At 69.4% G+C, this 56,917-nt stretch carries 52 protein-coding genes (2 of these 52 only partly in view); 20 read left to right on the forward strand and 32 right to left on the reverse strand.

Annotated elements, in window-relative coordinates; all coding sequences use genetic code 11:
* Together OH802_RS02775 and OH802_RS02780 are read right to left on the reverse strand one after the other, a co-directional pair.
* A protein-coding gene (locus tag OH802_RS02775) for a vWA domain-containing protein (protein ID WP_406024885.1) crosses the window boundary here: on the reverse strand, positions 1-171 show its 5' portion. Its footprint begins 1,191 nt before the window's first position; the window shows 171 of its 1,362 coding nt (coding positions 1-171); it begins with the start codon at positions 169-171; the stop codon falls past the left edge of the window.
* Entirely contained in the window at positions 168-1,046 is an 879-nt protein-coding gene (locus OH802_RS02780; RefSeq protein WP_378817257.1) for an AAA family ATPase, read from the reverse strand. The genes OH802_RS02775 and OH802_RS02780 overlap by 4 nt, the downstream gene beginning before the upstream one ends.
* A gap of 106 nt (positions 1,047-1,152) precedes the next feature.
* On the opposite strand from OH802_RS02780, the gene OH802_RS02785 reads away from it, so the two are divergent.
* Positions 1,153-1,491, forward strand: a complete 339-nt coding sequence (locus OH802_RS02785; protein WP_406024887.1) for a hypothetical protein — start codon at positions 1,153-1,155, stop codon at positions 1,489-1,491.
* Positions 1,492-1,513: 22 nt separating this feature from the next.
* Here OH802_RS02785 and OH802_RS02790 read toward each other — a convergent pair whose 3' ends face one another.
* Together OH802_RS02790 and OH802_RS02795 are read right to left on the reverse strand one after the other, a co-directional pair.
* A complete protein-coding gene (locus tag OH802_RS02790) occupies positions 1,514-2,215 on the reverse strand; it encodes a winged helix-turn-helix transcriptional regulator (RefSeq protein WP_406024889.1) in 702 nt (233 codons plus the stop codon).
* A 115-nt stretch (positions 2,216-2,330) separates the two neighbouring features.
* Positions 2,331-3,008, reverse strand: coding sequence for a winged helix-turn-helix transcriptional regulator (locus OH802_RS02795; protein WP_406024891.1), 678 nt, complete (start codon positions 3,006-3,008; stop codon positions 2,331-2,333).
* A 53-nt stretch (positions 3,009-3,061) separates the two neighbouring features.
* Between OH802_RS02795 and OH802_RS02800 the strand changes: the two genes are divergently transcribed.
* From OH802_RS02800 to OH802_RS02835, 8 genes are all read left to right on the forward strand, one after another.
* Positions 3,062-3,853 (forward strand): DUF899 family protein, encoded by a 792-nt coding sequence (locus OH802_RS02800; protein WP_406024893.1) that lies wholly within the window; start codon positions 3,062-3,064, stop codon positions 3,851-3,853.
* A 10-nt stretch (positions 3,854-3,863) separates the two neighbouring features.
* Positions 3,864-4,274, forward strand: coding sequence for a VOC family protein (locus OH802_RS02805; RefSeq protein WP_406024895.1), 411 nt, complete (start codon positions 3,864-3,866; stop codon positions 4,272-4,274).
* A gap of 31 nt (positions 4,275-4,305) precedes the next feature.
* The gene (locus tag OH802_RS02810) at positions 4,306-4,947 is read left to right on the forward strand and encodes a PadR family transcriptional regulator (RefSeq protein WP_406024897.1); all 642 of its coding nucleotides are present in this window, start codon (positions 4,306-4,308) and stop codon (positions 4,945-4,947) included.
* A 149-nt stretch (positions 4,948-5,096) separates the two neighbouring features.
* The gene (locus OH802_RS02815; protein ID WP_406024899.1) at positions 5,097-6,107 is read left to right on the forward strand and encodes an ATP-binding cassette domain-containing protein; all 1,011 of its coding nucleotides are present in this window, start codon (positions 5,097-5,099) and stop codon (positions 6,105-6,107) included.
* Positions 6,108-6,186: 79 nt separating this feature from the next.
* Positions 6,187-6,969, forward strand: a complete 783-nt coding sequence (locus tag OH802_RS02820) for an ABC transporter permease (RefSeq protein WP_406024901.1) — start codon at positions 6,187-6,189, stop codon at positions 6,967-6,969.
* Positions 6,970-7,171: 202 nt separating this feature from the next.
* Positions 7,172-7,846, forward strand: coding sequence for a response regulator transcription factor (locus OH802_RS02825; protein ID WP_355230943.1), 675 nt, complete (start codon positions 7,172-7,174; stop codon positions 7,844-7,846).
* Positions 7,843-9,264 carry an ATP-binding protein gene (locus OH802_RS02830; protein ID WP_406024903.1) on the forward strand — a complete coding sequence of 474 codons (1,422 nt, stop codon included), beginning with the start codon at positions 7,843-7,845 and terminating at the stop codon, positions 9,262-9,264. The genes OH802_RS02825 and OH802_RS02830 overlap by 4 nt, the downstream gene beginning before the upstream one ends.
* 11 nt (positions 9,265-9,275) lie before the next feature.
* Complete coding sequence (locus OH802_RS02835; protein WP_406024905.1) at positions 9,276-9,812, forward strand: hypothetical protein; 537 nt, start codon at positions 9,276-9,278, stop codon at positions 9,810-9,812.
* 4 nt (positions 9,813-9,816) lie between these two features.
* Here the strand turns inward: OH802_RS02835 and zwf are convergent, their stop codons facing one another.
* The 4 genes from zwf to OH802_RS02855 all read right to left on the reverse strand — a co-directional run bounded on the left by zwf (position 9,817) and on the right by OH802_RS02855 (position 15,131).
* Positions 9,817-11,274, reverse strand: a complete 1,458-nt coding sequence (gene zwf, locus OH802_RS02840) for a glucose-6-phosphate dehydrogenase (RefSeq protein WP_160025843.1) — start codon at positions 11,272-11,274, stop codon at positions 9,817-9,819.
* Between the two features lie 88 nt (positions 11,275-11,362).
* Entirely contained in the window at positions 11,363-12,625 is a 1,263-nt protein-coding gene (locus OH802_RS02845) for an anthranilate synthase component I family protein (RefSeq protein WP_406024907.1), read from the reverse strand.
* Entirely contained in the window at positions 12,622-13,194 is a 573-nt protein-coding gene (locus OH802_RS02850) for an anthranilate synthase component II (protein ID WP_406024909.1), read from the reverse strand. The genes OH802_RS02845 and OH802_RS02850 overlap by 4 nt, the downstream gene beginning before the upstream one ends.
* Positions 13,191-15,131 (reverse strand): anthranilate synthase family protein, encoded by a 1,941-nt coding sequence (locus tag OH802_RS02855; protein ID WP_406024911.1) that lies wholly within the window; start codon positions 15,129-15,131, stop codon positions 13,191-13,193. Before OH802_RS02855 ends, OH802_RS02850 begins: the two co-directional genes overlap by 4 nt.
* A 93-nt stretch (positions 15,132-15,224) precedes the next feature.
* On the opposite strand from OH802_RS02855, the gene OH802_RS02860 reads away from it, so the two are divergent.
* The 3 genes from OH802_RS02860 to OH802_RS02870 are packed head-to-tail and all read left to right on the forward strand — an operon-like array spanning position 15,225 to position 17,027.
* On the forward strand, positions 15,225-15,725 hold the full coding sequence (locus OH802_RS02860; protein WP_406024913.1) for a SigE family RNA polymerase sigma factor: 501 nt from the start codon (positions 15,225-15,227) through the stop codon (positions 15,723-15,725).
* On the forward strand, positions 15,722-16,342 hold the full coding sequence (locus tag OH802_RS02865) for a hypothetical protein (RefSeq protein WP_406024915.1): 621 nt from the start codon (positions 15,722-15,724) through the stop codon (positions 16,340-16,342). The genes OH802_RS02860 and OH802_RS02865 overlap by 4 nt, the downstream gene beginning before the upstream one ends.
* A 40-nt stretch (positions 16,343-16,382) precedes the next feature.
* A complete protein-coding gene (locus OH802_RS02870; protein WP_406024917.1) occupies positions 16,383-17,027 on the forward strand; it encodes a hypothetical protein in 645 nt (214 codons plus the stop codon).
* Between the two features lie 48 nt (positions 17,028-17,075).
* Here the strand turns inward: OH802_RS02870 and OH802_RS02875 are convergent, their stop codons facing one another.
* Together OH802_RS02875 and OH802_RS02880 are read right to left on the reverse strand one after the other, a co-directional pair.
* Positions 17,076-19,265, reverse strand: coding sequence for a HelD family protein (locus OH802_RS02875; protein ID WP_406024919.1), 2,190 nt, complete (start codon positions 19,263-19,265; stop codon positions 17,076-17,078).
* A gap of 116 nt (positions 19,266-19,381) precedes the next feature.
* Positions 19,382-20,149 carry an enoyl-CoA hydratase family protein gene (locus OH802_RS02880; RefSeq protein ID WP_406024921.1) on the reverse strand — a complete coding sequence of 256 codons (768 nt, stop codon included), beginning with the start codon at positions 20,147-20,149 and terminating at the stop codon, positions 19,382-19,384.
* 19 nt (positions 20,150-20,168) lie between these two features.
* Here OH802_RS02880 and OH802_RS02885 point away from each other — a divergent pair, with 19 nt between their 5' ends.
* Positions 20,169-20,750, forward strand: coding sequence for a protein-L-isoaspartate O-methyltransferase family protein (locus OH802_RS02885; RefSeq protein ID WP_406024923.1), 582 nt, complete (start codon positions 20,169-20,171; stop codon positions 20,748-20,750).
* Here OH802_RS02885 and OH802_RS02890 read toward each other — a convergent pair.
* Positions 20,747-21,880 (reverse strand): YihY/virulence factor BrkB family protein, encoded by a 1,134-nt coding sequence (locus OH802_RS02890; RefSeq protein WP_406024925.1) that lies wholly within the window; start codon positions 21,878-21,880, stop codon positions 20,747-20,749. The two genes, OH802_RS02885 and OH802_RS02890, sit on opposite strands and share 4 nt — an antisense overlap.
* Before the next feature lie 96 nt (positions 21,881-21,976).
* On the opposite strand from OH802_RS02890, the gene OH802_RS02895 reads away from it, so the two are divergent.
* Both OH802_RS02895 and OH802_RS02900 read left to right on the forward strand, forming a co-directional pair.
* Positions 21,977-22,543: an RDD family protein gene (locus tag OH802_RS02895; protein ID WP_406024927.1), complete on the forward strand. Its 567-nt coding sequence runs from the start codon at positions 21,977-21,979 to the stop codon at positions 22,541-22,543.
* 54 nt (positions 22,544-22,597) lie between these two features.
* Positions 22,598-23,287, forward strand: coding sequence for an RDD family protein (locus OH802_RS02900; protein WP_406024929.1), 690 nt, complete (start codon positions 22,598-22,600; stop codon positions 23,285-23,287).
* Positions 23,288-23,349: 62 nt separating this feature from the next.
* On the opposite strand, the gene OH802_RS02905 is transcribed toward OH802_RS02900, so the two are convergent.
* Genes OH802_RS02905 through OH802_RS02935 form a run of 7 tightly spaced genes read right to left on the reverse strand, consistent with a single transcriptional unit; the run spans position 23,350 to position 32,205 of the window.
* Positions 23,350-24,513 (reverse strand): acyl-CoA dehydrogenase family protein, encoded by a 1,164-nt coding sequence (locus tag OH802_RS02905; protein ID WP_406024931.1) that lies wholly within the window; start codon positions 24,511-24,513, stop codon positions 23,350-23,352.
* A complete protein-coding gene (locus OH802_RS02910) occupies positions 24,510-26,411 on the reverse strand; it encodes a biotin carboxylase N-terminal domain-containing protein (protein WP_406024933.1) in 1,902 nt (633 codons plus the stop codon). The genes OH802_RS02905 and OH802_RS02910 overlap by 4 nt, the downstream gene beginning before the upstream one ends.
* 5 nt (positions 26,412-26,416) lie before the next feature.
* Positions 26,417-27,988, reverse strand: a complete 1,572-nt coding sequence (locus OH802_RS02915) for an acyl-CoA carboxylase subunit beta (protein ID WP_406024935.1) — start codon at positions 27,986-27,988, stop codon at positions 26,417-26,419.
* On the reverse strand, positions 27,985-29,118 hold the full coding sequence (locus OH802_RS02920; protein ID WP_355230934.1) for an acyl-CoA dehydrogenase family protein: 1,134 nt from the start codon (positions 29,116-29,118) through the stop codon (positions 27,985-27,987). The genes OH802_RS02915 and OH802_RS02920 overlap by 4 nt, the downstream gene beginning before the upstream one ends.
* Positions 29,115-30,806 carry an acyclic terpene utilization AtuA family protein gene (locus OH802_RS02925; RefSeq protein WP_406024937.1) on the reverse strand — a complete coding sequence of 564 codons (1,692 nt, stop codon included), beginning with the start codon at positions 30,804-30,806 and terminating at the stop codon, positions 29,115-29,117. The genes OH802_RS02920 and OH802_RS02925 overlap by 4 nt, the downstream gene beginning before the upstream one ends.
* On the reverse strand, positions 30,803-31,609 hold the full coding sequence (locus OH802_RS02930) for a TIGR03084 family metal-binding protein (protein ID WP_406024939.1): 807 nt from the start codon (positions 31,607-31,609) through the stop codon (positions 30,803-30,805). The genes OH802_RS02925 and OH802_RS02930 overlap by 4 nt, the downstream gene beginning before the upstream one ends.
* Complete coding sequence (locus tag OH802_RS02935) at positions 31,606-32,205, reverse strand: TetR/AcrR family transcriptional regulator (RefSeq protein ID WP_406024941.1); 600 nt, start codon at positions 32,203-32,205, stop codon at positions 31,606-31,608. Before OH802_RS02935 ends, OH802_RS02930 begins: the two co-directional genes overlap by 4 nt.
* Before the next feature lie 114 nt (positions 32,206-32,319).
* On the opposite strand from OH802_RS02935, the gene OH802_RS02940 reads away from it, so the two are divergent.
* Positions 32,320-32,679 (forward strand): VOC family protein, encoded by a 360-nt coding sequence (locus tag OH802_RS02940; protein ID WP_406024943.1) that lies wholly within the window; start codon positions 32,320-32,322, stop codon positions 32,677-32,679.
* Between the two features lie 99 nt (positions 32,680-32,778).
* Here OH802_RS02940 and OH802_RS02945 read toward each other — a convergent pair whose 3' ends face one another.
* From OH802_RS02945 to OH802_RS02960, 4 genes are read right to left on the reverse strand one after another with little or no spacing between them, the layout of a single operon-like run.
* Positions 32,779-35,451, reverse strand: a complete 2,673-nt coding sequence (locus OH802_RS02945; RefSeq protein WP_406024945.1) for an FtsX-like permease family protein — start codon at positions 35,449-35,451, stop codon at positions 32,779-32,781.
* Entirely contained in the window at positions 35,448-36,170 is a 723-nt protein-coding gene (locus tag OH802_RS02950; protein WP_406024947.1) for an ABC transporter ATP-binding protein, read from the reverse strand. The genes OH802_RS02945 and OH802_RS02950 overlap by 4 nt, the downstream gene beginning before the upstream one ends.
* Complete coding sequence (locus OH802_RS02955) at positions 36,163-36,312, reverse strand: hypothetical protein (RefSeq protein ID WP_357355598.1); 150 nt, start codon at positions 36,310-36,312, stop codon at positions 36,163-36,165. Before OH802_RS02955 ends, OH802_RS02950 begins: the two co-directional genes overlap by 8 nt.
* Positions 36,309-36,869 carry a PadR family transcriptional regulator gene (locus OH802_RS02960; protein WP_406024950.1) on the reverse strand — a complete coding sequence of 187 codons (561 nt, stop codon included), beginning with the start codon at positions 36,867-36,869 and terminating at the stop codon, positions 36,309-36,311. The genes OH802_RS02955 and OH802_RS02960 overlap by 4 nt, the downstream gene beginning before the upstream one ends.
* 191 nt (positions 36,870-37,060) lie before the next feature.
* Between OH802_RS02960 and OH802_RS02965 the strand changes: the two genes are divergently transcribed.
* Entirely contained in the window at positions 37,061-39,883 is a 2,823-nt protein-coding gene (locus tag OH802_RS02965; protein WP_406024952.1) for a M4 family metallopeptidase, read from the forward strand.
* Positions 39,884-39,910: 27 nt separating this feature from the next.
* Here the strand turns inward: OH802_RS02965 and OH802_RS02970 are convergent, their stop codons facing one another.
* The 5 genes from OH802_RS02970 to OH802_RS02990 form a co-directional block, all read right to left on the reverse strand.
* On the reverse strand, positions 39,911-40,432 hold the full coding sequence (locus OH802_RS02970) for an SPFH domain-containing protein (RefSeq protein WP_406024954.1): 522 nt from the start codon (positions 40,430-40,432) through the stop codon (positions 39,911-39,913).
* Between the two features lie 72 nt (positions 40,433-40,504).
* Entirely contained in the window at positions 40,505-41,908 is a 1,404-nt protein-coding gene (locus OH802_RS02975; protein ID WP_406029223.1) for a DUF4232 domain-containing protein, read from the reverse strand.
* Positions 41,909-42,048: 140 nt separating this feature from the next.
* Positions 42,049-44,214, reverse strand: a complete 2,166-nt coding sequence (locus OH802_RS02980) for a 3-hydroxyacyl-CoA dehydrogenase NAD-binding domain-containing protein (RefSeq protein WP_406024956.1) — start codon at positions 44,212-44,214, stop codon at positions 42,049-42,051.
* Positions 44,215-44,231: 17 nt separating this feature from the next.
* Positions 44,232-45,443: an acetyl-CoA C-acetyltransferase gene (locus tag OH802_RS02985; protein WP_091043431.1), complete on the reverse strand. Its 1,212-nt coding sequence runs from the start codon at positions 45,441-45,443 to the stop codon at positions 44,232-44,234.
* Between the two features lie 54 nt (positions 45,444-45,497).
* Entirely contained in the window at positions 45,498-46,091 is a 594-nt protein-coding gene (locus OH802_RS02990) for a MerR family transcriptional regulator (RefSeq protein ID WP_406024958.1), read from the reverse strand.
* A gap of 133 nt (positions 46,092-46,224) precedes the next feature.
* On the opposite strand from OH802_RS02990, the gene OH802_RS02995 reads away from it, so the two are divergent.
* Positions 46,225-47,373: an acyl-CoA dehydrogenase family protein gene (locus tag OH802_RS02995; protein WP_406024960.1), complete on the forward strand. Its 1,149-nt coding sequence runs from the start codon at positions 46,225-46,227 to the stop codon at positions 47,371-47,373.
* Positions 47,374-47,510: 137 nt separating this feature from the next.
* On the opposite strand, the gene proC is transcribed toward OH802_RS02995, so the two are convergent.
* Positions 47,511-48,299 carry a pyrroline-5-carboxylate reductase gene (proC, locus tag OH802_RS03000; RefSeq protein ID WP_406024962.1) on the reverse strand — a complete coding sequence of 263 codons (789 nt, stop codon included), beginning with the start codon at positions 48,297-48,299 and terminating at the stop codon, positions 47,511-47,513.
* A 116-nt stretch (positions 48,300-48,415) separates the two neighbouring features.
* Here proC and OH802_RS03005 point away from each other — a divergent pair, with 116 nt between their 5' ends.
* Complete coding sequence (locus OH802_RS03005) at positions 48,416-50,035, forward strand: Coagulation factor 5/8 type domain-containing protein (RefSeq protein ID WP_406024964.1); 1,620 nt, start codon at positions 48,416-48,418, stop codon at positions 50,033-50,035.
* A 26-nt stretch (positions 50,036-50,061) separates the two neighbouring features.
* On the opposite strand, the gene OH802_RS03010 is transcribed toward OH802_RS03005, so the two are convergent.
* On the reverse strand, positions 50,062-50,466 hold the full coding sequence (locus OH802_RS03010) for a hypothetical protein (RefSeq protein WP_196876548.1): 405 nt from the start codon (positions 50,464-50,466) through the stop codon (positions 50,062-50,064).
* Positions 50,467-50,541: 75 nt separating this feature from the next.
* Positions 50,542-53,955 (reverse strand): bifunctional proline dehydrogenase/L-glutamate gamma-semialdehyde dehydrogenase, encoded by a 3,414-nt coding sequence (locus OH802_RS03015; RefSeq protein WP_406024967.1) that lies wholly within the window; start codon positions 53,953-53,955, stop codon positions 50,542-50,544.
* A gap of 113 nt (positions 53,956-54,068) precedes the next feature.
* On the opposite strand from OH802_RS03015, the gene OH802_RS03020 reads away from it, so the two are divergent.
* Positions 54,069-54,986, forward strand: coding sequence for a LysR family transcriptional regulator (locus OH802_RS03020; RefSeq protein ID WP_406024969.1), 918 nt, complete (start codon positions 54,069-54,071; stop codon positions 54,984-54,986).
* 20 nt (positions 54,987-55,006) lie between these two features.
* On the opposite strand, the gene OH802_RS03025 is transcribed toward OH802_RS03020, so the two are convergent.
* Complete coding sequence (locus OH802_RS03025) at positions 55,007-55,675, reverse strand: TetR/AcrR family transcriptional regulator (RefSeq protein ID WP_160025880.1); 669 nt, start codon at positions 55,673-55,675, stop codon at positions 55,007-55,009.
* A gap of 83 nt (positions 55,676-55,758) precedes the next feature.
* Positions 55,759-56,917 carry the 3' portion of a flavin-containing monooxygenase gene (locus OH802_RS03030; RefSeq protein WP_406024971.1) on the reverse strand. 356 nt of this gene lie beyond the right edge of the window, so the window shows 1,159 of its 1,515 coding nt (coding positions 357-1,515); the start codon falls outside the window, past its right edge; it ends in the stop codon at positions 55,759-55,761.

Here is a 56,917-nt window from a genome sequence, read left to right on the forward strand (position 1 = left end):
GTTGGCGCGCTTGACCAGCGTCGCGGCGTACGCCTCCTTGACCTGGGTCCGGTCGTTCCAGCCGATCAGGCCGAGGGCGGTGACCGCGTCGAGGCCTTCGGAGAGCGACACCGGCAGCCCGGCTCCCCGAAGCGCTTCGAGGAACTCGATGTGCCGGTCGAGGAGAGTCACCTCTTCAACCGCAGCTCTCGGACCGCACGGTCGACGTCGGAGGAGTGCTTGAGAACGACGCCGAGGGTGTCGGCGACGGCCTTGTCGGAGAGGTCGGTGATCTCCAGCGCGATCAGGGTGCGCGCCCAGTCGACCGACTCGGCGATCGAGGGCGACTTCTTGAGCTCCAGCTCGCGCAGCCGGCCGACCACGGAGACGAGCTGACGCGCCACCTTGTCGTCGAGACCGGGCACCTGGGAGAGCACGATCTCGCGCTCCCGGTCGGCGTCGGGGTAGTCGAGGTGGAGGTAGAGGCAGCGTCGCTTGAGCGCCTCGGAGAGCTCGCGGGTGGCGTTGGAGGTGAGCACGACCAGGGGACGGCGGGTCGAGGTCATCGTGCCGAGCTCGGGGATGGTCACCTGGAAGTCGGAGAGCACCTCGAGCAGCAGCCCCTCGACCTCGACGTCGGTCTTGTCGACCTCGTCGATGAGCAGCACCGTCGGCTCCTCACGGCGGATCGCGGTCAGCAGCGGCCTGGTCAGCAGGAACTCTTCGGAGAAGATGTCGTCGTGGGTCTCCTCCCACGCCTGGCCGTCGTTGGCGGCCTGGATGCGGAGCAGCTGCTTCTTGTAGTTCCACTCGTACAGCGCCCGGGCCTCGTCCAGGCCCTCGTAGCACTGCAGCCTGACCAGCTCGGCCCCGGTCGCGCGGGTGATCGCCTTGGCCAGCTCGGTCTTGCCCACACCGGCCGGTCCTTCGACGAGCACCGGCTTCTCCAGCGCCCCCGCGAGGTAGGTCGTCAGCGCGGTCGAGTCGTCCGCGAGGTAGCCGACGTCTCCCATGCGGGTGACGGCCTCGGCGGGCGAGGAGAACCAGGAAGACGTACGCGAAGGCATGACGCGACACTAGCGACTCTGCTCCTGGTCTGCTCCCGGTGTCCGGGTGGGACATTCGTCATAGTGCCCGACGCAGCCGTCACCGTCGGGCCCATCCGTCGTTGTGATGGACGTGCACTCGGACACTCCGCGACATCTGACGCTGGTCGTCGTCGCCATGAAGGTATGCGCGCTGACCGCGCTGGCGGCCTTCTGTCTGGTTGCCGTCACCACGCCGTCCGAGCCTCGGTCACTGGCGAAGAGGGAGCAGCCCGAGCTCGCCGCGATGCTCGAGCAGCACCACTGCGTGGCTCCGCCGACGATCGCGCCCTGGCGCCGGCAGAGCGCGATCATCCGCTCCCCACTCGGCGAGCTGAAGCACGTCCCGCTCGACGTCGGCCAGCTGATCGAGCAGGGCAAGGCCCGGGGCGAGCTGATCGCCTTCTGCGCCGACCCCGCCCCTTAGGGCGGAGTCGGCCGAAGAAATGTCAGCTGGCCTCGGCGAGCGTGCTCGCGAAGAGCCCGAGCACGCGGTCGAGCGCGGCGCGGTCACCCTCGACCTTGAGCCCGGCCTCGGCGATCGCGGCGTCCACGGGGAAGCCCATGAACACGACACCGGTCCAGGCCGTGGAGTCGCCCGCGATGGTCACGTCGGCGTCCTCGAGCGTGCCCTCGGCGAGGTCGAACTGGTTGCCCTTCCACACGAGCCGGAACTGCTGCGGGTCGGCGTCCGGACGGCGGGCGTCGGTCAGCTCCCAGACGACGCTGATCGGCTCGGGGGTCGTCGCGCTGCCGGCGGGCACCATCGTGCGCATCGCCACCATCACGCCGCTGGGCGTCATCCCGGCGGACATGATCGGGAAGCGGGTCGAGCCGTGGGCCCAGCGGCCCAGTGCCCCGAGGATCGTCTCGAGCTCGCGGCCCCACGGGGTGAGGGCGTAGGCCGTCGTCTTGGTGATGTAGCCGAGCTCGGTCTCGACCACGACGCCGGCGTGCTCGAGGAACTGCAGGCGGTCCTTGAGCTCGTCAGTACTGACCCCGATCACGGAGGATTCCAGGTCACGTGCCGTACGCGGCCCGAACATCAGCTCGCGCACCACGATCAGGCTCCACCGGTCGCCGATCAGGTCCAGTGCGTGCGCGGCCGCGCACGCGTCTCCCAGGTCCCCGTATGTCAGGTTCAGGGTCACGTCGATCCTCTCCGAGTCATTCGATCCCATCGAGCGTAGTGAGCCCGAACTACGGGTCGTCAGTGCCAGAGGTCCCGGCGTGCCGGCGAAATGCTGTGTCGTCTCGAAGGCGGCGTCACGCGATCGCGGCGTACGCAGCAGCCACCCGATCCACGGCTCGTCGGTCGCCCTCGACGGCCATCGAGCCGACCGGGCTCCCGGCGAAGACGACGTCCGCCCAGGCCGACGAGTCGCCGGAGACGGTTGTCGCGGGCGCTTCGTCCGCACCCTCGACCAGCTCGAAACGGCCCTCGTCCCAATGCAGCCGGTAGCGGCGTACGCCTGCGGCGGGACGCCGCTCGTCGTGCAGCTCGATCGCGATCCGGACGGGGCCGTCGCCCCAGTCGGCCATCGTCGCGTAGGGGGCCATGGTGCGCATCGCCACGATCACCCCGTCGGGGGTCATGCTCCCCTCCGCCACCGGGAAGCCGGGCGAGCGTTGCGCCCAGTGACCGAGCGACCGCATCACGTCCTCCAGCCCCTGCCCCCACTCGGTGAGCCGGTAGACGCGGGTCCGTCCGAGGTCGTCGAGCTGGGCCTGCTCGACGACGCCGCTGTCCCGCAGCGCCTTCAGCCTGGAGGTGAGCACGGCGGGCGTGATCCCGACGACGGCCGAGGCCAGGTCGGCGAACCGGCGCGGACCGAGCACCAGCTCGCGCGCGATCACCATGCTCCACCGGTCGCCGATGACATCCATGGCGTGCGCGGTCGCGCAGGCATCACCCAGGTCGGCGTACGTCTGCTTCTTCGGCATCGATCCCCCAAACTCTCTTCACAAGAGTATCAACTATGTTTAACGTAGTCATCATGCCCACGACCCCACTGCCACCCGTCGTCGACCGGACGACCTATCTGCACGAGCGCGACGCGCTCCTCGGCCGCGAGAAGGAGCACACCCGCGCGGGCGATGCTCTCGCCGCGGCCCGCCGAAGGCTCCCGATGACTGAGGTCGACGCGGCCGCACCGCTCGTCGGCGGCGCCGGGCGGGTCAGTCTGCTGGATGCCTTCGAGGGGCGTACGCAGCTCTTCGCGACCTACCACATGTGGCACACCGGCCATGCCGCCGCCGACCAGTGCGAGGGGTGCACGTTCTTCAGCGGCGGTGTGAGCGAGCTCGGCTACCTGCACTCGCGCGGGGTGACGTACGCGGTCTTCTGCCAGGGGCCCTACCCGGAGAGCTCCCGCTACCGGGACTTCATGGGGTGGGAGATGCCGTGGTACTCCGTGCCCGAGGAGTCGTGGGACGTCCTCGACGCCCGCGGGTTCTTCGGCGGCAAGGTCTGCTACCTGCGCGACGGCGACCGGGTCTTCGAGACCTACCGCACCACCGGACGTGGCGTGGAGCCGATGTCGGCGTCGTACGGGATCCTGGACATGACCGTCTACGGACGGCAGGAGACCTGGGAGGACTCACCTGAGGGCTGGCCGCGGCGCACGGGCATCGACGGCAGCCAGTTCCGCAGCGAGGAGTCACCGACGACCAACCATCGCGCCGGCGTGAGCGGTCGCCCGACGGCGCAGTGGTCGCGGCTCGCTGCAGGTCGCGACGACGATCTCGGATCCGACACCGCCCCCACCGCCGACCACTGCTGTCACTGAGGAGCTCCGAATGCGTACGACGATCGCCCTGCCCACTCGAGACCGCACCCGGTCCCACGCCTTCCTCCGCGACGGCCTCGGCCTCGAGACTCCCGGCGAGCTCGCCGACGACGGGGTCCCCGAACCGCTTCGCGCGACCCTGTCGGACTCCTGTGAGGTGATGATGATCCCCTCCGGCGGGTTCAAATGGGTCACCGGCCAGCTCGGGGACGAGGCGATGGACGCGGCGACCCTGCAGGAGGGCCCGAGGCAGTGCCTGGTCACCATCGAGCTCGGCTCGCGCGGCGATGTCGACGCGCGCTACGCGGCCGCGACGGCTCTCGGCCGCGGCATGATCGAGCCGGAGTCGGCGCCGTGGGGCGAGTACCGCGCGGTCGTCGCGGACCCCGACGGACACCTGTGGCAGCTGACGTCCCGCTGAGGCCCGGTCTTGCCGCCCCTAGAATCTCCCTATGGCCGGAGACGACACACGGATGCTGCTGCTGGGAGCAGTGGCGCTGTTCGAGCCCGTCAACGGCTACCAGATCCGGCGCGAGCTGATGTCGTGGCAGGTCGACCAGTGGGCCAACATCAACCCGGGCTCGATCTACCACGCGCTGACCTCGCTGACCGAGAAGGGCCATCTGACCAGGCACGATCTGGTCGACAACGGGCGCACGGTCGCGGTCTACGAGATCAGCGCCAGCGGCCGGGCAGAGCTGGAGCGCCTGGTCACCCGCTCGCTGCAGGCCGTGGACGTCTACAACGGCGTCTCCTTCTACGCCGCGTTCTCGCTGGCGCCTCTGCTGGAGCGTCCCGCCGTCATCCAGCAGCTGAGCGTCCGCCTGCAGGCCCTGGAGCGCACCGACAAGGAGCTCGACGCCGCGATCCGGGCCAACGCCCACGTCGCACCGCCCCATACCGGTGCCGCGCTGCGCCTCCAGCTCGACAAGCTCCGGTCGGAGCGGGCGTGGCTGGTGGAGGTCCTGGACGACGTACGCAGCGGCAAGTTCGCTTTCGCCGGCGACGCTCCCGGCTGGGTGCCGGCCGAGGACGACCCGGGGTGGCAGATGGACGCCGACCGGAAGCGCTACCGGGAGATGCTGCGCGGCTGAACCGACGCGGGCCTCGCTCGAATTGGTTTGACATCCCGGGATCAAAATTGAACACTCACGTATTCAAGTTTGAACATCCGGGTAAAACCGGGTGATTGTTGTCGGTGGTCCGTGCTTGTCTGGGACTTGCACGCACAAGGGAGTGACACATGATTCACGCACGCGGCCTGAGGCACACCTTCGCCTCCGGCCATGGCAAGCAGAAGAAAGAAGTCGTCGCGGTCGACGGAGTCGACCTCGACGTCGAAGAGGGCGAGGTGGTCGGCTTCCTGGGCCCGAACGGCGCCGGCAAGACCACCACCCTGCGCATCCTCACCACCCTCCTCAAGCCCACGGCAGGCACCGCCACGGTGGCGGGCTTCGACGTGGCCAAGCAGTCCGTCGAGGTCCGGCGGAGCATCGGCTACTGCTCCCAGGTCGGATCGACCTTCTCGGGCGCCTACGCGGGCGACGAGGTCGTCGACCACGGAATGCTCTACGGAATGTCCAAGAAGGACGCCGTCGCCCACGGGCAGGCGCTCTTCGAGAGGCTTCAGCTCGACGGGCTGTGGCGCCGCAAGCCTCGCAACATGTCCGGCGGGCAGAAGCGCCGCCTCGATATCGCGATGGCGCTGATCCACGCCCCCAAGCTGGTCTTCCTCGACGAGCCGACCACCGGCCTCGACCCGCAGGCGCGGGCCAACCTGTGGGACCACATCGCCTCGCTGCGTACGGATCACGGGGCCACGGTCTTCCTGACCACCCACTACCTCGACGAGGCCGACACCCTCGCCGACCGGGTCATGGTCATCGACCAGGGCCGCATCGTCGCCAACGACACCCCGGAGAACCTCAAGGCTGCCGTCTCCGGCGACCTGGTCTCCCTGGAGGTCGCCACCGACGAGCAGGTGGCGATCGCGCGCGACAAGCTCAGCTCGATCTCGGAGACCATCGAAGTGGACGAGCGACTGGTCAGTGGCCGGGTGCCGCGGGCCGGGAAGGCCGTCCCCGGCCTGCTCCGCGATCTGGAGTCCAACGGCGTCTCGCTGGAGTCGATCGAGGTCGCCCGCCCCACCCTGGACGACGTCTTCCTGACGCTGACCGGACGGTCACTGCGCGATGCCGACTCAGGCACACCCGAGGCCGAAGAGACCGCCGAGCAGACCCAGGAGGCCAAGTGATGAGCGAGCGCAAGCGAGCGACAATGAGCGTCAGGCCGCCACGTCCGTATTCTTCGCACTGCCCTACGGAGGTGGCGGCATGACCGAGTTCCAGCAGCCCGTCCTCAAGTCCGGCTTCTTCCGGGAGTCGATGGTCGTCTTCAACCGCCAGCTGCGGATGAACCTCCGCAACCCGGCCTGGGTGCTGATCGGCGTGATGCAGCCGATCCTCTACCTGGTGCTCTTCGGCCCGCTGCTCGAGCCGCTCATCGAGGAGCTCGGTGGCAACGCCTACAACTGGTTCGTCCCCGGCATGCTCGTCCAGCTCGGCATCTTCGGTGCCATGTTCGCCGGCTTCTCGCTGATCGGCGAGTGGCGCGAGGGCGTCATCGAGGCGGAGCGGGTCACCCCGGCCTCGCGCGGCGCGCTGCTGTTCGGCCGTCTCTACCGCGACCTGCTGCAGATCCTGGTGCAGGCGATCATCCTGGTCGCTCTCGGCCTGCTGATGGGCATGGACTTCAAGCCGGTGGGGATCCTCGTCGGGATCGCGATCACCGTGATGATCGGTGGCGCCGGTGCCGCCGCCTCCAACGCGTTCGCGCTGCTCGTGAAGAGCGAGGACGTGATGGCGCCGGTGACCAACATGCTGCTGATGCCGATCCTGCTGCTGTCGGGCATCTTCCTGCCGATGAGCTTCGGTGCCGCGTGGCTCGAGACGCTGGCCGATGTCATCCCGACCAAGCACATCGTCGACGCGGTCCGAGCCTCGTTCTTCGGTGATCTCGGCGTGGCCGACATCGGCTGGGGTCTCGGCTGGACCGTCGCCCTGTTCGGTCTCGCGGTCTGGTGGGGCATCTCCACGTTCCGCAAGGAGAACGCCTGACTTCTCCGGTGTTTCCTGCACTTCTCGGGTGTTGCAATGCCTGAGAAGTGCAGGAATACCCGGTTAACCGGGTATTCCTGCACCCTGGCAGATCTCAGCGGAAACACCGGCGTCCTCTCAGCGGTGACTCAGCGAGGGGTGGCAAGGTAGGAGTGTGAACAGCCCTGCCACCCCGAGCGACAGCCCCGGCGACAAGCCGCATGTGCTGGTCGTCGACGACGACAAGGCCGTGCGTGAGTCGCTGCGCCGGTCGTTGGAGTTCAACGGCTACGTGGTCGCCCTGGCCGGCGACGGCGCCGAGGCGCTGGCCGGCATCGCCAACCACGACCCCGACGTGGTCGTGATGGACGTGATGATGCCCCGCCTCGACGGCATCGAGGCCACCAAGGCTCTCCGCGCCGCCGGCAACGACGTACCGATCCTGGTGCTGACCGCCCGCGACGCCGTCGGCGACCGTGTCGACGGCCTGGACGCCGGGGCCGACGACTACCTCACCAAGCCGTTCGCGCTCGAGGAGCTGCTGGCCCGGCTGCGCGCGCTGCTGCGCCGGGCGGCCCCGGTCGGCGAGGACGACGAGGAGACGCTGCACTTCGCCGACCTGTCCATGAACACCACCACCCGCGAGGTGACCCGCGGCGAGCGAGCCATCGAGCTCACCCGCACCGAGTTCACGCTCCTGGAGATGTTCCTGCGCCGGCCCCGCCGCGTACTCGATCGGTCCTTCATCCTCGAAGAGGTGTGGGGCTACGACTTCCCGACGACCGCCAACTCGCTCGAGGTCTACGTCGGCTATCTGCGCCGCAAGACCGAGGCCGAGGGTGAGGCCCGGCTGATCCACACCGTACGCGGCATCGGCTACGTCCTGAAGGAGCCGTGAGCAGCGCCGTGACCACGCCGGCAACCAGCTCGCGCTACCGGGGCTCTCTGGCGGGCCGGGTCACCCTGCTGACGACCCTTGCGGTCGCCGGCTCGATCGCGCTGATCGCGATCGGGCTCTACTTCGTCGTACGCATCCAGCTGCAGGCCAACATGGATGAGTCGCTGCTCAAGCGGGCCACCTCAGCCGCAGCCAACACCGCGTCGATCCAGGACGCACGAACAGGCGCGGCCTTCCCGACCTGGGTGCTCAACGCCGGCGACATCCAGGTCGCCGAAGTCGACGACTCGCACAACTACTGGTCGCCGACGCTCGGCACGTTCCCCCGGCCCGGTGTGCCGGAGGAGGCGGTGGCCAAGCGCGAGGCCAAGCAGTCGGTCCGTACGGTCTCCACCAAGGTCGGCGTCTTCCGCGTCGTCACCGTCCCGATCCCCGACAGCAACTCCGCGCTGATGCTGGCGCAGTCGCTGGGGCCGCAGCAGGAGATGTACAAGCGACTCGGGCTCGTCGTGCTCTTCTTCGGTGCAGCCGGTGTCGTCGCCGCGGCGTTCGCCGGTTGGATGGTGGCAGCGGGCGGGCTGCGGCCGGTGAGGCGGCTGACCGCGTCGGTCGACCGGATCGCGACGACCGAGGATCTCACCCCGCTCCCGGTCGAGGGGGATGACGAGATCGCCCGGCTGGCCACGTCGTTCAACCGGATGCTGTCTGCCGTCTCCGCCTCCCGGGACCGGCAGCGACAGCTGGTGGCGGACGCCTCGCACGAGCTGCGTACGCCCCTGACCTCGCTCCGCACCAACGTCGAGCTCCTCACCCAGGCCGACGCCTCGATCTCAGGCGAGCAGCGGGCCGAGCTGCTCGGCGACATCCGCGCCCAGATCGAGGAGCTCACCAACCTGATCGGCGACCTCGTCGAGCTGGCCCGCGATGCGCCGGCCGAGCCGACGCTGGAGACGGTGGACCTCTCCGAGGTGGTGGACCGGGCACTCTCTCGGGTGCGTCTGCGCGCACCGTCGGTGACCTTCACCGAGGAGATGGCGCCGTGGTGGGTCATGGGCGACGCCAGCTCGTTGGAGCGGGCGGTCACCAACCTGCTCGACAACGCCGCCAAGTGGTCCCCGGCATCGGGCACGGTGCACGTCTCGCTCCGCGATGGCGTGCTCAACGTCGACGACGAGGGGCCGGGCATCGCCGAGGCCGACATCCCGTACGTCTTCGACCGGTTCTACCGCTCCACCGAGGCCCGCTCGATGCCGGGGTCGGGGCTCGGCCTCGCTATCGTCCGGCAGGTCGCCGAGCGCACCGGCGGTTCGGTCTCCGCGGCCCGCTCCCCGCACGGTGGCGCACGGATGACCATGCGCCTGCCCGGCTCGACCTCACCCCGGCCGACCGAACCGCCCACGACCGTGTTGAACAATTGAGGGTTGAAGCATTGAGATACGCCGTACTGGCGCCCAGTCTGGTGGCGCTGCTCTCCCTCGCGGCCTGCGGCGCCGAGGAGCCCGCCGATCCGTCAGCGTCCGCCTCCGCATCGTCCCCGGAGCATGCCTCCAAGGAGACGTTCAACCCGTGCGACGGGCTCGACATCTCCCCCGTGGAGAAGGCCCTCGGCGCCCAGCTCCGCGTCGAGAAGGGCACCTCGGCGGCACCCCGCTGCGCGTTGCTTCCTGAGGAGTCGGGCGGGACTGCGTACGAACTGAACTACCTGCCCTTCAAGGGCACCCTCGCGGAGGCGTGGAAGACCATGGACGTGAAGTCCGGGGACGTCAGCGAGCCCGAGATCGAGGGGGCCGAGGACGCCCGGCTGGTCAAGCAGCAGGGCGTCAACTCGTACGCCGTCACCGGCTTCGTCCAGAGCGGCACCCTGATCCAGAGCTTCAACTCCGTCGACCTGGAGCCCTACGACGGCGACGCCATGGACCGTGCCGCCCAGGCCCTCCTCGAGCAGCTGAGCGCCAACGCGCCGTAGCCGGCTAGTGCTTCTTCGTCTCGCGCCAGGAGCGCTCGAAGGGGAGGCGCCAGGCGTGGGGGGCGATCAGCTGGTGGATCGAGTTGGGTCCCCAGGAGCCGGGAGCGTAGAGACGGACGGGCGGAGGGTTGTCGAGGAGCGGCTGGGAGATCTCCCAGAGCGTCTCGATGCCCTCGGCGGTGGTGAAGAGCGTGTGGTCGCCACGCATGGCGTCGTGGATGAGGCGTTCGTACGCCTCGAGGACGCCGGTCGAGGAGCTCGTCTCCTGGGTGGCGAACTGCATGGAGAGCTTCTCCAGCTTCATGCCCGGCCCGGGGCGCTTGCCGTAGAACGACAGCGACATCTTCGACTGGTCGGCGAGGTCGAAGGTGAGGTGGTCAGGACCCTGGGTGCCGGCGCCGGAGTTGGCCGGGAACATCGTCAGCGGCGGCTCCTTGAACGCGATCGAGATGATCCGCGCGCCCTCGGCCAGCTTCTTGCCGGTGCGCAGGAAGAACGGCACGCCCGCCCACCGCCAGTTGTCGATGATCACCTTCATCGCGATGAAGGTCTCGGTGTCGGAGTCGTCGGCGACCTCGTTCTTGCCGCGGTAGCCGGAGTATTGACCACGGACCACGTTGCGCGGGTCCAACGGCCGGATCGAGCGGAAGACCTTGTTCTTCTCCTCGCCGATCGGGTCAGGAGCAAGCGAGGTCGGCGGCTCCATCGCCATGAACGCCAGCACCTGCATCAGGTGGGTCACGACCATGTCGCGGTAGGCGCCGGTGCTCTCGTAGAACGCGGTGCGTCCCTCCAGGCCCAGCGTCTCGGGGATGTCGATCTGGACGTGGTCGATGAAGTTGCGGTTCCAGATCGGCTCGAAGAGACCGTTGGCGAACCGGAAGGCCAGGATGTTCTGCGCGGCCTCCTTGCCGAGGAAGTGGTCGATCCGGAAGATCTGCTCCTCGCTGAAGACCTCGTGGATCTTCGCGTTGAGCTCCTTGGCCGACTCGAGATCGGTGCCGAAGGGCTTCTCCATGATGATCCGGGCTCGCTCGACGAGGTCGGCCTCCTCGAGCTGACGGATCACGTCCTGAGCGGCCTTGGGCGGGACGCTGAGGTAGTGGAGGCGGCGCACGTCGCTGCCGAGCCCCTGGAGCTTCTTCTCGGCGAGCTTCACTGCGTCGGCGAGCGCGTGCGGGCCCTCCTTGGTCGAGACGTAGGAGAGCATCCCCCCGAACGCCGCCCAGCGCTCGTCGGTGATGTCGCCCTTGCCGAACTCCTCGCACGCCTCGCGAGCGAACTCGATGAACTGCTCGTCGGACAGATCCTCCAGTGACGTGCCGACGATCTGAGCATCCGTCATCAGCCCGGCCTCGTTGAGTCTGAGCAGGCCAGGCAGGAGTTTGCGGCGCGCCAAATCACCGGTCGCACCGAAGAGCACGATCACATGTGGCAGGGCTTTGTCATCGATGGTCGCCATGATGAGTCCACGGTAGTCCCCGTTTTATGAACGATCCAATAGACAACGGCCGCCGTCTCAACGTGTCGCCGTCTTTTCACCTGTTTGATCATCTGCCGAGGGAAGCGCGCACCCGATCGGCCTTCAACCGCGCCTCGGCGGCTTCCTCGGCGACGTCGGATCTGACCGTGATGCCGCCGCCCGTGCCGATCTTCCAGGTGCGGGTGTCGTGGGTCGTCAGGGTCCGGATGATGACGCCCAGATCGGCTGGTCCGTCGCCGGAGATCCAACCGAAAGCACCGGCGTACGCCGCCCTCGGCCCGCCCAGATCACGCTCGGCTCTCTCGATGACCTCCATCGTGCGCAGCTTGGGCGCACCGGTCATCGACCCTGCGGGGAAGAGCCTGCGCAGCGCCTCGATCGTGGTGACCTCGTCCCGCAGGCGGCCTCTGACCGTGCTGACCAGCTGGTGCACGCTCGGGTAGGACTCGACCCGCATCAGGCCGGGCACCTCCACCGTCCCCGGCTCGCAGACCATCGCCAGGTCGTTGCGGAGCAGGTCGGTGATCATCAGGTTCTCGCTGCGGAGCTTGGGATCGGTACGCAGCAACTCCGCGTTGGCGGCGTCCTCCGCATCGTTCGCGCCCCTCGGGGTCGTGCCCTTGATCGGTCTCGTCTCGATCACGCGGTCGGCGTCGATCAAGGCGTACCGCTCCGGGCTCGAGCTCAGCAGCCACGCCGCGTGGCCGGCCACGTCGTGCTGGAGGAACCCTGCGTACGGCGCGGGATTGATGCTTCTGAGCCGCAGGTAGGTCTCCACCGGGTCGGCCTCGGCGTGGACCGTGGTCCGGTAGGTCAGGTTCGCCTCGTAGGTGTCGCCGGCTCGGAGGGCCTCCTGGACCTGGTCGAAGGCGGCGCGGTACGCGGGCGGTGTGGGATACCCGGTCGACCGGGTATCCCTGGACCGGGTGGGCACTGAAACGCCCTTCAAGTCGATGGAGTGCCCGTCAGGTTCGTGTTCGATGACCGTCAGGTGAGACGGCCTCATCCAGACGGCATCCGGAACGTTGTCGGAGGGGACAGCGGGGAGATCGGGGCGGCAGGCGTACCCGAGGTAGCCGAACCACTGCTCCCCCGGGCCGACCTCGCGCTCCAGGACCTGCCAGATGTCGTCGCCGACGACCTCGGAGCGGCCGCGGGGGTGGCGCAGCACCTCGCGGCGGGCGGCCGAGTAGGTCAGCGAGACGTCGTCGTCCTCCAGCCAGCCGATCAGGGACCGCGTGCCGGACCACTCGCGCGCGCCACCGCCGTCGAGCCAGACGCAGCGCGGGTGGGCGGCGGCGACCTCGGCGAAGAGGTCCTCGACGCTCATCGTGGCCCCGGTCGGCCCAAGAAGTTCGCGACCATCGCCGCACCGTGCTCGGAGAGCACCGACTCCGGGTGGAACTGGACGCCCTCCAGCGGCAGCAGCCGATGACGTACACCCATCACGACCCCGTCCTCGGCACGGGCCGTCACCTCCAGGACATCGGGGACCGAGACGGCTGCCAGGGAGTGGTAGCGAACCGCCTCGAGCGGCGACGGGATGCCTGCGAAGACCCCTCGACCGTCATGAGTCACCCGAGCGACCTCACCGTGGGCGGGCTCGATCCGGTCGACGACACCGCCGTAGGCGGTCACCAGGCCCTGCATCCCCAGACAGACGCCGAGAACGGGCCGCCCCGCGTCAAGGAGTACGTCCCGCCCGACCGCGAAGTCCGCCGGATCGGCCGGGTGGCCGGGCCCGGGCGAGAGGACCACATGGGTGTAGCCGGCGAGGTCCCCGAGCTTCACCTCGTCGTGCTCCACGACGTCCGGAAGGACCCCGGTGACCTGCGCGATCATATGGACGAGGCTCCACACGTAGGAGTCGTGGTGGTCGACCACGACGACATCGCTCATTGGGCCAGCAGATCGCTGACGACGTCGTGGATGAGGTCGTAGCCGCGCTCGGTGAGAACCGACTCCGCGTGGAACTGGATGCCGGCGTAGTGCGGCCCGGAGATGGCGTGGATGTCACCGGACTCGGGATCGGCATCCACCGACACCCCCGCGGGCAGCTCCGTGGAGCCCACCCGTCCGACGAAGGTGTTGTAGAAGCCCACCCGCTCACGGCGCGGCCGCCCGCCGAACCCGAGACCCACACGGGTCTGGGTGCCCTGGAAGACGATGTCCTTGTAGTGCAGCCCGATCCCGAGCTGGTGGCACAGCGCCTGGTGGCCGAGGCAGACCGCCAGGAACGGCTGCTCGGTCTCGAGCAGCGACGCCACGGCGGCACGCAGCTTGGCCATCTTCGGATCAGTTCCGTCGCGCGGGTCACCCGGGCCGGGCCCGACGATGACGAGATCAGCCCCCGCGAAGGCACCGTCCTCGTAGTCCTCGTGCCGCACGACCGACGAGGTCATGCCGAGCACCCGGAGGACGTGGCGCAGCATGCGTACGAAATCGTCCTCGCCGTCCAGGATCACCGCGTGCTTCCCGGCGAGGTGGGCCGAGGGCTCCTCATCGCCCTGGTCGGTGAGCCAGAACGACGACAGCCGGCGGTTGCGGGCGGCCAGGGTCAGCAGTAGGTCCTCGTCGTTGACCAGCTCGGAGACGTCCTGGGCGAGCGCGGGCGCGGCCGGCACCAGCCCGAAGGCCGACAGGATCCCGCCGGCCTTGGCGTGCGTCTCGGCGACCTCGTACGTCGGGTCGGAGTCTCGCACCAGGGTCGCCCCGGCACTCACCTTCAGCTCCCCGCTCAGCGACACATCTGCGGTGCGGATCACGATCGGCGAATCGACCGTCGGGGCACCGGACTCGTCACGGCCGAGCAGCGCGAGGGCGGCGCCGTAGTAGCCACGGCCCTCCGGCTCGTACTTCTTGATCAGCCGGCACGCGTTCTCCACCGGCGAGCCGGTGACGGTGGCGGCGTACATCGTGTCGCGCAGGATCTCGCGCGGGTCGCGCGCCGAACGGCCGGCCAGCAGATACTCGGTGTGGATCAGCCGCGACATCGGCTTCAGGAACGGCCCGAGCACCTGGCCGCCCTGGTCGCAGATGTCGCACATCATCTTGAGCTCCTCGTCGACCACCATGAAGAGCTCGTAGACCTCCTTCTGATCCGTCAGGAAGTCGGTCAGCTGCCCCTTGAGGTCGTGGGCGATCTTCTCCGGGCTGCCCTCGAGGTCGCGCGGCAGCCGGAAAGTGCCGGAGATCGGGTTCATCCGGACGTCGCCGCCGTGGACGCTCACGTGCCGCTCCGGCGAAGCGCCGATGAGGTAGCGGTCGCCGGTGAAGAAGCAGTAGGTCCAGTAAGCCCCGCGCTCGCGCTCCAGAAGACGCCGCAGCACGGTGAGCGCGCGGTCGTGGTTCCAGTCGTCGAGCTGGGCCCGGTAGTGGCGGCCGATCACGAAGTTGGCGCCCTCGCCCTGGCCGATCTCGTCCTCGATCACGGTCTTGACCAGGTCGGCATAGGTGTCGTCGTCCACGTCGAACCCACCGCGGTCCACGAACTCCACAGGGACGTCGGGAAGCGCCTCGATCACCTCGGCGACGGAGAACTCCCACTCGCGCTCCACGTCGACGACCACCAGCGGGGTGCCGTCGTCGTGGGCCTCGAAGCCACGCTCGCTGACCTGCCGGAACGGCACCGCGAGCAGTCGGTCGGCCACCTTCCCCGGCTCCGGGGTGCCCTCCTCGAGAGGTACGTCGAGCAGCGACTCGACCACCGACCGGGTGCCCGCCAGCATGCCGACCGTGTCCCGGTCACCCGCCCGCGACGAGCGCCGGATGATCGCCCACGCCTCGTGCCCCGTGATCTCCTCGATCGCGGTCCGGGCGGGGCTGTTGGTCGTCATGGGATGAGCCTAATCCGCGCGCTTGCGGGTGACCCATTCGATTCGGATGGTGGGCCGTGCAACCCCGCGGTGCCCCGCATCCGTTGACAGTGCGTGAGACGTTCCCAAGACGCCGAATTCGAGGCCTTCGTACGCCGCCACCGAGCGCCGCTCGTCGGCACTGCCCGGCTGCTGACCGCCGGCGACGCCCACTTGGCCGAGGATCTGGTCCAGTCGACGCTGGTCAAGGTCTATCTGGCCTGGGGGCGAGCATCCCAGCACCCCGCTGCGTACGCTCGCCGCACCCTGGTCAACTGCCTGACCGACCACCGCAGGCGCCCGTTCTTCCGGCGGGAGCAGGGCTCGGTCACGCTGCCCGAGGCACCGGTCGAGGATCCGGCGATGGTCGATCCCGAGCTCGTCGCTGCGCTGGCCGAGCTGCCGCCCCGGCAACGCGCGGCCGTCGTGCTCCGCCATGTCCACGACCTCTCGGTCGAGGAGGTCGCCGATGCGCTCAACTGCTCGACCGGAACCGTGAAGTCCCAGACCGCACGCGGCCTGGACAAGCTCCGGGCGCTGCTCACCCCCACCCAACTGACAGGAGACTCCCGATGAACGACGTGACCGACCGCCTCGCCCGCCTGACCCCGTCCACCTCCGCCTCGGCGACCGAGGATGCCGCCGCCGACCTTCGCCGCGGCCACCGGGCGCTCTCCCGGCGCCGGATCAAGCGCGCCGCGATCGGTGGTGCCGCGCTGACCCTCGCGGTCGGCGGCGCCTTCGGCGGCATCGCACTGACCTCCGGCAACGAGGGCGCACCGACCGTCCAGGCCGCCGAGAACGTACGGCTGGTCGACTACGACGGCACCCAGATGCCCGGTTTCACTGTGGCGAAGGTGCCTGAGGGGTTCGTGCTGCAGGGATCCGACCCGTATGTCCTCGCCGTCGCCCGCCCCGAGGACAAGTCCTCGGTCAGTGACTTCCAGGACAAGATCGTGGTGATGCTCGAGTCGAGCTCGGCCGCGCCCGCGGACTCGACCAACACCTCCGTCTCCGGCCAGCCCGCATCGCTCGTCACCACCCCTGACGGCGCGACGGTGCTCAAGTACACCCACGGCGACTTCACCGTCGTCATCCAGATGTGGAACACCATCCACCTCACCGACGAGCAGCTCGTCGAGTTCGCCGAGGGTGTCGAGGTCACCGCCGACGCCAAGCCGTCCGTCGGCTGACCCTCCTCCCGACGCCCACCCGCGTAGCTAGGCTTCGCGGGTGGGCGTCAACGATCTGAGCAACGACGAGTTCGAACGGCTCTACGGGCCTTGGGCGCCGCGCACACCGGCCGACGTGGCCGCCCTCTTCGAGGGCTATCCCGGCACCTGGTGGGTCGCGGGCGGTTGGGCGATCGAGGCGTTCACCGGCGTACGTCGTGAGCACGAGGACACCGACACCTGTGTGCTCCGCAGCGATCTCGCCGTGCTGCGCAAGCATCTGGCGGGGCGCTTCGACGTATGGGCCGCAGGCACCACGGCGCTGCGTCCGCTACTCCCGGACGACGATCCCGACGGCGCCGCGGACGATGTCCTCTGGGAGACCGAGGGTCAGGTCTGGACCCGGCGGAGCGCTCAGGATCCGTGGGAGTACGACCTGCTGCTCAACCCGGGCACCGCCGGTGAGTGGGTCTATCGGCGTGAGGAGTCGATCCGGATGCCGATGTCCGAGGCGGTCTGGGAGCGCGACGGGATCCGCTATCTCCAGCCCGAGATCCAGCTCCTCTACAAGGCCCCAGGGCTCCGCTCGAAGGACCAGCTCGACTTCGACAACACCGTGCCGCTGCTCGACGACCGCCGGCGTCGCTGGCTGCAGCGCGCGCTCGAGCAGACCTTGCCCGACCACCCCTGGATCACAGCCCTATAGCCCTCGCCGAGTCGGCGCGTTCTGACGCGCCGACTCGGCAATGGGTCGTCAGGAGACGGTGGTCAGCAGCTGGGTCGCACGGGTCAGGACGACGTAGAGCGTGGCGCGGCCGGTGGCCGACTCGAGCTCGATCTCGTCGGGGCTGACCACGACGATGCCGTCGAACTCGAGGCCCTTGGTGTCCAGGCCGGTGAGGACGACGATGCGGTCCTCACCGGACGGCACCGACGTCGGGTCGGCGGAGGAGGCTGCGGCGCTGGGCGCGTCGTCGGCGAACTCCGACCAGGACGCGAGCCAGGCGTTGACCTCGGAGCGGCGCGCGACCGGGACCACGATGCCGACGGTGCCGCCGACCTTCGATGCGATCTCGCCGACCGCGTCCCGGGTGGCCTTCTCCAGGTCGACCGTGTGCTCGATGACCCGCGGCTCGACTCCGGTGGAGCGGACCGCGGTCGGCAGGTCGGCGTTGAGCCCGACCCGCTCGGCATAGGCGGCCGCGAAGTCGTAGATCTCGGCCGAGTTGCGGTAGTTCGTCGATAGGTGGAACGCGTGGACCGGCTTGCCCTCGAGCGCCTTGGCCCGGGCTGCGTCGGCCTCCTCCGCCACCGGCCACGACGACTGGGCGGGGTCGCCGACGATGGTCCACGAGGCCGTACGTCCCCGGCGACCGACCATCCGCCACTGCATCGGCGTCAGGTCCTGCGCCTCGTCGATGAGGATGTGGGCGAACGGGTCGTCGTCGATCCGGTACGTCGGCGGGCGCCAGCCACGGCCCGAGGAGAACTCGCGGTCGGAGGCGGTCATCAGCTCGGCGATGTCGATGCCGCTCTGGTCGGCGTCGCGCTCGTCGGCGACCTGCTCGGGGATGTCGCCGATCGCGTAGCGGAGCTCGTCGAGCAGCGGAATGTCCTCGATGGCCAGGTCGGCGTCGGTCAGGCCACGGCCAGCCCACGACTTGAGGAGCAGCTGCTGCTCGTCGTGCGTCAGGATTCCCTCGGAGACGCGAGCGAGGAACTCCGGCTCGCGGAGCCAGCCGAGCACCTCGCGCGCCTCCAGCGCCGGCCACCAGGCGGCGGCGAACTCGAGGAAGGCGGGGTTGTCGAGCATCTCGTCGTTGAAGACCTCGCGACCGCGCTCGCGACCGCGCTCACCGCGTACCTGCCGCCAGAGGATGTCGAGAAGCATCTGAGGTACGCGACGCAGCTGCTGGTTGCGCCGGCCCTGGCTCATCAGCTGACGCCGCAGCTCACCGAGCCGCTTGCCGTCCAGGCGCAGCGAGTCGTCGCGGTAGAAGACCTTGAACTCGCGCGGGGAGCCCGGCGCCTGCTGGCGCGAGGCGCGACGCAGCACCTCGGCCATCCGGACCGAGCCCTTCACGTCGGCGACGGCGGGGTCGTTGTGCCAGGTCGCGCGTACGCCGTCGACGACCTCGCCCAGCGAACGCAGCGCCACCGCGGTCTCGCCGAGGCTCGGCAGGACGCGCTCGATGTAGCGCATGAAGACGCCCGACGGGCCGACGATGAGCACGCCACCGGACTCGTAGCGGCGACGCTCGGTGTAGAGCAGGTAGGCGGCCCGGTGGAGAGCCACCACGGTCTTGCCCACGCCCGGACCACCGGAGATCGTCGTGACGCCCTTGCCCGGCGCACGGATGGCCTTGTCCTGCTCTGCCTGGATGGTCGCGACGATGGAGTGCATCGTGCGGTCGCGGGCACGGCTGAGCTGAGCGATCAGCGCGCCCTCACCGACGATCGGCAGGTCGGCACCGGAGCGCTCCAGCGCCTCGGCGTCGAGCAGCTCGTCCTCGACACCAATCACGCTCTGCCCCTCGGACCGGAGCACCCGCCGCCGGATCACCGACCGCGGCTCGACCGCCGTGGCCTGGTAGAACACCGCGGCCGCCGGCGCCCGCCAGTCGATCAGCAGCGAGTCACGCTCGGCGTCGCGCAGACCGATGCGGCCGACGTAGCGCGGCTCCGAGTCGACCGACGGGTCGAGGTCGAGGCGGCCGAAGACCAGCCCCTCGTGGGCAGCGTCGAGCTGCGCGATGCGTCGCGCCGCCTGGAAGGCGAACGCGTCGCGCTCCACCAGACCGCCCTCATGCCCCAGGGCCCCACGTTCGCGGCCCTCGTTGGCCAGCTCGTGCGCAGCGCGCGCCGACTCCCCCAGCTGGAGGTAGACACGATCTACGAACCCCTGCTCCTGAGCGATCTCGCGCTCAGCCAGCTTGTCGTTCAACTGGATGTTCCCCCGTCACAAAGATCCACACCCGCCGTGCGCCCCCCATGGCGCACGGCAAGGAGGTAACTCTACCCCCGACGTGGTGTTATGCGGGCAGCGGTGCCACCAAACGGCTACCGCTTGCGAGACAGGAACGCGGTCATCGCCTCGCGGGCCTCGTCGGAGCCGAAGAGGCGGGCGGAGAGGGCTGCCATCTCCTCGCCGCCGGCGTCGATGTGCTCGACCAGGCCGCGGACCATGAGGCGCTTGGTCTCGCGCAGCCCCTGGGGGGAGCCCTCGAGCAGGGAGGACGTGATGGCGGCGACCTCGTCGTCGAGCGAGGCGGCGGGGACGGCGGCGGTCAGGATGCCGATGCGGGCTGCCTCGGCGGCGTCGAACTTGTCGCCGGTGAGGAAGTAGCGGGAGGCTGCGCGGGCGTCGATCCGGGGCAGGATCGAGAGGGAGATCGCGGCGGGGGCCAGGCCGAGCCGGACCTCGGTGAGCGCGAACGAGACGGTGTCGGCGGCGATCGCGATGTCGGCGGCGGCGACGAGCCCGAGACCGCCGGCGCGCACGGGTCCCTGGACCTTCGCCACAACGGGCTTGGTCAGGGCGACGATGGTGCGCTGGAGACGTACGATCCCGCGGGTGCCCTCCTCCATCGGCACCGTCGCGGCCTCGGAGAGGTCGGCGCCCGAGCAGAAGACGGTGCCCGTGGCCTGGAGCACGACCGCCTTGACGGAGGCGTCCTTGTCGGCGGCGTGCAGCGCCTCGAACAGCTCGGTGACCAGCTGGCGGGAGAGCGCGTTGCGGTTGGCCGGCGAGTCGAGGGTGATGGTGGCGACACCCTCGACGACGTCGAGGTGGACGAGCTCTGCGTTGGTTTCAGGCGACACAGTCATGGGGCAGACCTTACGGTGCTTGACTGGAGGGGTGGACGCGGTCCTCGATGCATTTTCCGCCATCCCCCGGGAGGGCTTCCTCCCGCCCGAGGAGCGTGACTTCGCGCGCTTCGACGAGCCGCTTCCGATCGGCCACGGGCAGACCAACTCGCAGCCGCGGACGGTGGCCGACATGCTCCGTCTTCTCGAGGTCGCACCGGGCGACAAGGTGCTCGACGTCGGCTCCGGGTCGGGCTGGACCACCGCGCTGCTCGCCCACCTGACCGGTCCGGAGGGCAGCGTCATCGGAGTCGAGCTGGAACCGTCCCTGGTCAGGTTCGGCCGCCGCAACCTGGCGGCGACCGACCAGCCGTGGGCCCGCATCGAGAAGGCGAAGCCCGGGGTCCTCGGGTGGCCGCGGCAGGCTGCGTACGATCGCATCCTCGTCTCCGCCGAGGCCGAGGCTCTGCCGCGCGAGCTGATGGGCCAGCTCGCCGCACCCGGCCGGATGGTGGTCCCGGTCGCCGGGCTGATGATGCTGGTGGAGCGGAACGCGACGGGCACGTCGCGACTGAGCAGCCACGGTTGGTATCGCTTCGTGCCGCTGCGGAGGAAGCCCTAAGGCGTACGCCGCTTCGGCTCGTCCTCGTCGGGATGCGGCACCGCGCGCAGCTGGCCGGGCGGCACCGGGGGCGGTGGCTTGGTCGGCGGCAGCGGCCGGCTGAACTCGTCGTGGCGACGGATCCGCCTCGCGGTCTTGCGGAGCCAGGAGGGGTCCATGACGATCTCGTGGGTGTCGCCGTCGGGGCCGTCGAACGTGACCGCGACCGTCTCGAAGCCCTTGTGACGCTGCATGAGGGCATAGCTCGCGTAGGCGCGACGGTCGGCCTCGGTCAGCTCGACCTCGTCGGTGAAGAGGGTGAGCAGCGCTCGCGGCCACAGGTGACGCGCGTAGACGACGTTGACCTCGATCGAGATCACCACCATCAGCGCCGCGACGTAGAGGAAGGCGACGAGACCGAGGACCAGCGCGAAGGTCTGGTTCATGCCGCGAGTGGCGGCGAGCACGTGCTGGACGAACTCCGCGCCGAAGTACTGCAGCACCTGCCACAGCAGCGCGAACGTGAACGCCCCCGGGAGGGCGTGCCCGAGGGCGTGATCCCGCGTGGTGGCCATCCGGAAGACGACGCAGAGCATGCCGGTGACGATCACGACGGTGCCGAGGATCACCAGCCAGTAGCCGACATCGACCGCCTTGAACCCGAGGAAGTCGGTGCGGCTCAGCACCAGCGACAGCGTGGTCACCGAGAGGATGGCCAGACCGCCGGCGGCGAGCATGAGCAGCGCCCGCACCCTCAGCAGGATCGGGTTGGGGCGGCTGTTGCGCGGCACGGACCATGCGGTGTTGACCGCGTTCTGCAGCGAGAGGCCCAGGCCGAGCGCACCGTAGAGGGCCGTGATACCACCGATGACGATCGCGCCGGTCGACCCGGTGAGCTCCTTGCGGCCGAGCTGGTCACCGATGATCGGGAACTGCGCCAGCGCCGTGTCGAGCACCGCCTCCTGCAGGCTCGGGTTGCCCTCCAGCACGAAACCGAGGATCGAGGAGGCCAGCAGCAGGAGCGGGAAGACCGCCACGAAGGCGTAGTAGGTGATGATCGCGGCGAGGTTGTTGCCCTGGTCCTCGTAGAACTTGTAGACGACACCGAGCGGGAACGCGACCGGCGGAAACCGGCGCTGAGCCCGATCCATTGCCGTCGCCGCTCCAGCCATAAGGGTCAGGCTAACCCCTGTGCGACCCGATAGATTGAACGTCGGTCAGGTCAGCAGGCCAGCACACTCGAGGAGATGACCCACCAGATGTCGAACTTCGGCCCGCCGCCCGGGCCGCCGCCAGGCGCACCGCAGGACCCCACTCGTGGACCGGGCGAGCAGCCCCAGGCCCCGCCGTGGGCACAGCAGTCGTACGTCCCCACCGGCCCGCCGCTGGCGACCTGGGGTCGCCGGGCCAGCGGTGCGCTGATCGACGCGGCGCTGCTGGTGCCGTTCTATCTCGTCGCCGGCGTGGGAGGTGGGTTGTCGCAGGAGTCCGGCTTCTTCGTCACCATCTTCGGCCTCCTGGTCACCCTGGTCGGCTGGCTGGGGTTCATCGGCTTCGCCGTCTGGAACCACGTCCTCAAGCAGGGTCGCACCGGCTACACCATCGGCAAGGGCGTCGTCGGGATCAAGCTGGTCCGCAAAGAGTCACAGGCGACGACCGGCGTCCCGATGGCGCTGGGCCGGCAACTGCTTCACGTCCTCGACGCGTTCTGCTTCATCGGCTACCTGTGGCCGCTGTGGGACGACAAGCGGCAGACCTTCGCCGACAAGATCGTCGCGACGCTGGTCCTGGTGGAGCCTCGGCCTCAGACGTGACGGGCTCAGGCGTGTGCGCTGACATTTACGTTGAGATGTGGCCATACTCGGCGCATGTCTAACTACGGCCCGCCTCCTGGCGCCCCGCAGGACCCCTCCGGCCAGCCCCTGCCGCCGACGCCGCCGCCCGCCCCGGCCTACGGTCAGCCCAGCGCTCCGCCGCCGCCTCCCGCGCCGGGCTACGGCGCTCCTGCCGCTCCCGGCTACGGCGCCGCCCCGGCCGGCTACGGCTATGGCGCCCCGACCCCGCCGTACGCCTCCTGGGGTGCGCGCGCGGGTGCCTTCATCATCGACGGACTCGTCGGCGCGGTGGCGATGATCCCGTTCTGGATCGGCTACGGCCTGCTCATCGGCGGAGCCGCCGCGGGTGGCACCTCGGAGTACGACCCGAACACCGGCATGTACACGCCCGCCGGCGAGCCCAACGGGGCGCTCATGGCCATCGGTGGGCTCCTCATGTTCATCGGCTTCCTCGTGTCTCTCGCCTTCCTGTTCTGGAACTACGGCCTGAAGCAGGGCAAGACCGGCTACTCGATCGGCAAGGGCGTCCTCGGGATCAAGGTCGTCAAGGAGGCCGACGGCCAGGTCCTCGGCACCTGGTTCTCGATCGGCCGCTTCTTCGTCCACTACCTCGACCAGCTCGCCTGCTACATCGGCTACCTGTGGCCGCTGTGGGACGACAAGCGTCAGACCTTCGCCGACAAGATCCTCAGCACCATCGTGATCATCGAGCCGAAGAAGTAGAGACAGACGTACGCAGCAGGGCCGGTCGCTCACGCGACCGGCCCTGTACTCATTCGCCGTGGTCAGTAGGACTTCGGGAGTCCCAGGGTGTGCATGGCGATGTAGTTGAGGATCATCTCCCGGCTGACCGGGGCGATCCGGCCCAGACGGGCAGCGACGAGCTGGTTGGCCAGGCCGTACTCGACCGTCAGGCCGTTGCCGCCGTGGGTGTGGACCGCCGCATCGGTGGCGTTGCAGGCGACCTCGCCGGCGGCGTACTTGGCCATGTTGGCGTACTCCCCGGCACCGGCGTCGTCGCCGGCGTCGTAGAGCGCGGCGGCCTTCTGCCACAGCAGGCGAGCCTGCTCCAGCTCGATCTTGACCTTCGCGAGCGGGTGCGCGATGCCCTGGTGGGAGCCGATCGGGGCGTCCTTCCAGACCGACCGCGACCCGGCGTACTCGACCGCCTTGCCGAGCGCGTAGCGCGCCATCCCGCAGGAGAGGGCGGCGCCCATGATGCGCTCGGGGTTGAGGCCGGCGAAGAGCTGCCAGATGCCGCCGTCCTCGTCGCCGACGAGCGCGTCGGCAGAGAGACGTACGTCGTCGATGAAGAGGGTGAACTGCTTCTCCGGCGCCTCCCAGGCCATCGGGATGACCTGCTTGGTGAAGCCCTCGGAGTCGGTCGGAACCACGAAGAGCGCGGGCTTGAGTTTGCCGGTCTTGGCGTCTTCGGTGCGGGCGACGATGAGGACCGAGTCGGCCTCGTCGACACCGGAGATGAAGGTCTTCTGCCCGTTCAGCACCCAGCTGTCGCCGTCCCGCTTGGCGGTGGTGGTGATCTTGTGGGAGTTGGAGCCGGCGTCGGCCTCGGTGATCCCGAAGGCCATCAGCAGGCTCCCGTCCGCGATGGCAGGAAGCCAGCGCTTCTTCTGCTCGTCGGTGCCGCAGCGGCCGATGATGCTGCCGCAGATCGCCGGGCTGACGACCATCATCAGCAGCGGAGCGCCGGCGGTCGCGGCCTCCTCGAGCACGGCGGCCAGGTCGCTCATGCCACCGCCACCACCGCCGTACTCCTCGGCGATGTTGACGCCGAGGAACCCGTTGCGGCCCATCTCGAGCCACATCTCGGTCATCTTGCCGCCCTCGCGGGCCTGCTTGGCGACGAAGTCGTGGCCGTACTTGCCGGCCAGCTTCGCCACGGCCTCCCGCAGCGCGGTCCGCTCCTCGGGCTCAGTGAACGCAGTCATGATGTCTCCTCCTCTACGACGGCGAGCACCTCGCCGGCGGCGACCTGGGTTCCTGGTTTGACGTTGATCTGAGCGAGTACGCCGTCGGTGGGCGCGGTCACCGTGTGCTGCATCTTCATCGCCTCCAGGACCAGCAGCGGCTGGCCTTCTGTGACGTTGCTTCCGGCTTCGGCGAGCACGCTGATGACCGATCCCGGCATCGGCGCCAGCAGGCTTCCGGGCTGGGTCTGGCTCGCGGGGTCGGTGAACCTCGGACGCTTCCGCAGCGCGGTGTGGCCGAACGAGGAGTCGATGTCGATCCGGTCGCCGGTGACGGCGATCTCGTACGTCGTGCGCAGGCCGTCCCTTTCGAGTACAACCCGGTCCTGACCTGCATCGATGACCTCGAAGCCGTCGATGCGGTAGCCGTCGCGCGTGCCGTACCACTCCACGACGAGACCATCCTCGGAATCATCCTCGAAGACCGTCCGCTGCGGCTGGCTCGTGACGTTGCGCCAGGCGACCGGGAGCCCCGGGCGACGGGTCGCCTCGGCCAGCGCGGCCGTCGCGGCGACGGCGGCACCGGGGTCGTCGACCGTTGAAAGAAAATTTTCTTTCGCGAGCAGAGCGGTGGTGACCTCGCCGCTGCGGAACGCATCGGACCCGAGGATCCCGATCAGCTGCTCCCGGTTGGTCACCAGGCCATGGATCTTGGCCGTACGCAGCACCCCGACGAGCCGCCGGATCGCCGCGTCGCGCGTGGGGGCGTGCACGATCACCTTCGCCAGCATCGCGTCGTAGAAGGTGCTGACCTCCGAGCCCGACGTATAGCCGGCGTCGATCCGGGCATCACCGGGGAACTCGAGCGTCGTCAACGCTCCCGACTGCGGCTGATAGTCCGCTGCCGGGTCCTCGGCGTAGAGCCGCACCTCCACCGCATGCCCGCTGGTTGAGCCGCCGGAGCCGCTAGGCGAAGGCGTGTCGAAACCAACACCTTCAGCCACCGCGATCTGCAGCTCCACCAGATCCACCCCATGAACCAGCTCGGTCACCGGGTGCTCGACCTGCAGGCGCGTGTTCATCTCCAGGAACCAGAACCGCTCCGACGTGGCGTCGTAGAGGAACTCGACGGTCCCGGCACCGCGGTAGTCGATCGCCGCGGCAGCGTTCCGGGCGGCCTCGTGGAGCGCCGACCGGACCGCATCGGGCAACAGCGGAGCCGGGGACTCCTCGACGACCTTCTGGTGGCGACGCTGCACCGAGCAGTCGCGCTCACCGAAGACCGCGACGTTCCCGGTGCCGTCGCCGACGACCTGGACCTCGACGTGGCGGCCGGCCTCGACGTACGGCTCGACGAAGACGGTCCCGTCCCCGAAGGCGGACGCGGCCTCGGCCTCGGCCTTGGCGATCTCGGCGCCGAGAGCGTCGATTGAGCGGACGATCCGCATCCCGCGCCCGCCCCCGCCCGCGGAGGCCTTGACCAGCAGCGGAAGGTCGGACTCGACTGGTGAAGCCGGCGCCTCCAGGACCGGGACCCCGGCGGCAGCCATGATCTTCTTGGCCTCGATCTTGGAGCCCATCTGCTCGATCGACTCGGGCGCGGGCCCGATCCAGACCAGACCAGCGGCCTCGACGGCGCGGGCGAAGTCGGCGTTCTCCGACAGGAACCCGTAACCCGGGTGGATCGCGTCCGCACCGGCCACCTTCGCCGCCTCGATGACGAGGTCGGCGCGGAGGTAGGTCTCGGCGGGGGCGTTGCCGGGGAGACGTACGGCATGGTCCGCCTCCGCCACGAACGGCAGGTCCGCGTCGGCGTCGGAGTGCACCGCGACGGTCTCGATGCCGAGCTTGCGCGCGGTGCGGAAGACACGCGAGGCGATCTCGGCGCGGTTGGCGACCAGGATTCGACTGATGGTCATGGCACTCACATCCTGAAGACGCCGAAGTTCATGGCGCCTTCGATCGGTCGGGTGGCGATGGCGGAGAGACAGAGGCCGAGGACGGTCCGGGTGTCGCGCGGGTCGATGACCCCGTCGTCATAGCCGAGGCCGGAGAGGAACATCGGCAGCGACTGCTCCTCGACCATCCCCTCGACCATCTCCTTGACGCCCTTGAACCCGTCGGCGTCGAAGACCTCGCCCTTCTTCTCCGCGGACTCGCGGGCGACGATCTCCATCACGCCGGCGAGCTGGGCCGGCCCCATCACCGCGGACTTGGCAGAAGGCCACGTGAACAGGAAGCGGGGGTCGTACGCACGCCCGTTCATGCCGTAGTTGCCGGCGCCGTAGCTCGCGCCCATGATCACGGTCAGATGCGGGACGGTGGAGTTGGAGACCGCGTTGATCATCAGGGCGCCGTGCTTGATGATGCCGCCCTGCTCGTACTCCGTGCCGACCATGTAGCCGGTGGTGTTGTGCAGGAACAGCAGCGGAGTGTCCTTCTGGTTGGCGAGCTGGATGAACTGCGCCGCCTTCTGCGCCTCCTCGCTCATCAGTACGCCGCGGGCGTTGGCGAGGATGCCGATCTCGTAGCCGTGCAACCGCGCCCAGCCGACGCAGAGGCTCGGTCCATAGAGGGGCTTGAACTCGTCGAACGCGACCTCGTTGTCAGGCCCGGTCCCATCCACGATCCGCAGGATCGCCTCGCGCGGGTCGAAGGGCTCCTTGAGATCGGTCGGGATCAGGTCGAGCAGGCCGTCGGGGTCGAGCTCGGGCTCGTAGCTCGCCTTCGGCTGCGGACCGTGCTTGCGCCAGTTGAGCCTGGCCACGACGCGTCGCGCCTGCCGGATGGCGTCGTGCTCGTCGACGGCGAGGAAGTCGGAGGAGCCGGAGATGCGCGAGTGCATCTCGGCGCCGCCCAGCGACTCGTCGTCGGTGTCCTCGCCGGTGGCCATCTTCACCAGCGGCGGGCCGGCCAGGAAGACCTTCGCGCCCTCCTTGACCATGATCACGTAGTCGCTCATGCCGGGGACGTACGCACCACCGGCCGTGGAGTTGCCGAAGACCACCGAGATGGTCGGCTGCTTGCGGGCGGAGGCGCGGGTGAGGTCGCGGAACCCCTTGCCGCCCGGGATGAAGATGTCCTTCTGGGTCGGCAGGTCGGCGCCGCCGGACTCGGTCAGGTTGATCGTCGGGAGACCGTTCTTCTCCGCGATCTCGGCCGCGCGGAAGGAGCGCTTGAGGGAGTAGGGGTTGAGCGCGCCACCCTTCACCGTCGGGTCGTTGGCGACGATCATGCACTCGACGCCCTCGACCACACCGATGCCGGTGATCATCGAGCCACCGACCGGGAAGTCGCTGCCCCAGCCGATCAGTGGCTGGGTCTCCAGGAACGGGCTGCCCTCGTCCAGGAGCAGCTCGATCCGCTCGCGGGCGAGGAGCTTGCCGCGGGCCTTGTGGCGGGCGACGTACTTCTCGCCGCCTCCGGCCGCCGCCTTGGCGTGTTCGGCGTCGAGCGCCTCGATCTTCTCGAGGAGGGCCTCTCTGTTTCCGGTCATCGGTCCAGTCCCAACAGCTTGGCGGCCAGGTCCGTCATCACTTCGGTGGCTCCTCCTCCGATCGGCAGGATCCGGGCGTCGCGGTAGTGCCGCTCGACCTCGGTCCCGTGCATGTATCCCGTCCCGCCGTGAAGCTGGACGGCCTGGTCGACGACCCAGGTGCAGGCCTCGACCGCTGTCTGCTTGGCCAGCGCCGCCTCGGCGATCGTGGCCTGGGTCGACCCCTCGCGGTCGTAGCGCGCGACCACGGCGTGGGTGTAGGCCTTGGCCACCTCGACCTGCCGGTGCATCTCGACCAGCTTGTGGCGTACGACCTGACGCTTGATCAGGGGCTCACCGAAGGTCTCGCGCTGGCGGCAGAAGTCGGCGGTGAGCGCCAGGCAGCGGGCGGCGGTGCCGTAGCCCTGCACGGCCAGCGCGATCCGCTCTGTCACGAACGCCTCGGCGATGTAGATGAAGCCGGCGTTCTCGTCTCCGACAAGGTTGGCGGCGGGGACGCGTACGTCCTCGAAGGCGAGCTCCGCGGTGTCGGAGCAGTGCCAGCCCATCTTGGCGAGCTTGCGCGTGACCGTGAATCCGGGGGTGTCCTTGTCGATCACCAGCAGGCTGATGCCGCCGGCGCCCGGGCCGCCGGTGCGGACCGCGGTGGTGACGAAGTCGGCGCGTACGCCGCTGGTGATGAACGTCTTGGCGCCGTTGACCACGAACTCGTCGCCGTCGCGGACCGCGGTGGTGCGCAGGTGGGAGACGTCGGAGCCGCCGTCGGGCTCGGTGATGGCGAGGCTGCCGATCTTCTCGCCGGCCAGCGTGGGCTTCACGTAGGTGTCGATGAGGTGCGGCGAGCCGTGCTTGGCGATGTGCGGCAGCGCGATCCCATGGGTGAACAGGCCCGCGAGCAGGCCGGAGGAGGCGCCCTCGGACATCATCCCCTCGGTCACCGCGACCGTGTCGGCCAGTCCGCCGCCCTCGCCGCCGGCCTCCTCGGGGAACCCGATCCCGAGCAGGCCCTGCTTGGCGGCGGCCTTGTGGACCTCCCGAGGAATCTCCTGGTTGTCCTCCCAAACCTGTAGGTCAGGGAAGACCTCACGGCGGACGAACTCGGCGCCCAGCTGGAACAGATCCTCGCTCACAGAAGTCCCTCCGGAATGTCTACAAATCGGCTTCGGGCCCACTCGCCCAGGCCCTTCGCCTGCGGGTCGAAACGGGTGGACGCCGCCACTCCTTCGCCCAGCAGGTCGTGGATCACGATGTTGACGCCACGCAGGTGAGGCAGCCGCGTGATGTCGATGGTCAGCTCTTCGGCCTCCGGCAACAGCTGCCGCACCCACCCCTGATCGACGGTGCGCAACAGCCACTCGACGGCAGCGTCCGGCCGTCCCTGCGGCACCCAGAGCCCGAGGTTGGCGTCGCCGCCCTTGTCCCCCGAGCGCGCATAGACCAGATCGCCGAGCGGCACAGAACGGAGCGAACCGACAGGCACGCCGAATGCCGGGGACGCGAACGTCTGCGGGCGCTGCGGCGACGCCTCGGCATACGCCAAGGGAGCCGGAACCTCGTAGGTCGAGCCGTCGGGGAGGTGGACGGTCTCCGGAGCGCGGTCGCGCCGGACGTACGCAGGCTTGTAGATCCCGAACGGAGACGGCCGTCCCGGGGGCGCGGTGACGTGGAAGCCCGGGTAGGTGGCGAGCGCCAGCTCGATGGCCGGAGCCGTCAACGCGCGGCCGACCGCGTCGGCGTCCGCCGCCCGCGCGGAGAGCCGCAGGATGCAGGCGGCTCCCTCCTCGGTCGGCGAATCGGGCGCGGGGATGCGGTAGGTCGACCAGGTGTAGTCCGGTCCGATCGGGAGCTCGGCGTCGAGCTGGTCACGCAGCCAGGTCGCCTTGGCGTCGATGTCGGGACCGGTGAGCACGAACTCGACGGAGTTGCGGTAGCCCCCGAGCGAGTTGACCGCGACCTTGAGGGTCGCCGGCGGCGGGGTGCCCGTCACACCCGTGATCGCGACCCGGTCGATCCCGACCTCCTCCAGACGGATCGAGGTCAGGTCGGTGGTGACGTCGGGACCGAGGTAGAGCGGACCCTGGATCTCGTAGAGCAGCTGCGCGGTGACCGTGTCGACCGTGACCGTGCCGCCGGTCTCGTCCTGCTTGGTGATGATCGAGGAGCCGTCGACGGCGATCTCGGCGACCGGGAAGCCCAGCGGACGCGCCCGAGCCTGCGGCGACATGGTCATGAACCCGGAGAAGTTGCCGCCGGTGGCCTGGGTGCCGCACTCGATCACGTGCCCGGCGACCACGGCGCCGGCGAGCTCGTCGTAGGAGTCGCGCTTCCAGCCGTGGTGGGCGATCGCCGGACCGACGACGACCGATGCGTCGGTCACCCGGCCGGTGACGACGATGTCGGCCCCGGAATCGAGCGCGTGCGCGATCCCGAAGGCACCGAGATAGGCGTTGGCGGTCAGGGCGTCGGGGTGGGAGTCGAGCCGGCCGCGAAGGTCGTCGCCGTCGACATAGGCAACCTTGGCGCTCGTCCCCAGCGCCTCGATCGCCTTCGCCAGACCTGCTGGGTTGAGGCCACCGGCGTTGGAGACGATCTTGACGTCTCGCTGCAGAGCGAGGTCGAGGCTGTCGGCGACCTGACGCAGGAAGGTCTTGGCGTAGCCCGTCGTCGGGTCCTTGAGGGCGTCCTTGCCGAGGATGAGCATGGTGAGCTCGGCGAGGTAGTCGCCGGTGAGCACGTCGAGCCGACCGCCCTCGAGCATGTCGCGCATCGCCGAGAACCGGTCGCCGTAGAAACCGGAGCAGTTGCCGATCGTGATCATCGCGCGTCCCCTTCCGGTGCCCGTCCCGAGCCCGCGGGTCCGGCGAACGCCTGGGCGATGCTCAGCCACTTCTCGGCGTCGTCCCCGGTCGCCTCCAGCGCGGTGTCGTCGCGGTGGATGCGCTGGGTGACGAGACGCGCGAAGTCGTACGCCGGGCCTCGGACGCTCTGCGCCGCATCCGCAGGTCCCCACTCCCAGACCTCACCGGACGGCGCGGTGAGCTCGATCCGGAACGGGGAGCTCGGCGGGGTCAGGCCGTGCACCCCGTAGGAGAAGTCGCGGGTGCGGGTGCCGAGGTGGCAGACGTGCTTGATGCGGTCGCTGGGCTCGTAGGTCAGACCGAGCGCCTCACGTACGTCCAGCCCGTGGGCCCAGGTCTCCATGAACCGCGCGGTCGCCATCGAGGCCGGCGACATCGGTGGCCCGAACCAGGGCAGCTTCTGCCCGTCCGGGACGTTCGCGAGCGCTCCAGCGAGCTCGCCGCGTACGCCGTCCCAGTGCTCCAACAGGTCCGTCGCCGGCATCGTGGCCAGCGCCAGCGCGGCCTCGTCGACATAGCCCTCGGGGTTCTTGAGCGCCTCGGTGACCAGCTCGTCCCAGGCGGTCGCGTCACCTGCCACCCACTCAGTCGCGGCGAGCGCGGCCTCGTCGGTCCAGGCCAGGTGGGCGATCTGGGCAGCGACGTCCCAGCCCGCGGCCGGCGTCGGCTCGCGCCAGCCCGCCTCGCTCAGGCCGGCCACCACCTGGCGCAGCTCGAACCCCTCCATGGAGAGGTCCTCGAGAAGTTCATCCAGCAGGCTCATCGCAGCTCTCTTTCCAGGACCTCGGCCCAGTGATCGAGGATCCGCTCGCGTCGGGCGGCGTCGTCGGTAATCGTGTCAGCCAGAGCCAGGCCGCGGACGAGATCGAGGGTGGCCTGCACGAGCTCGCGCACCCCAGGCTTCGACTCGTCCACGTCGAGCAGCTCGACCGTGGCCCTGTGGAGCTCGCGGCCGATGCGCTGCTCGAGCGGACCCACCGCCGCGGCCAGCTGCTCGTCGGTGCGGGCCGCGACCCACAGCTCCAGGGCCGCGGCGAAGACCGGGGAGGTGACCTGCTCGGCGAGCATGGCGAGCACGTGCCGCGTACGCTGCCCGCCCTCCGGCAGCGCCCCGGCGGCCTCCTTAAGCGCCTCGCCGCGGGCTTCGGTGATGTGCTCGACCGCCGCCACGACCAGGTCGTTCTTGGCCGGGAAGTGGTGCAGCTGCGCCCCGCGGGAGACCCCGGCACGCTGGGAGACGAGCGTGGTAGAGGTGCCGGCGAAACCGCGCTCGGCCAGCAGCTCGACGGTGGCGTCGAGGAGGCGGGCCCGCATCGCGCGGGTGCGCTGCTCCTGAGGGATCCGGGTGGCCTGGCTCACAGGCACGCACTCTGCCGCGCCAGAAACAAACAGTCAACCCTGACTGTATATTTCTGAGACGACGATGCGACAGGCGGAAGCCGAACGTCCGGAACCACCCCTAACGTCGGAGCCATGGCTATCGCACGCACACCACACTGGGTCATCGACTGCCCCGACCCGGCAGCCCTGGCTACCTTCTACGCCCAGCTCCTCGACTGGGAGACCAAGGTCGACGACGACGGCACCTGGGCCGAGGCCTGGGGCGAGGGCGGCGCCCTCAACTTCCAGGGCATCGACGACTACCGCGCCCCGAAGTGGCCGACGCAGGAGGTCCCCCAGCAGACCCACCTCGACGTCTTCGTCGACGACCTCGACACCGCCGAGAAGGCGACCCTCGCCCTCGGCGCCACCAAGCACGAGGTCCAGCCCGGCAAGACCTTCCGCGTCTTCCTCGACCCCGCCGGTCACCCCTTCTGCCTCTGCCAGGCCTGACACTCAACCCCAGCCGAATCGGTAGAAATGGCGGGCCGAAAAAGCAGTTGTGGGCGACGAAAGTCGAGTTTCGTCACCCACAACTGAGGATTCGGCGGGCTATTCGACGCGGGCCACCATGGGCAGGCGACCGCGGGTGGTGACCGCGACGATGAGCGCGATCAGCAGCGGAAGCCCGACGACCACGATGCCGACGAGGTCCCACGGGATCTCGAGGTAGTGCGCGGCGACGCTGTCGCGCTCCGGCCAGCCCTCGGTGGTGATCGGATAGCTGATCGCGATCCCGGGAACGAACCCGATGAGAGCTCCCGGGACCGCTCCGAGGAGCGTCACGACCAGGGCGTACGAGGCAGCGACCCCACGTCGCGTACGCGTCCTGGCTCCGACCGCCGACAGGGTCGCCAGATCGGGGCGGGCGTCGTTGAGCGCCAGGTGCGTCGCGGTCAGCGCGCCACCGATCATCAGCACGGCCCCCAGGGTGACCAGGAGCAGCCAGACGATCACGGCGGTGTCCGTCTCCTGGTAGCCACGCTCGATCAGGATCGTCGTGGGGAACTGCCCGGCCGCCAGGGCCTCGTCGAGGTCCGTCTCGGCGGCGGCGCTGAGCCGGGCGTTCTCGATGTAGAGGCCCAGGACCCGCGGTTCGACACCGAGCTTCTTCACCATCGCCGGCGTCACGACCGCGTACGCGGGCGCGGCCCGCTCGCCGACGTCGAGGTAGGTCGCCGGCACGTCGACGGTGACAGCGTCGACATCCGTCTGCTCGTCCTCGGACCACTCCTTGATCACCAGGCGCGCGGACTTCGAGGACCGAAGCTCATCATCGGTGGTGAACACCACCGCACCCGAGGACCTCAGGGTCTCCGCAGCAGTGGCAGCATCCCGCTCGGAGAGCGATCGGGCCACCGCCGGCGGAAGGGTCCCGTCGGCACCGGCGACGACGAGGTCGCCGAACTCGCCGATGGTGGTGTCGAGCGGGATCGCCTCACCGTCACCGGTCTCAACGGCGACGTACCGTCCGTCAGCCTCCGATGTCGCGCCGGTCGTGAGTGCTGCCGTCGCTCCCGGGATGGCCTTCTCGACCTGCGCGGCGATGTTCTCCCACCGCGCTCTCGTCTCGTCCTGGTCGACGTCGCTCTCGGTGTCACTGTGTCGCGGATGCACCACGGCGTCGCCGATCGTGATGGAGGGCAGGTAGCTCTCCTGGTTCTGCTCCTGGTCGCTGCTGAACGCGATCCCGAGCGTGACGACCCCGACCACCGTCACCGCGATCGCACCGGCAGCCGGCACCGTCCGGGTGCGGTGCCGATCGGCGTCGCGGGTCGCGAACCGGATCACCAGCGGCATCCGGGCGCTGAACCGCGCGGCCGCGGACACGAGGGCGGGGAGGATGAACAGCACCCCGGCGACACAGAGCAGTACGCCGAGAGCGATCGGGATCCCGCTGAGCGCGTTCCGGGTGCCGAACGCCGCCGATCCGACTCCGGCGGCCACCAGCACGAGACCGATGATCGGCGAGCGCCGCGAAGGCAGGGTCTCGGACCGCCGCCCGGACAGTACGCCGACGACGTTCTGTCGCGAGGCGATCCAGGCCGGCACGATCGCCGCGCAGATCGCGGCCGCGAAGCCGATGACGGCAACCGCCAGGATCTGAAGCCACGGCACCTCGAACGGTCCGAACCAGGCCGAGACCTGATCCTGGGCGAGCGGCTGGAGAAGCCGCGCCAGCCCGACCCCGAGGGCCGCACCGACGACGGCCGCCACCGCACCGATGACGATCGCCATCCCGAGCAGGACGCGCCGGGACTGACGAGCGGTCCCTCCCGACGCCGCGATCAGAGCAAGGTCGCGCGCCTGGCGCCGGGCCGCGACCGCGAACGCCGGCCCGGCCAGCAGGACCACCTCGAGGATGACCATGACCACGATGAGGACGAGGACCACGAGCTCGGACGGATCCGGGGTGCCCATGGGCGGACGGATCTCCTTGTCAGCCGCGCGAGCTGCCGCCGGCGGGTCCATGACGACCGAGCGCGAGAGCACGAAGGCACCCGCAGCGTTCAGGTCCTCGATGTCGGACCAGGTCACCGGCCCGCCGCCGACCAGCCAGGTCGAACGATCGCTGGTGTAGTCCACCGGGAGGTCCACTCCGGCGACGAAGGGGTCGTTGCGTACGTTCGCCGACTCGACGATCCCGACGACCTTGCGCGTCTCATCGATGTCGCCGTTCGGGATCAGCAGCTCCTCACCGACGCCCGGACCCCGGAACGCGAGGTTGGAGTTGACCACGACCTCGTCCGGACCCTGCGGGAGACGACCTTCGGTCAGCCGGGTCAGCCCGGCGGCGAGCGGGTCGTTCAGATCGGTCTCCAGCCCGCTGGCCCAGGTGACCCCCTTGTCGGTGCGTACGTCGAAGGTCCGGTCCTCGGCCGCCAGCAGCGGGCGGTCCCCGAGGACGGCCTTCACTCCGGCGGCGTCGAGCGGGTCGGCGTCGGACTCGTCGAGCCATTCGGAGGCGTTGTCGGGGTCGATGCCCTGCCGTACGACAGCGGAGCCCTGGACGTCGATGCTCGCCGCGGCCTCTGTGCCGAGCCGGCGGTCGAGGCCCTCCACGGTGTCGACGTCATAGGTCTGGTACGTCACCGCAACCGCGGTCACGCCCGCCACCGGCAGCGCGATCATCAAGATGACCAGCAGGCTGCGCCACTTCGCCCGCCGGGCCTCCCGTTGCCCGATGCGCAGGGCGAGACGCCAACCAGCGAGGCCGCCGCTCATGCCTCGACCTCGTCCACGAGTGCCAGGTTCGGCGTCTCGCCGGCCTCGTCGACGACGAGGCCGTCGCGCACGTAGATCACCCGGTCGGCCCAGCTGGCGTACCGCGGCTCGTGGGTGACGAGCACACCGGCCGCGCCGGCGTCGCAGCGCGCCCGGATCAGCTTGAGGATGTCCTCGCCGGTCTCGGTGTCGAGGGCGCCGGTCGGCTCGTCGGCCAGGATCAGGCGGCGCTCGCCGACGATCGCACGGGCGATCGCGATCCGCTGCCGCTGCCCACCGGACATCTCGTCGGGGAACCGGTCGGCGAAGCCGTCGAGCCCGACCTCCTCGAGCGCCGTCCTCGCCGCGGCCTGCGCCGAGCGCCGACCGGCGCCGTCGAGCTCGAGCGGCAGGGCGACGTTCTCGGCGGCGGTCAACGCCGGGATCAGGTTGAAGTCCTGGAAGACATAGCCGATCGACGTACGCCGCAGCTTGGCGCGCCCGCTGACCCCGGCCTCACCGAGATCCTGGCCGTCGACCTCGACGGAGCCCGAGCTCGGCGAGTCGAGACCGCCGGCGATGGTCAGCAGCGACGACTTTCCGGAGCCGCTCGGCCCCATGATGGCCACCAGCTCACCGGCGTACGCAGCGAGGCTGACGCCGCGCAGGGCGTGCACCTCGGCGGCGCCGGTGCCGTGGACGCGGCTCACGTCGGTGAGCCGGAGGACTGGTTCACTCATCGGTGGACTCCTTGGTCGAGGTGTTGCCCGGCTTGACGGGCGTGGCGTGGACGCGGCGGCTCAGCCGCTCGCGGGCGTCGGCGAGCCAGCGATCGCTGTCGTGGCTGAGGCGGCGCAGGTCATGGGCGAGGGCGGCGTTCATCGCGTCCCTCCGTCGGTGGATTCGGCGGGCTCCGGAGCGGTGCTCGTGGAGGCCGCCCGGCGGAGCCGGGACTCGCAGTGGTCGAGCCAGCGGATCTCGGCCTCGGCCGCGAAGATCAGGCGATCGAGGACGAGCCCGCCGGCGAGGTCGTCACCGGCTCCGGAACGCGACTGGCGGCGGTATCCCTGAAGCGCCTGCATCGTCGCGTTGCGTTGCTGCTGGACGACCTTGCCGACGTCCACGCTCGGCACCGCGACCGCCACCGCGAGCTTGATCGCGAGCTCGTCGCGCTGCGGCTGCGTACGCTCCACCGGGGTGTCGAACCACCCCTTCACCTCGACCTTACCGGCCTCGGTGAGCTGGTAGAGGGACCGTCCCTCCGCGTCGGTCCCTCCAGCCTCGACGAGGCCGTCGCGCTCGAGCCGGGACAGGGTCGTATAGACCTGCCCGACGTTCAGCGGCCAGCTCGCGCCGGTGCGCTGCTCGAACTCGGCGCGCAGCTCGTAGCCGTAGCGCGGCTTCTCCAGCAGCGCCAGCAGTGCGTGTTTCACGGACACTCGATCACCTCCCTTGGTTACTTACTGAGTATGTATATACCGAGTATGCACGCCTCCGCAAGACGCCGATTTGAGGGCGACGACACCCAGGACTGCCTGGGAGACTTCTGCCGCTGGTTCGGGCCGGCGGTCTTTTGTCTTGTCGGCCCGTGAACCTCCTCCGGGCCGCTCCCACTCCCGAAGGAGTCGAAGTGTCACCTCGTAGACGCGTCGTCGCCCTGACTGCGACCGCACTTGCCCTCGGCGGGCTCAGCGTGATTCCGATGACCCCGCCCGCCTCCGCCGAACCCGACCCGGTCGCGACCTACAAGGCCCGCGCCGGCGTTCCGCTGACCATCCATCGCACCACCGACGGCACGGCCGACTTCATCGGTTCGATGTCCGAAGGTGCCAAGCCGCTGGGCGCCACCGTCAAGCCCGCCAAGGCGGCCAGGACCCAGCTCGACCGCGCCGGCGAGGCGTTGGGCACCGACAAGACCGACCTGCGCGAGACGACGACCAGCAAGGCCGTCGGCGGCGGGTCGGTGACCAGGTTCGAGCAGTACGTCGCAGACCTCCCGGTCCTCGGCGGCGAGGTGGTCATCGGGCTGGACAAGGACCGTGGCCTCACCTCCGCGGCCACCAACCTCTCCGACGCCACGGTCGCCGAGGTCACCCAGCCGGACGAGTCCATGCGCGCGAAGGCCAAGGCAGCGGCCAAGGCCGTGGTCGCCAAGGCCAACCACGGGGCGACCGGTCTCACCGTGAGCGACGAGGGCACCTGGCTCTACGACCACGACCTGGTCAGGGGACCCGAGATCGGCGAGACCAGCGTCTTCCGGTTCTCGGTGACCAACGGCTCCACCATCCGTGAGACCGTGCTCGCCCACGCCGGCACCGGCCGCGTACTCATGCACATCAACGAGATCGCCCACGCCAACCGTCGCATCTGCGACAACGCCAACGTCCGCGCCGCGGCGACCGGCTGCGCGGACACGAGCACCACGGTCAAGCGGCGCGAGGGCGATGCGCCCTCCGGGATCGCCGACGTCGACAAGGCGTACGACATGCTCGGCGCGACCTCCGACCTCTACGCCTCCCTCGGGCTGGACCTGACCGACGAGATCGGCTGGTCCAGCGGCGCCACCGGCAAGGCGATCACCGCCACGACCCGCTACTGCGAGCCGACAGAGCCGGGCTACACGCCACCGTGCCCGATGGACAACGCGTTCTGGAACGGTCAGCAGATCTACCTCGGCCAGGGCCTGGTGGTCGACGACATCGTCGGTCACGAGCTGACCCACGGCGTGATCGAGAACAGCTCGAACCTCTTCTACTGGTACGAGTCGGGCGCCATCAACGAGTCGATGGCCGACATCATGGGCGAGATCGTCGACCACCGGTACGCAACTCCCGGCGACTCCCCGACCGACTGGCGCGTCGGCGAGGACTCGTCCTTCGGCGCGATCCGCGACCTCGCGAACCCGACGACGCACGACCAGCCCGACCGGATGACCAGCTCGCTGTGGGATGCCGACGACCTCACCTACTACGCCGATGGCGGCGGGGTGCACACCAACAGCGGCGTCGGCAACAAGACGGCGCACCTCATCTCCCAGGGCGGCACCTTCAACGGTCGCACCGTCACCGGCATCGACGGCGCCGACCCGACCCTGCAGAAGACCGCGACGCTGTACCTCTACGCGATCCAGCACCTCGTCTCCGGAAGCCAGTACGCAGACCTGCGCCGTACGCTGGCCAACGGCTGTTCCGCACTGGTGGCCGCCGGCACCGCCGGCTTCACCCTGGACGACTGCACCCAGGTCAACCTCGCCACCGACGCGACCGAGCTGGCCAAGTCGCCCACCAAGGCGGGCGCGACCCGGCCCGCGGAGGCGCCGAACACCTGCCCCGCCGGGAGCACCGGCAAGGCCTCGATGGCGAACCCGTCGCTCAGCCGGGGTGTCCTGTGGAACCAGGCGCCCGACGCCGCACAGGGCATCCCCGCCAACGACCGTGACGGCAACGGCTCCGACTTCGGCATGAACCCGGACCCGGAGACCTACGGCGACCCGACCTCCAGCGGCCTGACAACGGCCGGCATCAAGGTGCCGGCCGGCAAGCGGACCTATCTGCGGTTCAGCCACTGGTATCTCTTCGAGTGGTACACCGGCAGCGACCCCGCCCACCCCACGCCGCAGTACTACGACGGCGGGGAGGCTCGCCTGCTGGTCAACGGGGTCGCGACCGCCATCCCGTCCTCGGCCTGGGTGAACGGCCCGAAGCAGAAGCTGCTCCTCAACAGCCCCACCCGGCCGCTGACCGGCTTCGGAGGCGACTCCAACGGGTGGATGAGCTCCCGCGTCGACCTGTCCGCTTTCGCCGGCAAGACCGTTCAGTTCCAGTGGGTCGTACGCGGCGACAGCACCGGCTCGTTCATCGGCTGGTTCGTCGACGGCCTCGAGCTCTACACCTGCAACCCGCAGACGATCGCGAGCACCGCGCCGCCTACGATCAGCGGCTCCGCGCGCGTCGGCTACACCCTGACCGCGACGAAGGGCTCCTGGAGCCCGACCGCCACGACGGTGAAGTACCAGTGGCTACGCAACGGTGTCGCCATCTCGGGCGCCACGGCCTCGACGTACAAGCTCACCGGCTCCGACCACACCAAGGAGATCCGGGTCCGGGTGACGGCGTACGCCTCCTCCTGGCCTGCCGCCAACCCAGGCGTCCGGTCGAGCGCTGCGACCGCGAGGATCGCGGCCGGCTATCTCACCGCGGTCACCCCGACCATCGGCGGCACCCGCAGGGTCGGCTATCTGCTCACCGCCTACCCAGGCACCTGGAAGCCCTCGGGAATCACGTTCTCCTACCAGTGGCTGCGCAACGGTGTTGCCATCTCGGGCGCCACCGGGAAGACGTACCGCCTGCGGTCCGTCGACCGCAATGACCGCATCCGGGTCCGGGTGACCGGCCGCAAGACCGGCTACTACACCAAGACGGCGACCTCAGCGGCCACCAGCACCATCCGCTGACCCGACCCGGCCCGACGATGGCGGCGCTCAGCCGTCATCGTCGGGTCGTCCGGGATGCAACAGCAGGTCGACCTCGTCGATGACCACATCGGTCACCACACCGGCGGCGAGACCGTCGATCCGGATGCCCTCGATGGCAGCCACGAGCCCGTCACGCTCATCGGTCAGCCGCACCGCGGGCCGGGCGCGGACCGCGTCGGCGACCCGGCGCTCCAGCGCCGTGTGCAGGACGGCGCGCGGGTCGATGTACGCCGCACCGACCCGAGGCGGGTCGACCTCGACGGAGAAGGTGGCGAGGACACGTACGTCCCGGCCGTCGGCCGTCCGGGTCCGGACGACGATCGCGATCTCGATCTGTCCGGTCGGCCACTCGAGCACCTCATGGAACCCCGGGATCGCCAGCGTCATCGCGTCGGAGGCGATCCGGACGATCCGCCGGTGCCTGGTCACCACCAGGCACTCACCACGGCGGGCCCGACGCAGCAACGACGCCACCACGAGGCCGACCGCGATCGCCGCGATCACCAGAACCGTCGCCATCTCCCCCATGGCTCCGAGTCTTCTCGACCCCCGCCCCATTCCGAATGGGCTCTGCCACCCATTCGTCCTCTCCTGGGTACGTCAGCCGGATGTGCCCTGCGCCCAAGGACTCATCCGCACCTCGGCCCCATCGAGGATGTCGAGATTGCTCGGCGCGCCCGGCCAGCTGACCGGGATGGTGACGGGCTTGCCGCCCGGTAGCGCGGTCACCTGGAGATCGGTGGTGACGTCGGGATCGTTCGCGGTGGACATCGCCTGCCAGTCGATCACGGCCGTCACCGACTCCCCCGCGGGGACGACGACGCGCTCGGGCACCATCGACGGCTCGTACGGCCTGACGGTCACACCGGTCTGCGCAGCGCCTTCGGCGTTCAGGAACTCGACCGCGGGCACGCCTTCGATCGCACACGCCTGCCCGCCGGCGTTCCGGGCCCCGATCCACGCCTGCCGCGAACCCGCAGCGGCATCGTGTCCGCCGAAGGTGACCTCGAGGTCCGGCATCCGGCACGGCGGCGCCGCCGGGTCGGGCGGCCAGGGCTCGGCATCGCCGAACGGCGGCATCGTCGTCCGCGGTGGGGTCGTGCCGCCGACCCATCCTTCGACCTCGCCACCGCGCGTGCCTTGGACCGTGTACGCCAGCGGCTGCCCGGAACGCCCGGGATAGCCGTCGTAGGTGGTGAGCCACCGGCTGACGTCATCGATCACTCCATCGCCCTCGGCGGCCTCGACCAGGACGATCAGCGGTTCGAAGGGAGCGGACAGCTGAGCGGAGGTCACCGACGCGTGCTCGGAGGCGTCCACCACCAGCCTGACTGCGGCCGGATCGGGGAGCTCGTTCGACCGGTACCAAGCCTTGCCGCCGAGGAGATCGACCGGGCGCTGGCGGCGGCCTGCGACGGTCGCCACCTGGAACAACACGTCCTTCGGCGCTCGCACGTCAGCCTTCCCAGGGCCTTTGGTCTGCGGCTGGGAGACGCTCAACGACACCGACGTGGCCCCGGCCTCGCGCAGTGCGACGGCATCGGCGAGCGCGTCACCGACGGTGTCGAGCGGGTCCAGCCCACTCGCACCCACCCAGTTCTCGGTCGAGCCCAACGTGAACGCTGTGCTGATCCGATCAGCGGGTGCATCAGGCACGAGCCGGGCGATCTCGGGCTCCAGCAACCGGAGCACCTCCCGGCCGGCCGCGGCCGCCGCGGCCCCGGACAGGTCGTTCTCCAGGGTCACCTCGACGCGGACGGAGTGTTCCCAGCGGTCCTCCTCGCCGAAGTCCTCCCCTGGAACGCGACGCGACTCGTCGACAGCCACCACGTCGCGTACGCCGGAGACGGACCGCCATTCGTCGGAGACCTCGAGAGCCGGCGCCCTGGACCGGCCGTCCCGATCCCAGACCATCACAGCCACAAAACCGATCACGACCAGCAGAACGACCGCGACGATCACACCGCCCAGCCAGAACTCGCGCCCTCGCGTGCTGCCCAGCATCGCCACGTACGTCCTCCTCGACCTCTGCGAAGGCAAAGACTCGCACGGGCGAAGCCGGATCAGTCCCGCAAATAGCGAACCGGCACGGTTCCTTCACAGGATCCGTGCCGGTTCACCACATTGCCGTGGCTGAGCATGAGTCAGGCTGGGAAGCCTTCACCCTTCGCCGCGAGGTCACGGAGGTACTGCGTCGGACGGAACCGCTCGCCGTACGTCTCGGCCAGCTCGTCGGCACGAGCCAGGAAGGCCTCGATGCCGATCGAGCCGTCAGCGGCCTCGTAGCCGGTGATGAACTGGGCCGCACCACCGGTCTGCGGCGGGAAGCCGATGCCGAAGATGGAGCCGATGTTGGCGTGCGCGGCGGAGGTGATGACCCCCTCCTCGAAGCACTTCGCCGTCTCCAGGGCCTCGATGAAGAGCATCCGCTCCTCGGCGTCCTTGATCGGGATCTGCTTCTCGGCGACCGGGAACACGCTGCCGAGGTCGGCCCAGATCGAGCCGCGCTTGCCGTCGGCGTAGTCGTAGAAGCCGGCGCCCTTGAGCTTGCCGGAGCGCCCCGCCTCGATGAGCGGGTTGAGCACCTTCTCCGTGGTGGTCAGCTCCTCGACGCCGGCAGCCTCCCGGGTCGTACGAGCGATCTTGACCATGAGCTGGTGGTTGAGCTCGTCGGCGATCTGCAGCGGCCCGACCGGGAACCCGGCCTGGGTCGCGGCACGCTCGAGCGAGTAGGGCGCGAAGCCCTCGGCGAGCAGCTCCAGACCCTCCTGGATCTGGGTGCCGATGACGCGCGAGGTGTAGAAGCCGCGGCTGTCGTTGACGACGATCGGGGTCTTCTTGATCTGCTGGACCACGTCGTACGCCTTGGCCAGCGCGACGTCGTTCGTCTCGGCGCCCTTGATGATCTCGACCAGCGGCATCTTGTCGACGGGCGAGAAGAAGTGCAGGCCGATGAAGTCGGCCGGGCGGTCGATGCCCTTGGCGAGCTCGGTGATCGGCAGCGTCGAAGTGTTGGAGCAGAGCACCGCGTCCTCGTTGACGAACGGGGCGATCTCGCTGAAGACCTTCTGCTTCAGCGCGACGTCCTCGAAGACCGCCTCGACGACGACGTCGACGCCGGCGAAGTCCTCCGGAGCGACCGTCGCGGTGATCCGGTTGAGGATCTCGTCGGCCTTCTCCTGGGTCAGCTTGCCGCGCGAGACCGCCTTCTCGTTGAGCTTGGCGGTGTACGCCTTCCCCTTCTCGGCCGACTCGATGGCGACGTCCTTGAGGACGACCTCGGCACCGGCCCGGGCGAAGGAGTACGCGATGCCCGCACCCATCATCCCGGCACCGAGCACGCCCACCTTGGTCGCCTTGAACTTCTCGACGCCGTCAGGACGCAGCGTGCCGGCGCCGATGGCGCCGAGGTCGAAGAAGAACGCCTGGATCATGTTCTTCGACTGCTGGCCGGTGACCAGCGTGGTGAAGTAGCGCGACTCGATCCGGGTCGCGGTGTCGAAGTCGACCATCGCGCCCTCGACCGCGGCCGACAGGATCGCCTTCGGCGCGCGCATGTCGGACTGCTTGAGCTGCTTGCGCAGGATCGGCGGGAACGCGGGCAGGAAGCCCGCGAGCGCCGGCGAGGTCGGCTTGCCGCCGGGCATCTTGTAGCCCGGCTTGTCCCACGGCTGGGCGATCTCGTCGGGGTTGGCCTTGATCCACGCCTTCGCGGCGGGAACGAGCTCCTCGGGGGAGGAGACGAGCTCGTCGACCAGTCCCTTCTCCTTCGCGGCGGCCGGCTTGAACTTGGTGCCCTGACCCAGCACGTCCATCAGCCCGGTCATGATGCCCAGGAGGCGTACGACGCGGGTGACGCCACCGCCGCCCGGGAGCAGACCGAGGGAGACCTCGGGCAGGCCGATGTCGTAGCGGGCGTCGAGCGCGATGCGGTGCTGGGTGGCCAGCGCGATCTCCAGACCGCCACCGAGGGCGGCGCCGTTGATCGCCGCGACGACCGGCTTGGGGAAGGTCTCCAGCTTGCGGAGGGTCGCCTTGATCGACTCGACCTCCTCGAAGACCTGGGCACCGTTCTCGGGCCGCACCTGGATCATGTTCTTGAGGTCGCCGCCGGCGAAGAAGGTCTTCTTCGCGGAGGCGATCACGACGCCGGTCACACCGTCGGCCTCGGCGTACAGCTTCTCGACGGCCTCCGCCATCGAGGTCTTGTACAGCTCGTTCATGGTGTTGGCCGACTGGTTCGGGTCGTCCAGGGTCAGCGTGACGATGCCATCGGCATCGCGGTCGTACTTAACGGCAGACTCAGTCATCTCTTCGCAAACCTCTCTCAGACCAGCTCGACGATCGTGGCGATACCCATGCCGCCACCGACACACAGCGTGGCGAGGCCGCGCTGCTTGCCCTGACGCTCGAGCTCGTCGACCAGGGTGCCGAGGATGATGGCACCGGTCGCGCCCAGCGGGTGACCCATGGCGATCGCGCCGCCGTTGACGTTGGTGACCGACTCGTCGATGCCCATGTCCTTCATGAACCGCATCGCGACGGCGGCGAACGCCTCGTTGATCTCGAACAGGTCGATGTCGTCGACGGTGAGACCGGCCTTGGCCAGCGCCTTGCGCGAGGCCGGGGCGGGGCCGGTGAGCATGATCGTCGGGTCGGCGCCGGAGACGGCGGCCGAGATGATCCGGGCGCGCGGGGTGAGCCCGTTGGCCTTGCCGGCCTCCTCGGAGCCGATCAGCATCAGCGCGGAGCCGTCGACGATGCCGGAGGAGTTTCCGGCGTGGTGGACGTGGTCGATCTTCTCCACCCAGTGGTACTTGGCCAGCGCGACGTCGTCGAAGCCAGCCTCCTGGCCCTGCTGGAGGAAGGACGGCTTGAGGCCGGCCAGGGTCTCGGCGGTGGTGCCGGGGCGGATCAGCTCGTCATGGTCGAGCACGGTCAGGCCGGTCTGGTCGACGACCGGGATGACGGCGTCCTTGAAGTAGCCGTTCTCCCAGGCGGCGGCCGCCCGGGCGTGCGACTGGGCGGCGTAGCGGTCGACATCCGCGCGGCTGAAGCCCTCGAGGGTCGCGATCAGGTCGGCGCCGATGCCCTGCGGGACGAAGCCGGTCTTGAGCGCGGTGTCGGGGTCCTGCGCCCAGGCGCCACCGTCGCTGCCCATCGGCGCCTTGCTCATCGACTCGACACCACCGGCGAGGATGAGGTCCTCGAACCCGCCGCGTACGCGGGAGGCGGCCTGGTTCACGGCCTCGAGGCCGGAGGCGCAGAAGCGGTTGAGCTGCACACCGGCGGTCGTCTCGGGGAGACCGGCCTTGATGGCGGCGGTCTTGGCGATGTCACCGCCCTGCTCGCCGACAGGGGTGACGACACCGAGGACGACGTCGTCGATCCGCTCGGGGTCGAGGTTGGGGTTCCGCTTGCGCGCCTCGTCGATCAGGCCGACCACCAGGTCGATCGGCTTGACCTCGTGGAGCGCTCCGGTCTTCTTACCCTTCCCGCGCGGCGTGCGCAGGTGGTCATAGATGAATGCTTCAGCCATGCGCCGATTGTGACACTAAAACTGTCACAGTCAACAGGGGTAGGTCCGAAAGGTTCACGATAGATTCCGGGAGATCGTCCGGTTCACCGCGTCCTGGAAGCTCACCACGATGGCCTCGGTGGTCAGCTGACGCAGCCGCGGGAGCACCTCCTCGAGGTGCTTGGCCTCCTCGGGGCTGTGATGGGTGCGCCGGAACGGATCGACCACCTGGTCGCGCAGGATCGTGTTGAGCTCGGCCGCGAGGTCCGCCATGAGGCGTGAGGTCGCTGCGTACGCCGCTGCCAGCGCGTCACGGGGCAGCCCCAGCGCGATCAGCTCACGCCCGATCCGGGCCTGGATGTCCTCGGTCGGCTCGGTGGCCCAGGAGGTGATCATGGCGCGCTGCATCGCGAGATCCTCCCGCGTGATGTCGGCGGGGAGCCGCCCGAGGTAGCGCTCGATGGCCTGCAGCGTGAACCCGTGCTCCTGGAGCGCGGTGACCAGATCCAGGCGAGCGCGATGCTCGGGACCGTAGTAGGCCACCCGCCCACGGCGGATCGGCGGCGGGATCAACCCGAGGCTCGCGTAGTAGCGCGTCGTACGCACCGACAACCCCGTGGCGGTCGACAGCTCATCGATCGTCATCAGTTCCTCGGTCGTCTCCGTCATAGTCAGGGACCGTAGACCAAACGGTTGCGACTTCGCCAGTGTTACTGTCACAGTTGCTCCGTCGCCACCCGAGAATGCGGTCTGCGTCACAGACGTGAGGCACGATGAGTGCGACTGTCTACGAAGGAGTGTCATGCCCGAGAAGCCCACCATCTACGAAGCCGAGCACGAGGACTTCCGCGCCACGGCCAAGGCCTTCTTCGAGAAGGAGGTCGTGCCCTTCCACGATCAGTGGGAGAAGGACGGCATCGTCCCCCGCGAGCTGTGGAAGAAGGCCGGCGACACCGGGCTGCTCTGCTTCGACGTCGAGGAGGAGTACGGCGGCCCCGGCATCAAGGACTTCCGGTTCAACTCGGTCCTCCACGAGGAGATGGCGAAGATCGGCGCCAGCGGGCCCGGCTTCTTCGTCCACACCGACATCATCGTCCCCTACATCTCCCACCTCGGCACCCCGGAGCAGAAGGCCCGGTGGCTGCCGGGCTGCGTCTCCGGCGACATCATCACCGCCGTCGCGATGACCGAGCCGGGCGCTGGCTCGGACCTCCAGGGCGTACGCACCACCGCGGTCGACAAGGGGGACCACTACCTCCTCAACGGCTCGAAGACGTTCATCTCCAACGGCATCAACGCCGATCTGGTGATCGTGGTCGCCAAGACCAACCCCGACGCCGGTGCCCACGGCATCTCCCTGCTCGTGGTCGAGCGCGGCATGGAGGGCTTCGAGCGCGGCCGCAACCTCGACAAGATGGGCATGAAGGCGCAAGACACCGCCGAGCTCTCGTTCACCGACGTGGTCGTGCCGAAGGAGAACCTGCTCGGCGAGGAGGGCTCCGGCTTCGTCTCGCTGATGACCCTGCTGCCGCAGGAGCGCATCTCGGTCGCCTCGATCGCGGTCGCCGCGGTCGAGCAGGTCCTCGAACTCTCCCTCGACTACGCCCGCACCCGCGAGGCCTTCGGCCGCCCCATCGGCCGCTTCCAGAACACCGCGTTCACGCTCGCCGAGATGGCCACCGAGGCCTACCTCGCGCGCCTCTTCCTCAACGACGCCGTCACCCAGCTCAACGCCGGCACCGCCGACACCGTCCTGGCCAGCATGGCGAAGTGGTGGACCACCGAACTGCAGAAGAAGTTCGTCGACCAGGGCGTCCAGATCCACGGCGGCTACGGCTACATGATGGAATACCCGATCGCCAAGGCGTTCGTCGACAGCCGCATCCAGACCATCTACGGCGGTACCACCGAGGTCCAGAAGCTGATCATCAGCCGCCACCTCGGGCTGTAACCCCGCCCCGCTGGTCGAGCCGCCGGAGCCGCTAGGCGGAGGCGTGTCGAGACCAACACAGTCCTATCGAGCGTCGCGGGGACTGTGTTGGTCTCGACACGCTCGGCCGCAGGCGGCCTCACGGCTCGACCAGCGTTCTAGGAGAGCTCCTTGGAGCGTGCGTAGGCGGCGCGGGTGGCCTCGAGGAAGGCCGCCCGCAGGCCGTTCTGCTCCAGCGCGCCGAGCGCAGCGGCGGTGGTGCCGCCCGGGGAGGTGACCTGCTCGCGCAGGATCGCGGGGTGGGTCCCGCTCTTGAGCAGCTCCGCGGATCCGGACAGCGTCTGGATGACGAGCGTCGTCGCGTCGTCCCTGGTCAGACCCAGGTGGACGCCCGCCTCGATCCAGGCCTCGGCGATCATGAAGACGTACGCCGGGCCGGAGCCGCTGATCGCGGTGACGGCGTCGATCTGCGACTCGGGGACCGTGACGACCTTGCCGACGGCACCCATCAGGTCAGCCGCGGCCTCGATGGCTTCCGGCGTCGCCTTCGCGCCACCGGCGACCGCGGACATGCCCTCTCCGACCAGGGCAGGCGTGTTGGGCATGACCCGCACGACCGAGACGCCTTCCGGCACGGCCGGCTCCATCGCGGAGGTCGGGACCCCGGCGGCCAGCGAGACCACCGTGGTCCCCTGCCGCAGCGACGACGCGATCGACTCCAGCACCGGCACGACACCGTAGGGCTTCACGCCCAGCACCACCACGTCGGCCTCGGCGACGGCCTCGGTGGCCGGCAGCGTACGGATCCCGTGTTTCTCGCGGAGCGCGGCGGCCTGCTCCTCACGCGCCTCGACGACGATGACGCTCTCCGGGGCGTGACCGGCCTCGAGAAGTCCGGCGAGGACAGCCCCGCCCATGTTGCCTGCACCGATGATCGCGATCGTCATGCTCGTCAGTCTGTCAGAGCGGACGACCTGCGGAGATATGGCCCCAAACAGCCCAAGCAACTGCTAGGTTGCGATACCCGTAGCAGTAAATATGCCGCTGGTCATCGGGAGGCCACATGCGCATCAGACGTACGTCCCTGCTCGCTGTGCTCGCTCTGGCGGTGACTGTCGCGATGATGGGCCCACCAGCATCTGGCGACGATGTGGAGCGCCGGCTGCCGTCGCCGGAGTCCGAGGTGAACGTGACCGGTGAGCCGTTCACGGGAACCGCTCCGGACGGCACCGTGCAGGGGCTGATCGACGCCCACAGCCACATGTTCATGCAGGACGGGATCGGTGGCGCGGCCGTCTGCGGGAAGGCCTGGTCGGCGACTGGGATCGCGGACGCGCTCCAGGACTGCCCCTCCCACGGGATCGCCGGGGAGACCGCGCTGCTGGAGAACCTGACCCGCACGGGCAGCCCGCTGGGGTTCCACGACACCACCGGGTGGCCGTCGTTCGCCGACTGGCCGGCCTACGACTCGCTGACCCACCAGCAGATGTACTACCGCTGGGTCGAGCGCGCCTGGCGCGGCGGACAGCGGATCCTCGTCGTGCAGCTGACCAGCAACAAGGCGCTGTGCGCGATCAACCCGGGCACCCACCAGTCGTGCGACGAGATGACCGCGGTGCGGAGGCAGGCCCGGGATGCGTACGACACCCAGGCCTTCATCGACGCGCAGTACGGCGGCGAGGGGCGTGGGTGGTACCGGATCGTCACCGACGCCGATCAGGCGCGCGAGGTGATCGAGGACGGCAAGCTCGCCGTCGTGCTCGGCGTGGAGACATCCGAGCCGTTCGGCTGCTCCCAGAGGCTGCGGCTGCCCTCCTGCACCCGCGCCAACATCGACGCCGGGCTCGACGAGCTGAAGTCGCTCGGGGTCTCGTCGATGTTCCTGTGCCACAAGTTCGACAACGCGCTGTGCGGGGTCCGCTACGACAAGGGCACGACCGGGCTGCTGATCAACGCCGGTCAGTTCCTCACCACCGGGACGTTCTGGACGCCGAAGGCCTGCGACCCCGGCCAGCCGCACGACAACAACCCGCGGCTGGTCGACCGTCCCGCCGAGCTCGCCTGGCTGCCGCAGCCGCCGATCTACCCGGAGGGCACCGTCTGCAACCCGCATGGCCTCTCCGCCCTCGGCGAATACGCCCTGCGCGGGCTGATCAAGCGCGGCATGATGGTCGAGGTCGACCACATGAGCGCCAAGGCCGCCGGTCGCACCCTCGACATCCTCGAGGAGACCGACTACCCCGGCGCCCTCGCCAGCCACTCCTGGATGGACGAGCGCTACCTCGACCGGCTCTACGCCCTCGGCGGCTTCTCGACGATCTACGGCCACAGCACCGACCAGTTCCTGGCCGAGTACGCCCGCACCGCACCCGTCCGTGACCGTTACGGCGCTGGCATCGGGTTCGGCTTCGACATGAACGGCTTCGGCGGCACCCCTGGCCCCGCGAAGACGCGCGTCACCTACCCGTTCCGGAGCTTCGACGGCGGCTCCGTCGTCGACCGCCAGGTCACCGGCCAGCGGATCTGGGACTACAACACCGACGGCGTCGCCCACTACGGGATGATCCCCGACTACCTCGAGGACCTCCGCCTCACCGGCGGCCAGGACCTCATCGACGACATCGTCCGCGGCTCGGAGTCCTACCTGCGTACGTGGGCGGGGGCTCAGGCCGCCGCCCTTTAGCCGCAGCCGCCATGAGGTCGGTGGGTTCAGTCGTCGTTTCTCGTACGCCTCAGCCAGCCGCCGCCGAAAAGGGCCCAGACGACGAGCAAGGGTTGGAAGAACAGCCGGATCAGCCGCTTGCTGTCGGTGTCGAGACCGAACGCGTCGACGCCTTCTACATATTGCGCGATGTTGCCCGGGAAGATCGCCACGAAGAACGCGGCAAGCAGCGCTCCGACGAGACGTCGCTTGCTCGGCAGCAGGACGAAGGCCAGCCCGAGCCCGATCTCGACGACGCCCGAGCCGACCACCGTCAGGTCCTCATCGACCGGGAACCAGTCGGGCACCTGCGCCCGGAACTCTTGTCGCTGGGTGGTCAGATGCGCCACCCCGGCGCCCACCATGATCACGCCCAGCAGGATGCGCGCGGTGGTCCGCGCGGTCGAGGTCATCGCACCACTCTAGGAGAACGCGCAGAAGCTCGACGGGGTCGACCACTGGTGGTCGACCCCGTCGAGGCTTCTCCTTCAGAAGAGGTTCTCCACCAGCGGGGTCGGGGAGCCGAAGCGGTGAGCGGTGATCGACACGGCCTGCTCGCGCAGGAAGGTGAGCAGCTCGACCCGGCCGGCCTCGACGACGGGCTGGGCGTAGAGGGCGACGTCGACGCGGCCCTGGCTCGCCTCGGCGAATGCTTCGCGCGACCCACCCAGGAGGCGTACGCGGCTGGGTGCGTACGGCCCGGAGAGGAACGACGCCCACGCGGCCATGTCCTCGACAACGTAGGTCGCACCGGTCGCACGGACCAGCGAGGCGGTCTCGTCATCCAGTGCCGTGGCGACGGACACCGTCACCGGAGCCCCAGCAGCAACTCCAGCGGCGAGGACCCGCAGCAGGTGAGCGACCGGCCCACCCTCATAACGAAGAGTCACCGGCACCGGCGAGTAGCGCAGCACGTTGACCTCGGCGGTCAGTCGCGAGACGTCCCGGGCGGCGCCGAACTCGCGCTCCCATGCGAGAGCGTCCGAGCCGGCCCCACGCTTGAGCAGCTCGATCTCGTCCAGCTGCAGCCGGCCGGCCCAGTCGACGAGCGACCGTACGGCAGGAGCGGGCGTCGCGAGCTCAGTGGCGGGAGCCGACACCCAGTCGCTGAGGCCGACCAGGTAGTTGGGGCCACCGGCCTTCGTCCCAGCGCCCACTGCGGACTTCTTCCAGCCGCCGAACGGCTGACGGCGCACGATGGCGCCGGTGATGCCGCGGTTGACGTAGGCGTTGCCGGCCTCGACGGAGTCGAGCCAGTGCGAGATCTCGGCGCGGTCGAGGCTGTGGATGCCCGCGGTGAGGCCGTAGTCGACCTCGTTCTGGATCTCGAGCGCCTCGTCGAGCGAGGAGGCCGAGATCAGGCCGAGGACGGGACCGAAGTACTCGGTCAGGTGGAACTCCGAGCCACGCTTGACGCCGGTCTTCACACCCGGCGACCAGAGCCGCCCGGTGTCGTCGAGCTGACGCGGCTTCACCAGCCACGTCTCGCCCGGCGCGAGCGTCGTCAGCGCCTCGAGCAGCTTGCCGGAGGCCGGCTCGATGACCGGGCCCACCTGCACCGTCGGGTCCGTCGGATAACCCACGCGAAGCGAGGTCACCGCGTCGATCAGCTGGTCGCGGAAGCGGCGCGAGGTCGCGACCGAGCCGACCAGGATGCCCAGCGACGCGGCCGAGCACTTCTGCCCGGCGTGGCCGAAGGCGGAGTAGACGAGGTCCTTGACGGCCAGGTCGAGGTCGGCGTCCGGGGTGACCACCAGCGAGTTCTTGCCGGAGGTCTCGGCCAGCAGCGGCAGGTCCGGGCGGAACGAACGGAAGAGCTCGGCCGTGTCGAACGCGCCGGTCAGCACCAGCCGGTCGACCAGCGACGAGGCGATCAGCGCGCGACCGACCTCGTTCTCCGGCACGTGGACCAGTCGGAGCACCTCCTTCGGCACCCCCGCTGCCCACAGCGTCTCGACCAGCACCGAGCCGCAGCGCTGAGCCTGCGGAGCCGGCTTGATCACCACGGCCGACCCGGCCGCGAGCGCCGCCGCGACGCCACCGGTCGGGATGGCGAGCGGGAAGTTCCAGGGCGGGGTGACCAGGGTGAGGCGTACGGGCACCTGGTGCGCACCGTCGACGCTGTCGAGCTCCTCGGCCAGGGTCGCGTAGTAGTTGAGGAAGTCGATCGCCTCGGAGACCTCGGGGTCACCCTGGTCGAGCGTCTTGCCACATTCGGAGGCGCCCACCTCGAGCCACTCGGCCCGGCGCCGCTCGACCTCGACCGCGGCGGCCCGCAGCACGGCGGCCCGCTCGGCGCCGGTCTTGCGACCCCAGTCGGCCTGGGCGCCGACGGCACCCTCGAGCACCGACTCCACGGCCTCCACGGAGGTCAGCGTGTGGTCGGCGACCAGCTGGTCGCCCAGCGTCGAGGAGCCCACCCGGGCGATGATCGCCTTGCCCCACTCCCGGTTGCCCGGCAGGTGCGGGTCGGTGTCGGGGGCGTTCTCGAACAGGGTCTGGACGTCGTCCGCGACCGGGGAGCGGCGGTCCTGGGTCCGGTTGGGCGCCGGCACGGAGTCGTCGACAGCCGCGAGGGAGCGTACGAACCGCTCCTTCTCCCGCTTGTAGAGGGCCTCGGAGGAGTTGAGGTCGAAGACGGCCGACATGAAGTTCTCGGTGCTGGCGCCCTCCTCGAGGCGACGCACGAGGTAGGCGATCGCGACGTCGAAGTCCTTCGGGTGCACGACCGGCACGTAGAGCAGCAGACCACCCACGGTCTCGCGGACCGCCTCGGCCTGGCCCTCGGCCATACCCAGCAGCATCTCGAACTCGACCGAGTCGCGAACCCCGCGCTGACCAGCCAGGATCCAGGCGTACGCCACGTCGAACAGGTTGTGACCGGCGACGCCGACGCGCACGTTGGCCATCCGCTCGGGGGTCAGCGCCCAGGACAGCACCCGCTTGTAGTTGGTGTCGGAGTCCTGCTTGGTCGACCATGTCGCGACCGGCCAGCCGTGCAGCGACGCCTCGACGTGCTCCATCGGCAGGTTGGCGCCCTTGACCAGTCGCACCTTGATCGCCGCGCCCCCACGCGCACGCCGAGCAGCCGACCACTCCTGGAGCCGCATCATCGCCGACATGGCGTCGGGCAGGTAGGCCTGCAGGACGATGCCCGCCTCCAGGTCGGCCAGCTCGGGCCGGTCGAGGAGCCGCGTGAAGACGTCGATGGTCATGTCGAGGTCGCGGTACTCCTCCATGTCCAGGTTGATGAACTTCTTCGTCCCGGCAGCGGAGGACGTCGCCGCGTAGGTGTAGAGCGGGAGGAGCCGCTCGACCACGTGCGTGACCGCTTCGTCGTACGCCCAGACCGCGTGCGGCGCGACCGGCGAGGAGACCTTCACCGAGACGTAGTCGACGTCGTCGCGCGCGAGCAGCTTGCGGATCCCGGCCAGACGCCGGTCGGCCTCCTTCTGCCCGAGGACGGCCTCGCCGAGGAGGTTGATGTTGAGGTTGACGCCGCGCTCGCGAATCCGCTCGATCTGGTTGCCGAGCCGAGCGTCGGAGGCGTCGATCAGCAGGTGACCCACCATCTGCCGCAGCGCACGGCGCGCCACCGGAATGACGAACCACGGCGCGACCAGAGACATCAGCGCGCCCAGCTTCACGCCGAGCTTCAGATGCCAGGGCAGGAACGAAGGAACGTTGCCGGCCAGCTCACGGAGGCTGGCCGCGGCCACGCGTACGTCCTCGGGCCGGATCACCCGGTCGACGAAGCCGACGGTGAAGTCGAGTCCGGCAGGGTCCTTGAGGACATCGGCGAGGCGCTGGGCGGCCGGGGCGGCGGGCTTGGTCGAAGCCTTCGCCAGCCAGCCGCGAACGAGGTGGTCGACCTCGGAGATGAGCGCGTCATTGGTGGTCATAGAGCCGAGTATGCGACCAGAGTCACGTAAGATAAAGCGATGTTTCCTGGAGATCATTCGTAAGAGAAACTGAACTATTTGGTCTCGGGCTCCGCTTCGACCGAAGGATCCGCATGCTGGATGTTCGCCGCCTCCGACTGCTCGCCGAGCTCGCCGCGCGTGGGACCCTCGCCGAGGTCGCCGAGGCCCTCCATCAGAGCCCGTCGTCGGTCTCCCAGCAGCTCGGCCAGCTCGAGCGCGAGGTCGGGGTGCCGCTGCTGCGCAAGGCCGGCCGGCGGGTCCAGCTCACCGCCGCGGCCGAGGTCCTCGTCGAGCACACGACCGAGATCCTGGCGCGGCTCGAGGCGGCCGAGGCCGCGGTCACCTCGCTCGGTGACGAGACCGCCGGCACGGTCCGGGTCGCCGTCTTCCAGTCCGTTGCTCTCGCCTACATGCCGCAGGCTCTCGCCGACCTCACCCGGCGCCATCCTCGGCTGCGGGTCATGCTGTCCCAACGCGCGCCCGAGCAGGCGCTCAACGACCTCGCTCTGCGCGAGCTCGACCTAGTGGTCGCCGAGCACTATCCAGACCACGGCGCACCGCACTTCGACGGTCTCGACCGGCAGCCGCTCACCACCGACCGGCTCCGGCTCGCCGTCCCGCCCGAAGGCTCCGGAGAGATCTGGGACGGAATCACCTCGCTGGCCGACGCCGGGCGCGTCCCGTGGGCGATGGAGCCGCCGGGCACGGCGTCCCGCCACTGGATCGAGGAGCAGTGCCGCCGGGCAGGCTTCGAGCCCGAGGTCCGCTACGAGACCGACGACGTCGAGGCCCACGTCGCGCTCGTGGAGTCCGGCAACGCCGTCGCCCTGCTCTCCGACCTGATGCGCGTACGCCATCGGACGGCCGTGCGGCTCATCGATCTGCCGGGTTCGCCGCGGCGTACGGTCTTCACCGCCACCCGGACCGCGATCGCCGACTCGCCGGGGATCATCGCCTGCCGTGCCGCACTGGGTCGCGTGGTGCCGGCGGACCTGACCCTGCCCGGTTGAGCTCGATCAGTTGAGCTCGATCAGCCGAGGAGCTCCTCGAGCGGCTGGTCGTGGTCGATCGAGAGCCCGTACGCCGTCGTGCGGGTGTCGATCATGGCCAGGACGGCCTCGGTGACGACCGAGGTCAGATGCTCGGCGTCGGGGATGCCCTCGCCGAGGTGGACCCAGCGGCGTACGGCACCGAAGACCATCCCGATCAGGCCGTAGATCAGCGGGTCGACGGCCTTCTTGTCGATCTCGGAGACCTCCACGCCGGTCAGCTCGAAGGCGGCCAGGATCAGCTCCTTGATCCGCTCCGCGATCCGGTCGAGGCCCTGCTGGAGCGGACCGGTGCCGTTCGGCGCGGTGTCGACATCGGCGACCTGGTGCAGGAGCGGGTGCTCGAGCGCCCAGTTGACGTACGCCCCGACGGTGCGGGAGATGATCTGCCGGATCGATCCGGTCAGCTCCATCGCCGGGAAGAGCTTGGCCCACAGACCGTCGAGGATGTCGGCCTGGATGGCGAGGTCGAGCTCACGCCGGTCGGCGAAATGCCGGTAGACCACCGAGCGGGAGAGCCCCGCGGCCTGGCCGATCGCCTGCAGGCTGACGTTGACGCCGTCGGTCTCGATCAGACCGATCGCGGCATCGACGATGCGCTTTCGTCGGTCATCGTTGTGACGCTTCCAGCGAACTGCCCTGCCATCCATGGTGGGACCATCGTAGTCCCACGTACTTCACGCCGGGACCGGAACGCTTGTCACAGTAATCACAGACCCGGCGCCGAAAGTGGTCAGGCGAAACGGATCACACCGTCCGCGACCGGCGACCCGAGCGCCTTCATGTCCACGAGGTAGTTCTGCTTCGCGGTCCACGGCGACCGGTCACCGGCCTTCGGCATCAAGTCCAGCGAGCGCTGGATGTAACCGGAGGCGAGGTCCATGAACGGCCGCTCCTCGACGCTCGGGTCGCGGGTGACCGCGGCGACGTCGTAGCCGTTCTCCCCCATGAAGTCGAGCAGCCGGATCACGTAGTCGGTGACCAGGTCGGCCTTGAGGGTCCAGGAGGCGTTGGTGTAGCCGATGGTGTAGGCGAAGTTCGGGATCCCGGTGATCATCAGGCCCTTGTAGGCCATCTGCTCGGGCAGGCTGACCGGCTCACCGTCGACGGTGTAGTCGAGGCCGCCGAAGAGCCTCAGGTTGAGGCCGGTGGCGGAGATGACGATGTCGGCCTCGAGCGTCTCGCCCGACTCGAGCTCGATGCCCTTCGGCACGAACGTCTTGATCCGGTCGGTCACCACTGCGGCGTACCCCTCGCGGATCGACTTCATCATGTCGCCGTCGGGGACGAAGCAGATGCGCTGGTCCCACGGGTCGTAGGGCGGGTTGAAGTGCTTGTCGACGTACGCGATCGCCTCGTCCTTGGTCATGCCAGGGCGGCCGCCGCGGGCGGTGAGTCCGTTGATCCACTGGTCGCGGATCACCTTCTTGACCACGCCGGGAGCCCGGCGGGCGATCTGATAGGTGCCGACGGTGAGGGCGATGTTCTCCCAGCGAACGGTCTCGTGGCCGATCTTCTCGCGCACGCGCTTGAAGGGCAGCTTGCCGAGCAGCTTGAACGGCGCCGTCTTCAGCAGCGAGGCGATCGCGTCCTGACCCGGGCGGGAGAGGATGTACGTCGGCGTGCGCTGCAGCATCGTCACCTTCTCGGCCCGGTCGCTGCCCTCGCCCGCCAGGTTGGGCAGGAGGGTGACGGCGGTCGCGCCGGAGCCGATGATGACGACCTTCTTGCCCGCGTAGTCGAGGTCCTCGGGCCAGTGCTGCGGGTGGACGAAGGTGCCCTCGTAGTCGTCGAGACCGGCGAACTCCGGCTGGTAGCCGTTGGCGTAGTCGTAGTAGCCCGAGCAGTTCCACAGGAAGCCGGCGGTGATCTCGGTCGGGCCGTCGGCGGTC

It is taken from the genome of Nocardioides sp. NBC_00850, assembly GCF_045207335.1.
Taxonomy (GTDB): domain Bacteria; phylum Actinomycetota; class Actinomycetes; order Propionibacteriales; family Nocardioidaceae; genus Nocardioides.

Excerpts from the sequence above, each read along its gene's own strand:
- OH802_RS02950 (WP_406024947.1), bottom strand. The coding sequence starts at position 36,170 with ATGAGTGAACCAGTCCTCCGGCTCACCGACGTGAGCCGCGTCCACGGC.
- OH802_RS02980 (WP_406024956.1), bottom strand. The coding sequence starts at position 44,214 with ATGACTGAGTCTGCCGTTAAGTACGACCGCGATGCCGATGGCATCGTC.
- OH802_RS02940 (WP_406024943.1), top strand. The coding sequence starts at position 32,320 with ATGGCTATCGCACGCACACCACACTGGGTCATCGACTGCCCCGACCCG.
- OH802_RS03010 (WP_196876548.1), bottom strand. The coding sequence starts at position 50,466 with ATGACCTCGACCGCGCGGACCACCGCGCGCATCCTGCTGGGCGTGATC.
- OH802_RS02925 (WP_406024937.1), bottom strand. The coding sequence starts at position 30,806 with ATGATCACGATCGGCAACTGCTCCGGTTTCTACGGCGACCGGTTCTCG.
- OH802_RS02855 (WP_406024911.1), bottom strand. The coding sequence starts at position 15,131 with ATGACGACCAACAGCCCCGCCCGGACCGCGATCGAGGAGATCACGGGG.
- OH802_RS02785 (WP_406024887.1), top strand. The coding sequence starts at position 1,153 with ATGGACGTGCACTCGGACACTCCGCGACATCTGACGCTGGTCGTCGTC.
- OH802_RS02975 (WP_406029223.1), bottom strand. The coding sequence starts at position 41,908 with ATGCTGGGCAGCACGCGAGGGCGCGAGTTCTGGCTGGGCGGTGTGATC.
- OH802_RS02865 (WP_406024915.1), top strand. The coding sequence starts at position 15,722 with ATGAACGACGTGACCGACCGCCTCGCCCGCCTGACCCCGTCCACCTCC.
- OH802_RS02945 (WP_406024945.1), bottom strand. The coding sequence starts at position 35,451 with ATGAGCGGCGGCCTCGCTGGTTGGCGTCTCGCCCTGCGCATCGGGCAA.
- OH802_RS02850 (WP_406024909.1), bottom strand. The coding sequence starts at position 13,194 with ATGAGCGATGTCGTCGTGGTCGACCACCACGACTCCTACGTGTGGAGC.
- OH802_RS02955 (WP_357355598.1), bottom strand. The coding sequence starts at position 36,312 with ATGAACGCCGCCCTCGCCCATGACCTGCGCCGCCTCAGCCACGACAGC.
- OH802_RS03015 (WP_406024967.1), bottom strand. The coding sequence starts at position 53,955 with ATGACCACCAATGACGCGCTCATCTCCGAGGTCGACCACCTCGTTCGC.
- OH802_RS02815 (WP_406024899.1), top strand. The coding sequence starts at position 5,097 with ATGATTCACGCACGCGGCCTGAGGCACACCTTCGCCTCCGGCCATGGC.
- OH802_RS02930 (WP_406024939.1), bottom strand. The coding sequence starts at position 31,609 with ATGAGCCTGCTGGATGAACTTCTCGAGGACCTCTCCATGGAGGGGTTC.
- OH802_RS02895 (WP_406024927.1), top strand. The coding sequence starts at position 21,977 with ATGACCCACCAGATGTCGAACTTCGGCCCGCCGCCCGGGCCGCCGCCA.
- OH802_RS02810 (WP_406024897.1), top strand. The coding sequence starts at position 4,306 with ATGGCCGGAGACGACACACGGATGCTGCTGCTGGGAGCAGTGGCGCTG.
- OH802_RS02995 (WP_406024960.1), top strand. The coding sequence starts at position 46,225 with ATGCCCGAGAAGCCCACCATCTACGAAGCCGAGCACGAGGACTTCCGC.
- OH802_RS02915 (WP_406024935.1), bottom strand. The coding sequence starts at position 27,988 with ATGACCGGAAACAGAGAGGCCCTCCTCGAGAAGATCGAGGCGCTCGAC.
- OH802_RS02900 (WP_406024929.1), top strand. The coding sequence starts at position 22,598 with ATGTCTAACTACGGCCCGCCTCCTGGCGCCCCGCAGGACCCCTCCGGC.
- OH802_RS02800 (WP_406024893.1), top strand. The coding sequence starts at position 3,062 with ATGCCCACGACCCCACTGCCACCCGTCGTCGACCGGACGACCTATCTG.
- OH802_RS02845 (WP_406024907.1), bottom strand. The coding sequence starts at position 12,625 with ATGAGCGTCGAGGACCTCTTCGCCGAGGTCGCCGCCGCCCACCCGCGC.
- proC (WP_406024962.1), bottom strand. The coding sequence starts at position 48,299 with ATGACGATCGCGATCATCGGTGCAGGCAACATGGGCGGGGCTGTCCTC.
- OH802_RS03025 (WP_160025880.1), bottom strand. The coding sequence starts at position 55,675 with ATGGATGGCAGGGCAGTTCGCTGGAAGCGTCACAACGATGACCGACGA.
- OH802_RS02795 (WP_406024891.1), bottom strand. The coding sequence starts at position 3,008 with ATGCCGAAGAAGCAGACGTACGCCGACCTGGGTGATGCCTGCGCGACC.
- zwf (WP_160025843.1), bottom strand. The coding sequence starts at position 11,274 with ATGGCGACCATCGATGACAAAGCCCTGCCACATGTGATCGTGCTCTTC.
- OH802_RS02970 (WP_406024954.1), bottom strand. The coding sequence starts at position 40,432 with ATGGGGGAGATGGCGACGGTTCTGGTGATCGCGGCGATCGCGGTCGGC.
- OH802_RS02910 (WP_406024933.1), bottom strand. The coding sequence starts at position 26,411 with ATGACCATCAGTCGAATCCTGGTCGCCAACCGCGCCGAGATCGCCTCG.
- OH802_RS02820 (WP_406024901.1), top strand. The coding sequence starts at position 6,187 with ATGACCGAGTTCCAGCAGCCCGTCCTCAAGTCCGGCTTCTTCCGGGAG.
- OH802_RS02990 (WP_406024958.1), bottom strand. The coding sequence starts at position 46,091 with ATGACGGAGACGACCGAGGAACTGATGACGATCGATGAGCTGTCGACC.
- OH802_RS02890 (WP_406024925.1), bottom strand. The coding sequence starts at position 21,880 with ATGGATCGGGCTCAGCGCCGGTTTCCGCCGGTCGCGTTCCCGCTCGGT.
- OH802_RS02880 (WP_406024921.1), bottom strand. The coding sequence starts at position 20,149 with ATGACTGTGTCGCCTGAAACCAACGCAGAGCTCGTCCACCTCGACGTC.
- OH802_RS03020 (WP_406024969.1), top strand. The coding sequence starts at position 54,069 with ATGCTGGATGTTCGCCGCCTCCGACTGCTCGCCGAGCTCGCCGCGCGT.
- OH802_RS02805 (WP_406024895.1), top strand. The coding sequence starts at position 3,864 with ATGCGTACGACGATCGCCCTGCCCACTCGAGACCGCACCCGGTCCCAC.
- OH802_RS02985 (WP_091043431.1), bottom strand. The coding sequence starts at position 45,443 with ATGGCTGAAGCATTCATCTATGACCACCTGCGCACGCCGCGCGGGAAG.
- OH802_RS02905 (WP_406024931.1), bottom strand. The coding sequence starts at position 24,513 with ATGACTGCGTTCACTGAGCCCGAGGAGCGGACCGCGCTGCGGGAGGCC.
- OH802_RS02780 (WP_378817257.1), bottom strand. The coding sequence starts at position 1,046 with ATGCCTTCGCGTACGTCTTCCTGGTTCTCCTCGCCCGCCGAGGCCGTC.
- OH802_RS03005 (WP_406024964.1), top strand. The coding sequence starts at position 48,416 with ATGCGCATCAGACGTACGTCCCTGCTCGCTGTGCTCGCTCTGGCGGTG.